58 protein-coding genes, 1 pseudogene and 1 riboswitch (1 of these 60 running past the window's edge) are annotated in these 54,254 nt (G+C 63.9%); of the genes and pseudogenes, 24 read left to right on the top strand and 35 right to left on the bottom strand.

Annotation, left to right across the window (positions count from 1 at the left end; all coding sequences use genetic code 11):
* From cobS to ABMA59_RS20110, 4 genes are all read left to right on the top strand, one after another.
* A protein-coding gene (gene cobS, locus ABMA59_RS20125) for a cobaltochelatase subunit CobS (protein ID WP_349007169.1) crosses the window boundary here: on the top strand, positions 1-823 show its 3' portion. 164 nt of this gene lie to the left of the window's left edge; the window shows 823 of its 987 coding nt (coding positions 165-987); its start codon lies off the left edge, out of view; the stop codon is at positions 821-823.
* A gap of 33 nt (positions 824-856) precedes the next feature.
* The gene (locus tag ABMA59_RS20120; protein ID WP_349007168.1) at positions 857-1,258 is read left to right on the top strand and encodes a hypothetical protein; all 402 of its coding nucleotides are present in this window, start codon (positions 857-859) and stop codon (positions 1,256-1,258) included.
* Between the two features lie 14 nt (positions 1,259-1,272).
* Complete coding sequence (gene cobT / locus ABMA59_RS20115; protein WP_349007167.1) at positions 1,273-3,171, top strand: cobaltochelatase subunit CobT; 1,899 nt, start codon at positions 1,273-1,275, stop codon at positions 3,169-3,171.
* A gap of 368 nt (positions 3,172-3,539) precedes the next feature.
* Positions 3,540-4,511, top strand: coding sequence for an esterase-like activity of phytase family protein (locus tag ABMA59_RS20110; protein WP_349007285.1), 972 nt, complete (start codon positions 3,540-3,542; stop codon positions 4,509-4,511).
* A 17-nt stretch (positions 4,512-4,528) separates the two neighbouring features.
* Here ABMA59_RS20110 and ABMA59_RS20105 read toward each other — a convergent pair whose 3' ends face one another.
* From ABMA59_RS20105 to ABMA59_RS20085, 5 genes are all read right to left on the bottom strand, one after another.
* Positions 4,529-5,422, bottom strand: coding sequence for a DMT family transporter (locus ABMA59_RS20105; protein ID WP_349007166.1), 894 nt, complete (start codon positions 5,420-5,422; stop codon positions 4,529-4,531).
* A gap of 127 nt (positions 5,423-5,549) precedes the next feature.
* A complete protein-coding gene (locus ABMA59_RS20100) occupies positions 5,550-6,224 on the bottom strand; it encodes a spermine/spermidine synthase domain-containing protein (protein ID WP_349007165.1) in 675 nt (224 codons plus the stop codon).
* The gene (locus tag ABMA59_RS20095; RefSeq protein WP_349007164.1) at positions 6,221-6,901 is read right to left on the bottom strand and encodes a queuosine precursor transporter; all 681 of its coding nucleotides are present in this window, start codon (positions 6,899-6,901) and stop codon (positions 6,221-6,223) included. The genes ABMA59_RS20100 and ABMA59_RS20095 overlap by 4 nt, the downstream gene beginning before the upstream one ends.
* Positions 6,902-7,030: 129 nt before the next feature.
* Positions 7,031-7,327, bottom strand: a complete 297-nt coding sequence (rpmB, locus tag ABMA59_RS20090; protein WP_349007163.1) for a 50S ribosomal protein L28 — start codon at positions 7,325-7,327, stop codon at positions 7,031-7,033.
* Positions 7,328-7,538: 211 nt separating this feature from the next.
* Positions 7,539-8,246, bottom strand: a complete 708-nt coding sequence (locus ABMA59_RS20085) for an aspartate/glutamate racemase family protein (protein ID WP_349007162.1) — start codon at positions 8,244-8,246, stop codon at positions 7,539-7,541.
* A gap of 235 nt (positions 8,247-8,481) precedes the next feature.
* Here ABMA59_RS20085 and ABMA59_RS20080 point away from each other — a divergent pair, with 235 nt between their 5' ends.
* From ABMA59_RS20080 to ABMA59_RS20060, 5 genes are read left to right on the top strand one after another with little or no spacing between them, the layout of a single operon-like run.
* Positions 8,482-9,237, top strand: coding sequence for an adenylate/guanylate cyclase domain-containing protein (locus ABMA59_RS20080; protein WP_349007161.1), 756 nt, complete (start codon positions 8,482-8,484; stop codon positions 9,235-9,237).
* 57 nt (positions 9,238-9,294) lie between these two features.
* Positions 9,295-10,119, top strand: coding sequence for a DUF3108 domain-containing protein (locus ABMA59_RS20075; protein WP_349007160.1), 825 nt, complete (start codon positions 9,295-9,297; stop codon positions 10,117-10,119).
* A gap of 27 nt (positions 10,120-10,146) precedes the next feature.
* Positions 10,147-11,040 (top strand): aromatic amino acid exporter YddG, encoded by an 894-nt coding sequence (yddG, locus tag ABMA59_RS20070; RefSeq protein ID WP_349007159.1) that lies wholly within the window; start codon positions 10,147-10,149, stop codon positions 11,038-11,040.
* Positions 11,037-11,159 carry a hypothetical protein gene (locus ABMA59_RS20065; protein ID WP_349007158.1) on the top strand — a complete coding sequence of 41 codons (123 nt, stop codon included), beginning with the start codon at positions 11,037-11,039 and terminating at the stop codon, positions 11,157-11,159. The genes yddG and ABMA59_RS20065 overlap by 4 nt, the downstream gene beginning before the upstream one ends.
* Positions 11,156-11,707: a lysoplasmalogenase family protein gene (locus tag ABMA59_RS20060; protein WP_349007157.1), complete on the top strand. Its 552-nt coding sequence runs from the start codon at positions 11,156-11,158 to the stop codon at positions 11,705-11,707. Before ABMA59_RS20065 ends, ABMA59_RS20060 begins: the two co-directional genes overlap by 4 nt.
* A gap of 54 nt (positions 11,708-11,761) precedes the next feature.
* Here the strand turns inward: ABMA59_RS20060 and ABMA59_RS20055 are convergent, their stop codons facing one another.
* Both ABMA59_RS20055 and gloB read right to left on the bottom strand, forming a co-directional pair.
* Complete coding sequence (locus tag ABMA59_RS20055; RefSeq protein WP_349007156.1) at positions 11,762-12,193, bottom strand: cupin domain-containing protein; 432 nt, start codon at positions 12,191-12,193, stop codon at positions 11,762-11,764.
* Positions 12,194-12,210: 17 nt separating this feature from the next.
* Entirely contained in the window at positions 12,211-12,978 is a 768-nt protein-coding gene (gene gloB / locus ABMA59_RS20050) for a hydroxyacylglutathione hydrolase (RefSeq protein ID WP_349007155.1), read from the bottom strand.
* Between the two features lie 108 nt (positions 12,979-13,086).
* Between gloB and ABMA59_RS20045 the strand changes: the two genes are divergently transcribed.
* Entirely contained in the window at positions 13,087-13,824 is a 738-nt protein-coding gene (locus tag ABMA59_RS20045) for a class I SAM-dependent methyltransferase (RefSeq protein WP_349007154.1), read from the top strand.
* A gap of 98 nt (positions 13,825-13,922) precedes the next feature.
* A complete protein-coding gene (locus tag ABMA59_RS20040) occupies positions 13,923-14,711 on the top strand; it encodes a DUF1194 domain-containing protein (protein ID WP_349007153.1) in 789 nt (262 codons plus the stop codon).
* Between the two features lie 51 nt (positions 14,712-14,762).
* On the opposite strand, the gene ABMA59_RS20035 is transcribed toward ABMA59_RS20040, so the two are convergent.
* The 4 genes from ABMA59_RS20035 to metA all read right to left on the bottom strand — a co-directional run bounded on the left by ABMA59_RS20035 (position 14,763) and on the right by metA (position 18,219).
* A complete protein-coding gene (locus ABMA59_RS20035) occupies positions 14,763-15,539 on the bottom strand; it encodes an esterase family protein (RefSeq protein WP_349007152.1) in 777 nt (258 codons plus the stop codon).
* Positions 15,540-15,543: 4 nt separating this feature from the next.
* The gene (locus ABMA59_RS20030; RefSeq protein ID WP_349007151.1) at positions 15,544-16,710 is read right to left on the bottom strand and encodes an ATP-grasp domain-containing protein; all 1,167 of its coding nucleotides are present in this window, start codon (positions 16,708-16,710) and stop codon (positions 15,544-15,546) included.
* A gap of 130 nt (positions 16,711-16,840) precedes the next feature.
* Complete coding sequence (locus tag ABMA59_RS20025; RefSeq protein ID WP_349007150.1) at positions 16,841-17,194, bottom strand: hypothetical protein; 354 nt, start codon at positions 17,192-17,194, stop codon at positions 16,841-16,843.
* 101 nt (positions 17,195-17,295) lie between these two features.
* Positions 17,296-18,219 carry a homoserine O-acetyltransferase MetA gene (gene metA, locus ABMA59_RS20020; RefSeq protein ID WP_349007149.1) on the bottom strand — a complete coding sequence of 308 codons (924 nt, stop codon included), beginning with the start codon at positions 18,217-18,219 and terminating at the stop codon, positions 17,296-17,298.
* 55 nt (positions 18,220-18,274) lie between these two features.
* A riboswitch (SAM riboswitch) is annotated at positions 18,275-18,352 on the bottom strand.
* An 897-nt stretch (positions 18,353-19,249) separates the two neighbouring features.
* Between metA and hisC the strand changes: the two genes are divergently transcribed.
* Together hisC and ABMA59_RS20010 are read left to right on the top strand one after the other, a co-directional pair.
* Positions 19,250-20,356, top strand: a complete 1,107-nt coding sequence (gene hisC / locus ABMA59_RS20015; RefSeq protein ID WP_349007148.1) for a histidinol-phosphate transaminase — start codon at positions 19,250-19,252, stop codon at positions 20,354-20,356.
* A 2-nt stretch (positions 20,357-20,358) separates the two neighbouring features.
* Complete coding sequence (locus tag ABMA59_RS20010; protein WP_349007147.1) at positions 20,359-21,294, top strand: prephenate/arogenate dehydrogenase family protein; 936 nt, start codon at positions 20,359-20,361, stop codon at positions 21,292-21,294.
* 1 nt (position 21,295) lies between these two features.
* Here the strand turns inward: ABMA59_RS20010 and ABMA59_RS20005 are convergent, their stop codons facing one another.
* Complete coding sequence (locus tag ABMA59_RS20005) at positions 21,296-22,285, bottom strand: DUF2125 domain-containing protein (protein WP_349007146.1); 990 nt, start codon at positions 22,283-22,285, stop codon at positions 21,296-21,298.
* A 118-nt stretch (positions 22,286-22,403) separates the two neighbouring features.
* Here ABMA59_RS20005 and ABMA59_RS20000 point away from each other — a divergent pair, with 118 nt between their 5' ends.
* Positions 22,404-22,946 carry a gamma-glutamylcyclotransferase gene (locus ABMA59_RS20000; RefSeq protein WP_349007145.1) on the top strand — a complete coding sequence of 181 codons (543 nt, stop codon included), beginning with the start codon at positions 22,404-22,406 and terminating at the stop codon, positions 22,944-22,946.
* 110 nt (positions 22,947-23,056) lie between these two features.
* Positions 23,057-24,004 (top strand): aldo/keto reductase, encoded by a 948-nt coding sequence (locus tag ABMA59_RS19995; protein ID WP_349007144.1) that lies wholly within the window; start codon positions 23,057-23,059, stop codon positions 24,002-24,004.
* Positions 24,005-24,036: 32 nt separating this feature from the next.
* Here ABMA59_RS19995 and ABMA59_RS19990 read toward each other — a convergent pair whose 3' ends face one another.
* The 4 genes from ABMA59_RS19990 to ftsE all read right to left on the bottom strand — a co-directional run bounded on the left by ABMA59_RS19990 (position 24,037) and on the right by ftsE (position 27,360).
* Positions 24,037-24,831 carry a lysophospholipid acyltransferase family protein gene (locus tag ABMA59_RS19990; protein ID WP_349007143.1) on the bottom strand — a complete coding sequence of 265 codons (795 nt, stop codon included), beginning with the start codon at positions 24,829-24,831 and terminating at the stop codon, positions 24,037-24,039.
* A gap of 115 nt (positions 24,832-24,946) precedes the next feature.
* A complete protein-coding gene (locus ABMA59_RS19985) occupies positions 24,947-25,660 on the bottom strand; it encodes a YdcF family protein (RefSeq protein ID WP_349007284.1) in 714 nt (237 codons plus the stop codon).
* 67 nt (positions 25,661-25,727) lie between these two features.
* Positions 25,728-26,708 (bottom strand): cell division protein FtsX, encoded by a 981-nt coding sequence (locus tag ABMA59_RS19980; RefSeq protein WP_425475953.1) that lies wholly within the window; start codon positions 26,706-26,708, stop codon positions 25,728-25,730.
* Positions 26,701-27,360: a cell division ATP-binding protein FtsE gene (gene ftsE / locus ABMA59_RS19975; protein WP_349007142.1), complete on the bottom strand. Its 660-nt coding sequence runs from the start codon at positions 27,358-27,360 to the stop codon at positions 26,701-26,703. Before ftsE ends, ABMA59_RS19980 begins: the two co-directional genes overlap by 8 nt.
* Before the next feature lie 157 nt (positions 27,361-27,517).
* On the opposite strand from ftsE, the gene ABMA59_RS19970 reads away from it, so the two are divergent.
* Both ABMA59_RS19970 and hpt read left to right on the top strand, forming a co-directional pair.
* Positions 27,518-28,144 (top strand): hypothetical protein, encoded by a 627-nt coding sequence (locus ABMA59_RS19970; RefSeq protein ID WP_349007141.1) that lies wholly within the window; start codon positions 27,518-27,520, stop codon positions 28,142-28,144.
* Positions 28,145-28,153: 9 nt separating this feature from the next.
* The gene (gene hpt, locus ABMA59_RS19965) at positions 28,154-28,699 is read left to right on the top strand and encodes a hypoxanthine phosphoribosyltransferase (protein WP_349007140.1); all 546 of its coding nucleotides are present in this window, start codon (positions 28,154-28,156) and stop codon (positions 28,697-28,699) included.
* Between the two features lie 167 nt (positions 28,700-28,866).
* On the opposite strand, the gene ABMA59_RS19960 is transcribed toward hpt, so the two are convergent.
* On the bottom strand, positions 28,867-29,760 hold the full coding sequence (locus ABMA59_RS19960; protein ID WP_349007139.1) for a lipid kinase: 894 nt from the start codon (positions 29,758-29,760) through the stop codon (positions 28,867-28,869).
* Positions 29,761-29,947: 187 nt separating this feature from the next.
* Here ABMA59_RS19960 and ABMA59_RS19955 point away from each other — a divergent pair, with 187 nt between their 5' ends.
* Positions 29,948-31,408, top strand: coding sequence for an amidase (locus ABMA59_RS19955; RefSeq protein WP_349007138.1), 1,461 nt, complete (start codon positions 29,948-29,950; stop codon positions 31,406-31,408).
* A gap of 117 nt (positions 31,409-31,525) precedes the next feature.
* On the opposite strand, the gene ABMA59_RS19950 is transcribed toward ABMA59_RS19955, so the two are convergent.
* From ABMA59_RS19950 to argH, 4 genes are all read right to left on the bottom strand, one after another.
* Complete coding sequence (locus tag ABMA59_RS19950) at positions 31,526-34,129, bottom strand: TIGR02302 family protein (protein ID WP_349007137.1); 2,604 nt, start codon at positions 34,127-34,129, stop codon at positions 31,526-31,528.
* A 201-nt stretch (positions 34,130-34,330) separates the two neighbouring features.
* Positions 34,331-35,596: a diaminopimelate decarboxylase gene (gene lysA, locus ABMA59_RS19945; protein ID WP_349007136.1), complete on the bottom strand. Its 1,266-nt coding sequence runs from the start codon at positions 35,594-35,596 to the stop codon at positions 34,331-34,333.
* 46 nt (positions 35,597-35,642) lie between these two features.
* A complete protein-coding gene (locus ABMA59_RS19940) occupies positions 35,643-35,852 on the bottom strand; it encodes a hypothetical protein (protein ID WP_349007282.1) in 210 nt (69 codons plus the stop codon).
* Positions 35,853-35,924: 72 nt separating this feature from the next.
* On the bottom strand, positions 35,925-37,325 hold the full coding sequence (gene argH / locus ABMA59_RS19935; protein WP_349007135.1) for an argininosuccinate lyase: 1,401 nt from the start codon (positions 37,323-37,325) through the stop codon (positions 35,925-35,927).
* A 31-nt stretch (positions 37,326-37,356) separates the two neighbouring features.
* Between argH and tlpA the strand changes: the two genes are divergently transcribed.
* Positions 37,357-38,076 carry a thiol:disulfide interchange protein TlpA gene (gene tlpA, locus ABMA59_RS19930; RefSeq protein WP_349007134.1) on the top strand — a complete coding sequence of 240 codons (720 nt, stop codon included), beginning with the start codon at positions 37,357-37,359 and terminating at the stop codon, positions 38,074-38,076.
* 63 nt (positions 38,077-38,139) lie between these two features.
* On the top strand, positions 38,140-39,969 hold the full coding sequence (locus ABMA59_RS19925) for a hypothetical protein (RefSeq protein WP_349007133.1): 1,830 nt from the start codon (positions 38,140-38,142) through the stop codon (positions 39,967-39,969).
* 1 nt (position 39,970) lies between these two features.
* Here ABMA59_RS19925 and ABMA59_RS19920 read toward each other — a convergent pair whose 3' ends face one another.
* The 7 genes from ABMA59_RS19920 to ABMA59_RS19890 form a co-directional block, all read right to left on the bottom strand.
* Positions 39,971-40,849, bottom strand: a complete 879-nt coding sequence (locus tag ABMA59_RS19920; RefSeq protein ID WP_349007132.1) for a 3-hydroxybutyryl-CoA dehydrogenase — start codon at positions 40,847-40,849, stop codon at positions 39,971-39,973.
* Between the two features lie 267 nt (positions 40,850-41,116).
* A complete protein-coding gene (locus ABMA59_RS19915; protein WP_349007131.1) occupies positions 41,117-42,046 on the bottom strand; it encodes an electron transfer flavoprotein subunit alpha/FixB family protein in 930 nt (309 codons plus the stop codon).
* A 22-nt stretch (positions 42,047-42,068) separates the two neighbouring features.
* On the bottom strand, positions 42,069-42,818 hold the full coding sequence (locus ABMA59_RS19910; RefSeq protein WP_349007130.1) for an electron transfer flavoprotein subunit beta/FixA family protein: 750 nt from the start codon (positions 42,816-42,818) through the stop codon (positions 42,069-42,071).
* Positions 42,819-43,022: 204 nt separating this feature from the next.
* Positions 43,023-43,793, bottom strand: a complete 771-nt coding sequence (locus ABMA59_RS19905; RefSeq protein WP_349007129.1) for a rhomboid family intramembrane serine protease — start codon at positions 43,791-43,793, stop codon at positions 43,023-43,025.
* Positions 43,794-43,841: 48 nt separating this feature from the next.
* Entirely contained in the window at positions 43,842-44,423 is a 582-nt protein-coding gene (locus ABMA59_RS19900; RefSeq protein WP_349007128.1) for a cob(I)yrinic acid a,c-diamide adenosyltransferase, read from the bottom strand.
* Positions 44,424-44,466: 43 nt separating this feature from the next.
* The gene (locus tag ABMA59_RS19895) at positions 44,467-44,667 is read right to left on the bottom strand and encodes a twin transmembrane helix small protein (RefSeq protein ID WP_349007127.1); all 201 of its coding nucleotides are present in this window, start codon (positions 44,665-44,667) and stop codon (positions 44,467-44,469) included.
* A 22-nt stretch (positions 44,668-44,689) separates the two neighbouring features.
* Entirely contained in the window at positions 44,690-45,556 is an 867-nt protein-coding gene (locus tag ABMA59_RS19890) for an SDR family oxidoreductase (protein ID WP_349007126.1), read from the bottom strand.
* A 60-nt stretch (positions 45,557-45,616) separates the two neighbouring features.
* Between ABMA59_RS19890 and ABMA59_RS19885 the strand changes: the two genes are divergently transcribed.
* Positions 45,617-46,468: a YihY/virulence factor BrkB family protein gene (locus ABMA59_RS19885; protein WP_349007125.1), complete on the top strand. Its 852-nt coding sequence runs from the start codon at positions 45,617-45,619 to the stop codon at positions 46,466-46,468.
* Here ABMA59_RS19885 and ABMA59_RS19880 read toward each other — a convergent pair.
* Positions 46,435-47,322 carry a DMT family transporter gene (locus ABMA59_RS19880; RefSeq protein WP_349007124.1) on the bottom strand — a complete coding sequence of 296 codons (888 nt, stop codon included), beginning with the start codon at positions 47,320-47,322 and terminating at the stop codon, positions 46,435-46,437. The two genes, ABMA59_RS19885 and ABMA59_RS19880, sit on opposite strands and share 34 nt — an antisense overlap.
* A gap of 199 nt (positions 47,323-47,521) precedes the next feature.
* Between ABMA59_RS19880 and ABMA59_RS19875 the strand changes: the two genes are divergently transcribed.
* Positions 47,522-47,809, top strand: a complete 288-nt coding sequence (locus ABMA59_RS19875) for a DUF6958 family protein (protein ID WP_349007123.1) — start codon at positions 47,522-47,524, stop codon at positions 47,807-47,809.
* A gap of 66 nt (positions 47,810-47,875) precedes the next feature.
* On the opposite strand, the gene ABMA59_RS19870 is transcribed toward ABMA59_RS19875, so the two are convergent.
* Together ABMA59_RS19870 and gluQRS are read right to left on the bottom strand one after the other, a co-directional pair.
* Positions 47,876-48,571, bottom strand: coding sequence for a thioesterase domain-containing protein (locus tag ABMA59_RS19870; RefSeq protein ID WP_349007122.1), 696 nt, complete (start codon positions 48,569-48,571; stop codon positions 47,876-47,878).
* A 144-nt stretch (positions 48,572-48,715) separates the two neighbouring features.
* Positions 48,716-49,600 (bottom strand): tRNA glutamyl-Q(34) synthetase GluQRS, encoded by an 885-nt coding sequence (gene gluQRS / locus ABMA59_RS19865; RefSeq protein WP_349007121.1) that lies wholly within the window; start codon positions 49,598-49,600, stop codon positions 48,716-48,718.
* 394 nt (positions 49,601-49,994) lie between these two features.
* Between gluQRS and ABMA59_RS19860 the strand changes: the two genes are divergently transcribed.
* Both ABMA59_RS19860 and ABMA59_RS19855 read left to right on the top strand, forming a co-directional pair.
* Positions 49,995-50,654 carry a DNA-3-methyladenine glycosylase family protein gene (locus ABMA59_RS19860; RefSeq protein ID WP_349007120.1) on the top strand — a complete coding sequence of 220 codons (660 nt, stop codon included), beginning with the start codon at positions 49,995-49,997 and terminating at the stop codon, positions 50,652-50,654.
* A gap of 111 nt (positions 50,655-50,765) precedes the next feature.
* Positions 50,766-51,323, top strand: a complete 558-nt coding sequence (locus tag ABMA59_RS19855) for an HNH endonuclease (protein WP_349007281.1) — start codon at positions 50,766-50,768, stop codon at positions 51,321-51,323.
* An 83-nt stretch (positions 51,324-51,406) separates the two neighbouring features.
* On the opposite strand, the gene ABMA59_RS19850 is transcribed toward ABMA59_RS19855, so the two are convergent.
* The 4 genes and pseudogenes from ABMA59_RS19850 to ABMA59_RS19835 all read right to left on the bottom strand — a co-directional run.
* A complete protein-coding gene (locus ABMA59_RS19850) occupies positions 51,407-52,066 on the bottom strand; it encodes a GNAT family N-acetyltransferase (protein ID WP_349007119.1) in 660 nt (219 codons plus the stop codon).
* Positions 52,063-52,833 (bottom strand): SDR family oxidoreductase, encoded by a 771-nt coding sequence (locus ABMA59_RS19845; RefSeq protein ID WP_349007118.1) that lies wholly within the window; start codon positions 52,831-52,833, stop codon positions 52,063-52,065. Before ABMA59_RS19845 ends, ABMA59_RS19850 begins: the two co-directional genes overlap by 4 nt.
* Positions 52,830-53,825 carry an ABC transporter permease gene (locus tag ABMA59_RS19840; RefSeq protein WP_349007117.1) on the bottom strand — a complete coding sequence of 332 codons (996 nt, stop codon included), beginning with the start codon at positions 53,823-53,825 and terminating at the stop codon, positions 52,830-52,832. Before ABMA59_RS19840 ends, ABMA59_RS19845 begins: the two co-directional genes overlap by 4 nt.
* Before the next feature lie 287 nt (positions 53,826-54,112).
* Positions 54,113-54,254 (bottom strand): annotated as a pseudogene (locus tag ABMA59_RS19835) (IS110 family transposase); the annotation flags it as partial.

Raw genomic sequence — 54,254 nt, 5'->3', positions numbered from 1 at the left:
GGCGATCCTGTCCGGCTTCGCCTTCAACCGCCGCGTCATGGTGTCCGGCTATCACGGCACCGGCAAGTCGACCCATATCGAGCAGGTGGCGGCCCGCCTCAACTGGCCCTGCGTGCGCGTCAACCTCGACAGCCATGTCAGCCGCATCGACCTTGTCGGCAAGGACGCCATCGTCTTGCAGGACGGCAAGCAGGTCACCGAATTCCGCGACGGCATTCTGCCCTGGGCCTACCAGCACAATGTCGCGCTCTGCTTCGACGAATACGATGCGGGCCGGCCTGACGTGATGTTCGTGATCCAGCGCGTGCTGGAAAGCTCCGGCCGCCTGACGCTGCTCGATCAGAGTCGTGTCATCCGCCCGCACCCGGCCTTCCGCCTGTTCGCCACGGCCAACACGGTAGGCCTCGGCGACACCACCGGCCTCTATCACGGCACGCAGCAGATCAACCAGGCGCAGATGGACCGCTGGTCGATCGTCACGACGCTGAACTATCTGCCGCATGACAACGAGGTGGCGATCGTGCTCGCCAAGGCCAAGCATTATCGCGACGCCAAGGGCAAGGACATCGTCAACAAGATGGTGCGGGTGGCCGACATGACGCGCTCGGCCTTCATCAATGGTGATCTCTCGACCGTCATGAGCCCGCGCACCGTGATCACCTGGGCCGAGAATGCCGAGATCTTCGGCGACGTCGGCATGGCCTTCCGGCTGACCTTTTTGAACAAGTGCGACGAACTGGAGCGGCCGATCGTGGCCGAGTTCTACCAGCGTTCGTTCGGGCAGGAACTGCCGGAGAGCGCGGCGAATGTGGTGCTGAGCTAGGCGGACCATCGAGCGGGCCGCCCGGGAGGAGTCGTGAAGCAGGTCGGGTGGAGCCTCATCGGCCTGCTGGCCTGCGGGTGCACAACCTATTACCCCGCGGTAAATGGCGACTACCTCATCAGCACGACCCAGCCGGGCTTCTTCGAGCGGGGCTATGACATCAAGGAGCGCGGGTGGGTGGTGGATATGCTGGCCCGCAACGGCGCGTCCTGCTCGACGCGGCCGGGCGAGGGCGTGACCCGCTGCGCCTATGCCTACTGCGTCGATGCGCGGCCGAAGATATTGACCTGGACGGTCGGACACAGGGTGACGACAAGAACGGTGCGGCCGCCGAAGCTCGATGAGATCGCGGGTGCGTGCGGGCCGTATCACCTGTATGTTCTGCAAGACGCCTATGCGGCCCGCAACGCTGCGACCACCGTGTCGCTGAATTAAACAAAGAGGTTTTCTTGGCAGGCCCAGGCGACAACACACGGACAAAACCGAAGACTGGTGCTGACACGGACCTGTTCAAGCGGGCGGTGACAGTGTGCATGCGTGCGGTCTCGGGCGACCGCGAGCTGGAAGTCGGTTTCGCCAAGGACAAGCCGGCGCTGGCCGGCAGCCGTGCGCGGCTTCCCGAACTGCCGAAGAAGCCGACCGTGACCGACATCGCGGTGACGCGCGGGCTGGGCGACTCGATGGCGCTGAAGCGCGCCTGCCATGACAGCCGCGTGCATCTGAAGCTCGCGCCGGAAGGCAAGCAGGCGCGCGCCGTGTTCGACGCGGTCGAGCAAGCGCGGGTCGAATCGATCGGCTCGCGCCGCATGGCTGGGGTGGCCGACAATATCGGCCAGATGCTTGAGGACAAATATCTCAAGGCCAATCTCGCCGATGTGCGCGAGCAGTCGGAAGCGCCGCTCGAGGAAGCGCTGGCGCTGATGGTGCGCGAAAAACTGACCGGCCGGCCGGTGCCTAAGAGCGGCGAAAAACTCGTTTCGTTGTGGCGCGACTGGGTCGAGGAGAAGGCTGATGGCGCGCTGGACGACCTTGCCAACAAGCTCGACGACCAGCAGGCCTTCGCCCGGCTGGTCCGCGACATGCTGGCCTCGATGAACATGGCCGAGGAACTCGGCGACGAGCAGCAGAACGACGAGGCCGAGAACGACGAGAACGAGCCGCAGGGTGAGGAAAACAGCGAGGAGGGCGGCGAGGACGATACGTCGGGTGACCAGGCGCAGCCGGAGGATAGCGAGGCCACGTCCGAGGACGAGCAGGCCGGCGAGATGGAAGCGGCCGACGCCGACACGGATGACATGTCCGACGATGAGGACGCCGACGCCGAGACGCCGGGCGAGACCAAGCGCAGGGACGATCCCTTTACAAACCTGCCGAAGGAGATCGACTACAAGGTGTTTTCGACCGCCTTCGACGAGACCGTCGGCGCCGAGGAGCTTTGCGACGAGGAGGAACTCGACCGGCTGCGCGCCTTCCTCGACAAGCAACTCGCAAACCTCTCGGGCGTCGTCGGGCGGCTCGCCAACCGGCTGCAGCGGCGACTGATGGCGCAGCAGAACCGCTCCTGGGATTTCGACCTCGAAGAGGGCTATCTCGATCCAGCGCGGCTGGTGCGCGTCGTCATCGACCCAATGCAGCCGCTGTCCTTCAAGCAGGAGCGCGACACGAAATTCCGTGACACGGTGGTGACGCTGGTGCTCGATAATTCCGGCTCGATGCGCGGCCGGCCGATCACGGTGGCGGCCACCTGCGCCGACATCCTTGCCCGCACGCTGGAGCGCTGCGGTGTTTCCGTCGAAATCCTTGGTTTCACCACCCGCGCCTGGAAGGGCGGGCAGGCCCGCGAAAAATGGCTGAAGGACGGCAAGCCGGCTAATCCCGGCCGGCTGAACGACCTGCGCCATATCGTCTACAAAAGCGCCGATACGCCGTGGCGGCGCGCGCGCCGCAATCTCGGCCTGATGATGCGCGAAGGTCTGCTCAAGGAAAATATCGACGGCGAGGCGCTGCTGTGGGCGCACAATCGCCTGATAGGCCGGCCGGAGCAGCGGAAAATCCTGATGATGATCTCCGACGGAGCGCCGGTGGATGATTCCACCCTTTCGGTCAATCCGGGCAATTATCTGGAACGGCACCTGCGCGCCATCATCGAACTCATCGAGACGCGCTCGCCGGTCGAGTTGCTCGCCATCGGCATCGGCCACGACGTGACGCGCTACTATCGCCGCGCCGTCACAATCGTCGACGCGGAAGAACTCGCCGGCGCCATGACCGAGCAGTTGGCATCGCTATTCGGCGAGGAGACGCCGCGCGACATGCGCCGCAGCGGCGGTTTCCGGCGGGCGGGATGAAGATGCACCTGTGGCGGGTGGCAGTGGTTTGGGAACGCTTCAAACGGCGTTCCTTGCCGGGTGTCCCGTCTGTCTGGTGGAGTAACGGCATTTCGGCAGCGTCTCACTCCGTCCAACACCCCTCATCCGACCTCGCTTCGCTCGGCCACCTTCTCCCACAGGGGGAGAAGGGGGAGTTTCGCGCCAGCCTCAAAGCTAACCACCAACATTGGAGACTTGCAGAAGCGGTGCGGCAACGCTCCCCCTTCTCCCCCTGTGGGAGAAGGTGGCCGAGCGAAGCGAGGTCGGATGAGGGGTGTTGGACGGAGTGTCACCGGTGGAGACGGGTGCGAAGGGGCGCCGCGCTGGCCGCGTCATTTTTCGCAGCTCTGCTCGTACTGCCTCTCGTCCCAGCCCATGCAGAACCCGCGCCGGTCGAGCGGATGGAGATCACCGCGCGGCCGATCGAAAAATTTCATATCGGCCGGGACGAGAAAATGTTCGGGCCGCTGGAGTTCGTCGGCGGGCTGGAGATGACCGCCTCGGCTCGCGACTTCGGGGCGCTGTCGGCCTTCCGTTTTCTCATGCCGGGCAAGGATTTCGTCGGCGTTGCCGACACGGGCATGTGGTATTTCGGTTCGATCCTGCGCGATGCGGCGGGCCGTCCGAGCGGCGTCGCCAATTTCCGCATGGTGCAGATGGTCGACGAGGCCGGCAAGCCCATCGACGAGAAATGGCTGGTCGACGCCGAAAGCCTCGACGTCAAGGACGGTATTGCCACCGTCGGCTTCGAACGCGATCACCGCATCGCCCAGTTCCGGCTCGATCCCGATGACATGAAGGCGCCGTTCCGGCAGCTCGATTTTCTCGTGCCGAAACGGGAACTGCGCCAGAACCGCGGTTTCGAGACGGTGACGCGCGCGCATCCCCACGGGCAGCATGAGGGCGGGCTGGTGGTGGTGTCGGAAAAGAGCCTCGACAAGCAGGGCAACATCTTCGCGGCGATCATCGAGGGGCCGAACAAGGGCGTCTTCACGGTCAAGCGCAGCGGTGATTTCGACATTACCGATGGCGCCTTCCTGCCGAATGGCGACCTGCTGCTGCTGGAACGCAGCTACCGGCTCGCCGACGGCGTGAAGATGCGGCTGAGGCGCATCTATGGCGAGTCGATCGCCAAGGGGAAGGTGGCCGACGGGCCGGTGCTATTCACGGCCGACATGGCCTATCAGATCGACAATATGGAAGGGCTGGATGTGTGGCAGCGAGCCGACGGCGCCACGATGGTGTCGATCGTCTCCGACGACAACCATTCCATCCTCCAGCGCAATCTCTACCTGGAATTCGTGCTGCACGCGGATTGAGGGCGAGTAGCCCGAATCTAGGCTGCCGGCTGGATCGGCGCGCGGCGACGCCGCAGCAGCGCCAGCCCGCCGATAACGATCAGCGCGGCGCCGAAAATGGTCGTCAGGCCGGGTATGTCGCCGAAGAACAGATAGCCAACCACCGCAGCGCCCAGCAGTTCGACATAGATCAGCGGAGCCAGCGTCGAGGCGTCCGCCAGCCGGAACGCGTAGATCGTCAGCATGTGGCTGACCGTCGACAGAAGCCCGATCAGGAAGAACAGCGGCAGGTCGGACAGCGCCGGGGTCTGCCAGAACGCGATTCCCTGCGGAACGAGCAGCAGTGAGCCGACAACGCATTGGAACGCCAGCATCTTCACCACCTCGCTGCCTTGTGCGGCCCGGCGGCTGGCGATCATGTAGCAGGCGAAGAAGACGCCGGAGCCGAGCGCCAGCAGGATGCCGGGCTCGATGGCGCCGCCCGGCTGCAGGATGATCATCGAGCCCAGGAAGCCGAGCACCAGCGCTATGGCCTTCTGCGTCGTCATGCGCTCCTTGAGGATCAGCATCGACAGGATGACGGCGACGATGGGTGCCACGAAATAGGCGCTGATGGCGGTAGCCAGCGGAATACGGGCGATCGCCAGGAAATAGCAGGTCATGGCGCCGATGATGAAGACAGTGCGCAGCAGATTGGCGCCGATCTGCTCGGTCGGGAAGATTTTCCGGCCGTACATGGCGAAGGCGATGGGCAGCACGATCAGCGACGCCATGGCGTAGCGCGCCGAACTGATGAACAGCGGCGAATAGGTGGCGGACAGATGTTTCGCCATGCCGTCGACCAGTTGAACGGTCAGCAGGCCGGCGATCATCAGCACGATGCCCCTGGTCGTTTCCGAAGCCGAGTGTGTCGCGGTGACTGGCATGGCCATGCGTTTCTGGTTCCGGCAAGTTTCCGTCAGCGGGGCTGCCGCCAAATCCGGTCCGCATTGAGCATCTTGCGGGAAGGACCGATAGCGCCACGCCTTCGGGCATGAGCCGTCCAAGGGAAGCGCTGGACTAACCTGCCCGCTTGGTCGCGATCCAGATCACATGGCGTGCGCCGCGCTTGCCGCGTGCGCGTGTTCCGATCTCGTCGACGGAAAACCCCGCTTGCCGCAGCCGGCGGGTGAAGTGGTCGTCCGGCCCCGATGACCACACCGAAAACACGCCGCCGGGCTTCAGTGCCTCATGGGCGGCGGCGAGACCTGAAAAGTCATAGAGCGCGTCGTTGCCCTGCCGGGTCAGGCCCTCGGGGCCGTTGTCGACGTCGAGCAGGATGGCGTCCCAGGACGACGTATCGGAACGGATGAGGCTGCCGACATCGCCCTCATGGACGGCGACGCGCGGATCGTTGAGGCAGCCGCCGAACACCTGCGCCATCGGGCCGCGTGCCCAGGCGACGACGGCCGGCACGAGTTCGGCGACGGTGACGCTTGCATCATTCCCGAGTGCGGCGAGAGCGGCGCGCAGCGTAAACCCCATGCCGAGGCCGCCGATCAGTATTTTCGGCGCAGACCGGCCTTGGATGCGCTCGCAGGACAATTTTGCCAGCGCCTCTTCCGAACCGGAGAGGCGACTGTTCATCAGCTCGTTGGTGTCGAGCATGATGGAGAATTCGCTTCCGCGCTGTTTCAGCCGCAGCGCGCCACCGCCGGGGATCGGCGCGCTGTCGAGCTGGACCCAGGGGATCAAGCGAGGACCGTCGGCTGGCTCCAGCGCGCGGCAATCAGCCGGTAGGGGATCAGCGCGAAGATGGCGATGAGCAGCTTGACCGACAGGTCGCCCAGCGCCCATGACACCCAGCGCGCGGTCTCCGCCGGCAGCGCGCCGAGCAGGGGAGTGCTTTCCAGCGCAAAGGCGTCGCTAGGGCCCACGAAGGCAAAGGCCGCCGCGAAGGCGATGGAGAAAAAGACCATCGTGTCGACGACCGATCCGGCCAGCGTGCCAAAGATGGGCGCCCGCCACCAGCTCTGCCGGCGCAGCCAGTTGAACACGGTGACGTCGAGCAATTGCGCCGTAACGAACGCCGCGCCCGAGGCGGTCGCGATGCGCACCAGCCTGCCGGCGGCAGTGTCGAACTCGATCAGACCGAGGCGATAGAGCAGAGGCGGCACGACGATCGAACATGTCACCGCCACCATGAAGCCGGCGAACACGACTTTCCGCGCGAATAGCGGCCCGTGGCGGCGGTTGGCGAGGTCGGTGACGAGGAAGGCGACGGGATAGGTGAAGGCGCCCCAGGTGAGGATGTCGGCCAGCGACAGGCCGCCGAGCGTGCCCTGCACCGGGAACTGCACGAGGATGTTGGAGGCGACGACGACAAGCGCCATGGCGGCCACGAAGGGCAGATAGGTCTTTCTGGTGTGCATTTTTTTATCCTGGGTAATGGAACCAGTGGCAGGCCGCATTATGCGGCCGCCCCAATGAAACGGAGCCCGCCGTCGATGACGCCGGGCTCCGCTAAGGCGGTCGTCCCCCGCCTAAGAAACGTCAAAACCTCAGGCGGCGGCCTGTTCGGCGGTTTTCTTGGCGATCTGCTTCTTCAGCAGGCGGGCGCGCTGCGAGAGTTCATGCTCGTCGGCCTTGGCCAGGAAGGCGTCGAGGCCGCCGCGATGCTCGACCGAACGCAGCGCGTTGGCGGAGATGCGCAGGCGCACATTCTGGTTCAGCGCTTCCGAGATCAGCGTGACGCTTACCAGGTTCGGCAGGAAGCGGCGGCGGGTCTTATTGTTGGCGTGGCTGACATTGTTGCCGGTGAGCACGGCCTTGCCGGTCAGTTCGCAAGCACGGGACATTTTTATAACCTTCGGTTCTCTTATCGGGCCAACAGATCGTCTTCGCCAGCACTGGCGCGCGGTCTTTCGGGCGGCCTCTTGGAAAAGTCGGCGTTCCATAGTGGCATTTGGCCGGTGCGTCAAGGCTGGAACTGACCGCGATGACGGCACGCGCGGCCAGCGCATTGGCCGCCGAACCGGTTTGTGCCAGTCGACGTCTTACGCCAATCGTTCAGGAAAGTGCCAGATCGATTGCCGCCTCCGCATGCAGTTTCGTCACGTCGAATGCTGGAAGAGGATAGCCATCGTTGTCGAGCAGCAGGGGCAGTTCCGTGCATCCGACAATGATCGCCTGGGCTCCCCGGTGGCCGAGTTCGCCTGCCATCTCGACCAGCCGGGCGCGGGAGGCAGCCTCGAATTTGCCGACGGTCAGCTCCTCGACGATGATCCTGTGCAGCGCCGCACGCTGATCCTCGGGTGGGGTCATCACCTCAATGCCGTATCGGTCTGCGAGCCGTTGGGCAAGAAAACCCATCTCCATCGTGAAACGTGTCGCGAGGAGGCCGACGCGCGTGAATCCGGCGGCGCGGATCGCTTCCGCCGTGGGGTCGGCAAGGTGCAGCAGCGGAATGCGCAAGGCGGCCTCCACTCGGTCCGCCACGGCATGGGCGGTGACCGCCGTGAGCATGACGAAGTCGGCTCCCGACGCTTCTAGGCGCCGGGCCGCATCGGCCAGCATTTCGGCCAGTTCATCCCATCGGCCGCTTGCCGCACGGCTGTAGAGATCATCGAAATCGAAAGTGAAAAGCATCGACCGCGCATTGTGGTAGCCACCGAGGCGGCGGTGAACGGCGTTGTTCAGCAGACGGTAATAGAGGGCGCTGGACTCCCAACTCATTCCGCCCAGCAACCCGATCAGCTTCGACTGGCCGGCCGCCATTGTTTCCCTCCGCATCCTAAGTTCATGCCGGACATTGCTCGTGGACTTCGATGGCGGGGTCAAGAGCCTGCCCGATGCCGGCATCTCCGGTGGACGATCTCTTGCAAAATGATGCCGAAAGCTGCACTCTTCCGGACGCGGCCGTGGACAGGCGGATGCCGGTTGTGTCACGCCATTCGTCTTCGTGACCCTTTCTCACGAAACCGCCTGCCGAGCCGGGAAAGTAGTTTGTCGGATGACCTTGACCGCTCGCCATGACGCCCGCATCTGCCGGGGCTGCTGGGACCAGATGCATATGCCGATCCCGATCCGGGGTCCGCTGGCACTGCCGTTCCAGGCTTTCGGCATCACCCGCAGCAAGATGAACCCCAATATCTGCACGATCTGTGAGCGCGCCTTCACCTTCGTCAAGAAGCAGCGGCACATCTCCGCAACGGCTTCCATCATGTTCGCGGACATTCGTGGTTATACGCTTCTGTCGGAACGGCTCGATCCGCTCGCGCTGAGCGAGATCGTCAGCATCTTCCAGGACGAGTGCGCGAAGGCCATCTGGGAGCATGACGGCATCGTCAACAAGCAGATGGGCGATGGTCTGATGGCGATCTTCAACTTCCCGATCAAGAACGATCGCCATGCGGCGGCGGCCATCCAGGCGGCGATCGAAGTGCAGCGGCGCTGCGGCGAGGCGCTGGAAAAGCTGGCGGCCCGTGGCATCGACACGGCCGCCGAGGCGCTGGGCGTGGGCGTCGGCGTCCATACCGGCCAGGTGGAGATCGGCGAGTTCTCCACCTTCCGCAGCGATTTCACGGCAATCGGCGGCGCGGTGAACCTGACGGCGCGGCTGGAGTCCCAGGCGGCGGCGGGCGAGATTCTTGTCTCGGCCGAGGCGGCCGCGCAGGCACCGGAGCTGGTCGCCGGAGCGACCATCCGCGAATTTTCGCTGAAGGGCATCAACCAGGCGGTCCCGGCCCACGTCATGACGATGCATTGAGCCCCTGAAAGCCTGCCGTTTCACATTGCTGCCGGATTTGTCGCTTTCCTGAACGGCATGATCGACAGGAAGCAAACCAAGAACGGAGCCGCAGGGCTCTGGGCGGGGCGAACCGGGCCGGTTGCGCTCGCGTTGTTGCTGGCAATGCCGGCGGCTGCGCCCGCGCGCTCCGAGGTCGAGACGTTCAAGGGCGAATACACCGTCTCCTATCTCGGCCTCACCATTGCTCGCTCGACCTTCGAGAGCCGCTTCGAAAACGGCAAATTCGCTGTCGAGGGGACGGTGGCGAGCGCCGGCATTGCGGAAATCTTCGACCGCACCAAGGGCAACAGTTCCGCCTCCGGCGGCTTTGCCGGCGACCGCACGCAGCCCGACGCCTTCCGCATGAACTACACCGAGGGCAAGCGCAAACAGATGACGGCGCTGAAATTCAGCGCCGGCGACGTCGTCAGCACCGAGAACGTGCCGCCGCTGAAGAAGCGCAAGAACTGGGTGCCGCTGAAACCGGGAGACCTCGACGGCGTCAGCGATCCGCTGTCGGCCGGCCTGATCAGGGCGTCGAGCCCGGACAAGGTGTGCGGGCGTACGCTCAAACTTTTCGACGGCGAGTTCCGCATGGACGCCACGCTGCATGCGGCGCCAAATTCGGAGGCCGCAAAAGCCTATGGTGACGGCGTCGTGACCTGCCGCGTCACGGTCAAGCCGGTCTCCGGCTACCGCAAGGGCCGCAAGGCGCTGGACTATCTGGAGAAGCAGAGCAGGATCATGATCGCGTTTGCGCCGCTGGGCTCGACCGGCGTATATGCGCCCGTCCACGCGACCGTCGGCACGCAGATCGGAACCGTGACCGTGAGGGCAAAGAGCCTCGACGCGAAGAATTAGCGGGACGCGCCCGCGCCGGAGGGTTTCATGGCACGGGCTACGCTGACCGGTTTCTCCGCGGTGGCGATGTGGGCGCTGCTGGCGCTGCTCACCGACGCATCCGGCCAGGTGCCGCCGTTCCTGCTGTCGGCCATCACCTTCGCCATCGGTACGGCTGTTGGGCTTTGCGCCGGGCTGCTCACGGCCAAACCCGCCGCACCGGCAAAAATCCCGCCGGTCGTCTGGGTAATCGGCATAGGCGGGCTGTTCGGCTACCACTTCTTCTATTTCACCGCGCTGCGTAATGCACCGGCGGTGGAGGCCAGCCTGATCGCTTATCTATGGCCGCTATTGATCGTCGTCGGCTCATCGTTGATGCCGGGCGAAAAACTGCGCTGGAATCATGTGGCGGGCGCCGTGCTGGGGCTCGCAGGCACGGTGCTGATCGTCACGAAGGGCGGCGGCCTCTCCTTCGAAAGCCGCTACGCCTTCGGCTATGCCATGGCCGCCGTCTGCGCGCTGCTGTGGTCGAGCTATTCGCTGCTGTCGCGGCGTTTCGCCGAGGTGCCGACCAGCATCGTCACCTGGTTCTGCGCGGCCACCTCGATCCTGTCGTTCGCCTGCCACCTCGCTCTGGAGCAGACTGTGCTGCCGGCGAATGCCGGCCAGTGGCTGGCGGTGTTCGGGCTCGGCCTGATGCCGGTCGGCGCCGCGTTCTATGCCTGGGATTATGGGGTCAAGCGCGGCAACATCCAGGTGCTGGGGGCGGCGAGTTACGCGGCTCCGCTGCTGTCCACGCTGGTGCTGATCGCCAGCGGCTTCGCCGAGCCGACCTGGAACGTCATCGGCGCCTGCCTGCTGATCACGGTCGGCGCGGTGCTGGCGGCGCGGCCGAGATTGTTTCCGGGCTCGCGCGTCGCGGAAGCCGAGGCCGGCACATGATGCCGTTCGAAGGCGGGGTCGAAAGCCCCGGCAATGCCACCCTCATTTTCTCCTGTGCGGCGGCGCTGCTCTACGGCACCATGGCGGCCGCGCCGCCGCGTGTCGTAGCCTCTGTTTGAAGACGCTGGCCGTCGCACTGCTGGCCGTGCTGGCTGGAATGCAAGGCGGGCACTGGCTGCTAGTCCTCGCGCTGGCGCTGAGCGCTGCCGGAGACCTGTTCCTGTCGCGCTCGGGCGAAAGGGCGTTTCTGGCCGGGCTCGCAAGTTTCCTCGCCGCGCATATCGCCTATGTCGCGCTGTTCGCAAATGTCGGCGGCGGTTTGGGGGTTCTGGCCGCCGCACCGTGGCGCGGTGCGCTGGCCGCCGTCCTCGCCGTTTATGGATTGGTCATGCTCGCGCTGCTTTGGCGGCGAATCGGGCCGGAGCTTCGCATGCCTGTGGCGGTCTATATAGTCACCATCCTTGCCATGGGCATTTCGGCGCTGACGCTCGACGCGCCGCTGGTCATTATCGGCGCGCTGCTGTTCATGACGTCGGACACGCTGCTCGCCACCGAGAAATTCCTGCTGCCGGCGATCTCGCGGCAACGCGACTGGATGCGCTATGCCGTGTGGGGAACTTACTATGTCGGCCAGTTGGCGATCACGCTCGGACTGATCCGGTTTTGATCAGCGGTTTTGTTGTGCGTCCTTCGAGGATCGCCTCGAAGGACGCACCCAACCCTAATGCGGCTCCCACCCTTCCGGCGCCAGTTCGAACGAAGAAAACTCGAAACCCGGCGCGACCGTGCAGCCAACCAGCGTCCAGTCGCCGAGGCTGCGGGCCGTTTGCCAGGCATCGGCAGGCACTACCGCCTGCGGCCGTTCGCCCTCCAGCAGGTCAATGCCGAGGCGGTGTGAGGAGTGGCCGGCGGCCTTTTCATAAATGATCAACTCAAGCGGCGCGCCGGCGTAAAAATGCCATACCTCCACCGCGTCGCGCACCCGGTGCCAGGCCGAAACGTCGCCATGTTCGAGCAGGAAGTAGATAGCCGTTGACGCCGCGCGGCCATCTGCGGCCGGCGTGTCGCGAAACATCTCGGCATACCATCCACCTTCCGGATGGCGCTTCATGCCGAGCATCTCGACGATGGCAGGCGCCGACAGGGAGGACATGGCCGGCCCCGCCACGGTCAGAAATTGTCCTTGCGCTTGCGGATCTCGGCGAACACCGCCTCGTCGGACGCATTCTCCATACCGAGCGTGCGGCGGATTGCCGGATCGTTCGGACGCAGGAACGGGTTGGTCTCCAATTCGCGGTCTATCGTGGTCGGCAAGGTCGGCTTGCCGTCGGCGCGCAGCCGGTCGATCTCCGCTGCACGCTCCTTCAGCGCCTTGTTGTCGGGGTCGACGCTCAGCGCGAAGCGGGCGTTGGACTGCGTGTATTCGTGGCCGCAATAGACGGCGGTCTCGGGCGGCAGCGCCGACAGCGTCTTCAGCGACTGCCACATCTGCGCCGCCGTGCCTTCCAGCAGCCGGCCGCAGCCCAGCGCGAACAGCGTGTCGGCGGCGAAAAGCAATTTCGAATCCGGGAAATGATAGGAGACGTGGCCCAGCGTATGGCCCGGTGTGAAGAACACCCGCACCTCTTCGTCACCAAAACGGAAGGTCGAGCCGCCGTCGACGGTCTCGTCGATGCCCGGAATCTTTGCCTTCTCCTTCGCCGGTCCGACGATTTTCAGCCCGAACCGTTCTTTCAACGCCAGGTTCGCCTCGACATGGTCGGGATGATGGTGCGTGGTCAGGATCAGCGTCGGTGTCCAGCCCGTCCGCTCGACCGCTTCCAGGATCGGCTTCTCCTCCGGCGCGTCGATCAGCGCCGTCTCTCCGGTTTTGCGGTCGCGTATAAGCACGCCGAAATTGTCGGTCCGGCACATGAACTGGTCGATGTCGATCGTCATCAAAATTCTCCTTTTTCGCGGGTTTAGATAGAGCGTGACGCCGGCGGTGTCATCCCGCAGGATGGTCCATGTTGAACTCGTCATGCGAGCCCGCTACCGTCGCTGCCCATGAATTCGGACATCGTCGACCTCCGCTCCTTCTATGCCTCGCCGCTCGGGCAGGTGGCGGAGCGCTCGATCACCTTCGCGTTGTCGGCGCTGTGGGCGAACCTGCCCAACGAGCGGCTGGTCGGGCTCGGCTATACGCTGCCATGGCTGGAACGCTTCGGCGCCGATGCCGAGCGTGTCTTCGCCTTCATGCCGGGAACGCAGGGCGCGGTGCGCTGGCCGCCGGAGGCGCCGTCGTCCACCGTCCTGGTGTTCGACGAGGAACTGCCCCTGGTCGACGCCTCGATCGACCGGATGATCCTGGCGCATTGCCTCGAACATGCCGAAAACCCGCGCGAGACGCTGAAGGAGATCTGGCGTGTCCTGTCGCCGGCCGGCCGCGTCGTCATCGTCGTGCCCAACCGGCGCGGCGTCTGGGCGCGATTCGAGCACACGCCGTTCGGCACCGGCCGGCCATTCTCGCGCAGCCAGCTCAACGAGCTTCTGCGCGATGCCAATTTCACGCCGTCGGCCTCGTCGGACGCGCTGTTCTTCCCGCCGTCGCGGCGGAATTTCTTGATGCGGCTGCAGCCGATGCTGGAGCGTGCCGGTCGGCGCTTCTGGCCGATCTTCTCCGGCGTGGTCATCGTTGAGGCGCAGAAGCGGCTCTACCAGGGCATCCCGGTGTCGCAGCGCGCCTCGCGCCGGGTGTTCGTGCCGGTGCTCAATCCGCAGGGCGCGCGGGCGGCGAGGGGGTGACGACCTGACCCTCCCCTCAAGGGAGAGGGTGAACGCAGCGCTCGCCATTCCGCCATGTTTCTGGTCTCGGCTGGGGATGTTTCCCTGGGGATCGGCCCATGCTGTCCTTGCTCGGCGTGTTGTTCTGCCTCGGCTGCGACGTGCGGCCGGTGGCGACCGCCATGCCGGCCGATGTCGAGTTGGTGCTCGCGGTCGACGTGTCGCGCTCGATGGACGCCGACGAATTCGCACTGCAACGGGCGGGTTATGTCGAGGCGATCCGTCATCCGGACTTCATCAATGCCGTGCGCGCCGGGCGCAACGGACGCATCGCCATCGCCTATTTCGAATGGGCGGGCACGGTGCGGAGGGAATCGCTGGTTCCCTGGCAGGTCATCGACAGTCCTGAAAGCGCGCAGGCCTTTGCCGCCGCTCTCGCTGGACGACCCTTCGGCGGGTATACGGGCACGTCGATCTCCGGCGCGCTGGATTTCGGAAATGGGCTGTTCGACGACAATTCGGTCGATGGGCTGCGCCGTGTCATCGACGTGTCGGGTGACGGGCCGAACAATATCGGCCTGCCGGTGACGGGCGCGCGAGATCGCGCTGTCGCGGCGGGCATTATCGTCAACGGCCTGCCGATCATCATCCGGCCGTCCCCGACCTTTAGCGAGCTCGACCGCTACTACGCCGAATGCGTCATCGGCGGGGAAGGCTCGTTCATGCTGCCGATTCGGTCGGTCGACGAGTTTGCCACGGCGATCCGCCGCAAGCTGATCCTGGAAGTCAGCGGTGCGACGCCGCCGGCAATCGTCATTCCGGCCGCTGGCGAGCCGGTCGACTGCCTGAAAGGCGAGCGCGATCGGAGATTTTTCTCGGATCCGTATTTTCCTGAGTTGGACCGATAGGGCGACGTTTGGCCGGATCGAAGCATACTTCGGCGTGCAGCGGAAGACGGTCTACCCGCGCGGCTGGTGGGCATCCGCATCGAGCCAGTGGCCGACGAAATAGTGGAGTTGGCGGTGCCACCAGGGCCAGTCGTGGCTCGCGTCTGTTCCCCAATAATCGACCCAGGCCGGAATGTCCTTTTCGCGCAGGATGTGTTCGAGCTCGCGGGTCTCGACCAGCATGCGCTCTTCCCAGGCGCCCTGGCCGCAGCAGAAGATCAGCCGGCAGTCGCGCAGCCTGGCGAGCGTGGCGCCATCGTCGAGGCCGGGCAGATAGTCGAGCGGTGAATTGTAGTAAATGCCGCCATCCAGAGCCGCACCGAAGAAATCGCGGGTCGAATAGACGCCGGAGAGCGCGATCACACCGGAGACCATCTCCGGGTAATGGAACGCGAAGTTGGAGGCGTGGAAGGCGCCCATGGAGCAGCCGGCCATGATCGGCCGGAGCTGTTTTCCGGCATTGGAGGTTTTCGCCTCCTCCACGACCTGCGGGAACAGTTCCTCGCGCACGTAGCGGAAATACTCGTCATGACGGCCGATGCGCGCCTGCAGATCGGGCTCGGTCGAGAAAAACGTCTCCCAGTCGATGCCGTCCACCGTCCAGAGCTGGATGCGCCCGGCCTCGATGAATTCCGACAAAGCCGCCACCGCGCCGGAATCCTCGAACTGGAAGAATCGGCCCTTCGAGGTCGGGAACACGGTGACCGGCCGGCCGGCATGGCCGTAGCGCTTGTGCTCCATGGGGCGACCAAGAAAGCGGCTGTCGATGCTGTGGTAGGAAATGCGCACCGGCTCAGGCCTCCTCGGCATGGATGAAATCGATCGCCTCACGGACCTCCGCCAGATCCTTCGAGCGTAGCTGATAGGCGTAGTTTCCCATGGCGCGGCTGAACACGTCCTCTATGGCGTTGTGGCGGACGATCTTGCCGCCAAGCGCGGCTAGCACGGCCTGATGATCGTGGCGATAGTGGATGTGTTTCTTCCGGCTGGCATAGGCAGTGAAATATTTGCCGGTGAACGGGCCGCGGTTCCGGTCGTTGATCACCATTTCCGCCCATTCGGCATAGACGTCGACGTCGTAGGCGAAGTTGATGGCGTCGGTCATCCAGGCGCCCGGCGGACGCATGTTGACCTCCAGAGCGATGGCGCGGCCGTCGCGCGCCTGGAAAAGCTCCAGGTGGAAAAAACGCTCGCGCACGTCGAAGGCTTTGAGGATCTTTCGGCCGGCCGCCTCTATCGCCGGGTCGATCTTGGGATAACAGACGTAGCTCAAGTGCCGGTCCTTGTTGACCACGTCCATGACGCTGTGGTCGTAGCGGGTGCTGGCGGCCAGCACCACCTCGCCGTCGCGGTTGGCCAACCCGTCATAGGTAACGACCAGCCCGTCGATGAACTGCTCCATGACGAAGGTGACGTCCTCGGGCCTGTCGCGGAAGAAGGCGTCGAGTTCTTTTGCATTGGAAATCTTGAAGGTGTTGCTGGCGCCCGACCCGGAATCCGGCTTCACGACGACCGGATAGCCGACGCGGCGGATGAAGGTGAGCGCGCCGGCGCGGTCGGAGCATTTTCGCTGCGGGATGGTGTCGACGCCGCTCTTGCGGAAGAAGGCGCGCATGCGCGACTTCTTCTTCAAATTCTTCACGAAGTCGAGTTTGGTCCCATAGATGTTGAAGTCGGTGCGGATGCCGGCTTCCAATTCCAGCCAGTGTTCGTTGAGCGATTCAAAGCGGTCGATGCGGCCCCATTTGTGGATGAAATGGCCCATGGCGCGCAGCGTCAGGTCGTAATTCTCCATGTCGGCGATGCGGTAATATTCCGACAGCGCCGCGCTCAGTTTCGGGTCGAGCCCGTCATAGGGCGCGTCGCCGATGCCCAGCACCGTGGCGCCGGCCTTTTTCAGCCGGTCGCAGAAATCGGCGCCGGTGGTTGGGAAATGCGGGGAAAAGAAGACGAAATTCATGCGACGCCCTCCACCTGCCGCGCATGCGCGACAGAGGCGAGTGTCGTGTATTTTTCGACGGCGCGGAAGGGGTGGCATCTGACCGGATCAAGGCATCCGAAATATCAGACGTCCGGTGAATTCCGAGGGTTTATTGCCCCTTGATGATCTTCCAGACCGGTGAAGCGTCCCTGTCCAGATTATAGGCGTCCTTACGCGAGATGCGACCCTGTTGGACGGCGGTCACCATCCGCTTGCAGAACAGTTCTGGCATCTTTTCCCGGCTGACGCGCATGAGTTGGGAGACTTCTACCTGCCAACCGTACTGCCAGCCATTCACCTTTCTCACGCATTGCGCTACGACTTCATCGATCGTCTTGGGCTTGGTCTGCATGCAGCCCGTCAAACCAACCGCCGCGACCACGGCAACCATCACGATACGCTTCAAAATCATGCCCCCGACAATGCGCGCCAAAGTAGCCAATTGTCGGAGGACCGCAAGCATATGGCGAACGGAATTCGCGGCGAAGGTTACCGCTTAGGCAAGACATTGGCCGCTTCTCAGCGAGATTCCGAAACCGCCAAGCATCAACCCCGAACGACGGACTATGCCCCCTTGCCGATCTCCTCCAGTTCGTACGGCGTCGTCTGGTAGACCTGGTTGATCCAGTTGCCGAACAGGAGATGGGCGTGCGAACGCCAGCGGTTGAGCGGCGGCCGGGCGGGATCATCGTCTGGGTAGTAATCGTGCGGCACCTCGATGGGCGTGCCGGCGGCCACGTCGCGGTCGTATTCCTCCTTGAGCGAGGTGGAATCATATTCGATGTGGTTGAAGATATAGAGCCGGTTGGCGGTTCTTTCGGCCAGAAGGCACGGACCGGTTTCGTCCGATTCCATCAGCACTTCCAGGCCCGCGTCGGCAGGAATGTCGGCGGACCGAACCTCCGTCCAGCGTGAGACCGGAATGGCGAAATCGTCGGAAAACCCGGCGAGATAGGGCGAAGCCGGCGCGTTGTTGCCGTGGCGGAACACGCCGAAAGCCTTCTTGTCCAGCGTGTGCTTGGGAACGTCGTGGAAATGCCAGGCCGCGGCCATCGCTCCCCAGCAGATGAAGAAGGAGGAATGGGCGTTGGTCGTCGTCCAGTCGAGGATGCGCGTCAGCTCGTCCCAATAATCGACGTCCTCGAACTCCAGCAGCTCGATCGGCGCGCCGGTGATGATGAAGCCGTCGAACTTCCGGTCCGCCACCTCCTCCCAGGTCTGGTAGAAGGAGATCAGATGATCCTCGGGCGTGTTCTTGGCCTTGTGGTTGCCGACGCGCACCAGCGTCAGTTCCACTTGCAGCGGCGTGGCGCCGAGCAGCCGCGCGAACTGCGTTTCCGTGCGGATCTTGTTGGGCATCAGGTTGAGCAGGCCGATCTGCATCGGGCGGATGTCCTGGCGCATGGCCGTGCGCTCGTCCATGACGGAGACGCCCTCGCGCACCAGCACGTCGCGCGCGGGAAGCTGGTTGGGGATCCTGATCGGCATGGCGCCGCCTCCAAAACAAAAAACCGGCCGCGAAAGTCGCGCCCGGTCCAAACGGCTTATTTTGCCGACGGCCCTTTAGCGACTTTTTTAACGTGGCTGCAAGCCGACCGGCCAAATCACCACGGAAGTTCGACGGCTGACATACTGCCGGCGGAGCAGGGCGTCAATGGCACATGAACTGTGGAACGAACATCGGGTTGTAGCGGCTGACGTTGGACAGCGGCCAGCAATTGACCCGTGTTGGCATCCCGCGACTTCCGCCCAAGGGGAGCCAGTCGGCCGGCGCCAGGCAATCGCGCACGGCCGCAAAAGGGGATGAGGTTGTCTCGGACGAGCCGGATTTTTTTGCCTGGGCCCCGCCAAGCCTCTGTTCCTGCTGGGACCGGCATCTTTCCACCCGGCGCCTAAACCACGCCGCGCACGATTCTCATCCCCCTCCCGAAAACCTGCCTCATACTTGCCGTCAGTTTCTCCCGCGGGAACGCCGGTCATGACGGTGATTTGCGGGGAGGAGCCGGCGTCCCGGAGATAGCGGCTAACGTGGCCGTGAAGGCCGGGGGCTGTCCCAGAGTTCCCACATACACAAGCTGGAGTATGTCTGCCAGTACGCAACGACATTGCAGGCGCAAGCCGTAAGGCGATGGTTAGCGTAGCGGAATGGGATGGTGAAAACATGCGCCGGACGGGCGGCCGGAAGGTCGCAGATAAATTATTAGATGAGCGAGCTTGCGGCCGCCCGTCTTCCCGAACTTTCTCAATGGCCAGGGCGGAGTTCCGCAGCGTGGCGACGAACAAGTGCGGGTTTCCCTTCCCCTTGAGGGGAGGGCCCGGCCTTAGGCCGGGGGAGGGGTCGCTGCGGCAGTGCTCCGACCTGAAACAAGATTGGCGATTGGCCGCACCAACCCCACCCGGCCGCTTCGCGGCCACCCTCCCCGCAAGGGGGAGGGGAAGCGCAGCCCCTCGACAACAACTTCGCCCGCCTGTATTCCGCGAGCCGCCCGCCCAAGGCCCTTCAGCCGGATAACCAGACATGACCGCAAACCAGAACCGCCCGCAGCCGAAACCCGGCATTCTCGACATCGAAGCCTATGTGCCGGGAAAAAGCGCCGCGCCCGCCGGCATCGCCAAGGTACACAAGCTCTCCTCCAACGAGAACCCGCTCGGCGCCTCGCCGGCGGCGATCGAGGCGGTCAGGAAGGTCGCGGAAAAACTGGAATTCTATCCCGACGGATCGGCGGCAAGATTGCGCGAGGCGATCGGCGCGGCGCACGGGCTGAACCCGGCCAACATCGTCTGCTCCAACGGCTCCGACGAGGTGATCGGGCTGCTGGCGCAGACCTACCTGTCGCCCGGCGACGAGGGGATTTTCACCGAGCACGGTTTCCTGGTCTACAAGATCTACATCCAGGCGGCCGGCGCGGTGCCGGTGGTCGCCAAGGAGACGGCGGAGACAGCCAATGTCGACGCGATTCTTGCACTGGTGACGCCGCGCACAAAGATCGTCTTCCTCGCCAATCCCAACAACCCGACTGGCACCTACATCCCCTTTGACGAGGTCAAAAGGCTGCATGCCGGTCTCCCGAAAAACGTGCTGCTGGTGGTCGACGCCGCCTATGCCGAATATGTGCGCCGCAACGACTACGAATCCGGCATCGAGCTGGTGTCGGCCTTCGAGAACGTGGTGATGACCCGCACCTTCTCGAAGATCCACGGGCTGGGCGGCGCGCGCATCGGCTGGGCCTATTGCCCCCCGCATATCGCCGACGCGCTGAACCGGGTGCGCGGGCCGTTCAACGTCAACGCGGCGGCAATCGAGGCCGGCGTCGCGGCGATGGGCGACCGCGAGCATGTCCAGCGCACGGTGGTGCACAACGCGCACTGGCTGGAATGGCTGAACGTCGAGTTGGCGAAGCTTGGTCTCCGGGTGACGCCCAGCGTCGGCAATTTTGTGCTGATCCATTTTCCGGACGACGCGAAGCACACAGCGGCGGCGGCCGACGATTATCTCTCTGCGCGCGGCTACATCCTGCGCCGCGTCGCCGGCTACGGCTTTCCCAATGCGCTGCGCATGACCGTCGGCACCGAGGAGGCCAATCGCGGTGTGGTGGCCTCGCTCAGCGAATTCCTGAAAAGCTGATCATGGCGGATTTCCTCTACGATAAGATTGCCCTGGTCGGCATCGGCCTGATCGGCTCGTCGCTGGCGCGCGTCATCCGCCGCGAGGGGCTGGCGGGTGAGATCGTCGTTTCGACGCGCAGCGCAGCCACCCTGAAGCGGGCGGAAGACCTCGGACTGGGCGATGCCTACACCACCGACGCGGCGGAAGCCGTGCGCGGCGCCGACCTGGTGATCGTCTCGGTGCCGGTCGGCAGTTCCGGCGCGGTGGCGGCGGAGATCGCGCCTGCGCTGAAACCCGGCGCCACGGTGACCGATGTCGGCTCGACCAAACGCTCGGTGATCGCGCAAATGCAGCCGCACATTCCCACCGGCGTGCATTTCATCCCCGGCCATCCGCTGGCCGGCACGGAGAAGTCGGGGCCCGACGCCGGCTTCGCCGAGCTGTTCGAGAACCGCTGGTGCATTTTCACGCCGCTGCCCGGCACCGATCCCGCCGCACTGGAGAAGCTGTCAAAGTTCTGGCGGCGCTGCGGCTCGAACATCGACACGATGGACGCCGACCATCACGACATGGTGCTGGCGATCGTCTCGCACCTGCCGCACATTATCGCCTACAACATCGTCGGCACCGCCGACGATCTGGAGACGGTAACCAAGTCCGAGGTGATCAAATACGCCGCCTCCGGTTTCCGCGACTTCACACGACTCGCCGCGTCGGACCCCACCATGTGGCGCGACGTCTGCCTGCACAACAAGGACGCCATCCTCGAAATGCTGGCGCGCTTTTCCGAGGATCTTGCGCTGCTGCAGCGCGCCATCCGCTGGGGCGAGGGCGAAAAGCTGTTCGACATATTCACCCGCACCCGCGGCGTGCGGCGCTCGATCATTGAGGCGGGACAAGAGGTCGACGTTCCCGACTTCGGCCGGCAGGCGGTGGAACATCCGGATAAGGGATAGCTCAGTCCACGGGCGGGATGCCGCCGAGCGGGATGAAACCCAGCGTGGCCTTGCCCTTGGTGATCTTGAGCGGCAGCGACGGCTTGCTGCCGAGGAAGGCGAGGCCAGCAAACCCCTGCTTGATCTTGTTCTCCTGCTCGGGAAACACTTGAGCCAGCGACACCGCCAGAGCCTTCGGATCGCTGATCGATACCTTGAAATCAGCGTCGATCAGCCCGTCCTGGTCGATGGAATATGGGCCGGAGAGGATCAGCGCGCCCTTCTCGCCAAGCTGCAGCGTCAGCTTGCGCACGATGCCCGACTGGCCGCGCAGATTGTCGGCGCGGTTTTCGGCAAGCAGTTTCAGCCCGTCCTTGACCGAAAGATCGGCCTCGCCCGTCAAGGGCGGCACGGTGCGGTCGCCGACCACCGACGGGTCGAAGACCAGCCCGGCAAAACTGGCGGCGAGGTCGACATCGGCCTCGTTCGGCCGCATATGCGCCTCGAAGGTCTCGGCCGAAACCAGTTGCGGCCTGCCGTTGGCGCCGACCTTGAGCTGCGTGCCTTCCAGCGAAACGCTTTCCGGCAGCGTCTGGGTCAGGCGCGTACTGGCGCGCAGCGTCTGCCAGTCGAACGCAATCTGCCCGCCGTCCGGCACGGTGACGGTCGCGGGGCTGTCCAGTTCGGCCACCAGCCGCATCGGGTCGTAGATTTGGCCGGCGGAACGGAAAGCGCCTGCCGCGGCACTCACTGCCTGTGCCGGCTGTGCGAAGGCGACGCGGTCGCAGTACAGGCCGATGCGGAATGGATAGCCGCGCACCGCGAGGTTGGCGCACTCGGCTTTGATGCCGCGCTCCTGCATTTTCGCGAGCGCCGTGCGGGTTTCACCCTCGATCCTGCCGGCCAGCCAGAACCATCCGGCGGTATAGCCGGCAATCACGATGAGGATACAGACACCGAGCCAGACAATCCGGCGTCCGTAGCGCCCGTTGGCGCGGGATGGTTCGTGCATCATGCCTTCCGGTCGGGTTTGGCAGCCGCCAAGAGCTTCGCAGTTTCCCCGGACGAAGGGACTCGTCTAGGACTGCTGCGATGGGCGACTCCTCATAGCAGAGACTTGGCTAGGCGATATGGGCGATTTTTGGGTTTTCGGCTACGGCTCGTTGATATGGAGACCAGGTTTTGCCCATACGGAGACCGAAAGGGCGCGCCTGCACGGTTATCGCCGGTCGCTCTGTGTGCATTCACATGTGCATCGCGGCACGCCGCAGCGGCCGGGACTGGTGCTCGGGCTGGATCGCGGCGGGTCGTGCGTCGGGCTGGCGTTCCGCGTTCCCGAGGAGTTACGCGACGAGGTGATGAATTACCTGCGCGAACGCGAACTGGTGACCAACGTCTATCTGGAGCGGGTTCTGCCCGTACGGCTGGACGGTGGCGGCGTTGCGCAGGCGGTGTGCTACATCGTCGACCGGACGCATGCGCAATATGCCGGAAATCTCGGCGAGGCGGAGGCGGCGGCTATCGTGCATGGCGCGATCGGCCAGTCCGGACACAACGAGGATTATGTGTTCAGCACCGTCGAACATCTGGCCGCGCTGGGCATACGCGACCATTGGATGGAGGACGTCGCGCGGCGGCTGCGAGCGCAACGCGTCGCTGGCCCAACCGTCTAACCCGCATTCGGAAGGCAAAATCGGCATGATCTTGTTTGATCCTTGCCCAGGCCGCCTTAGCTTTGTCCGCGAAGCGCCTCCATCCGATCAAATTCATCAGGAACAAGATCATGCAGAAACGCAAACTCGGCGGCACCGCCCTTGACATCGCGCCGCTGGTGCTGGGCGGCAACGTCTTCGGTTGGACGGCCGACGAAAAGACCTCCTTCGACATCCTCGACCGGTTCGTCGATGGCGGGCTGAATGCCATCGACACCGCCGATTCCTATTCGACCTGGGTACCGGGCAATTCCGGCGGCGAATCCGAGACGATCATCGGCAGATGGATGAAAAGCCGGGGCAACCGCGACAAGGTCGTGCTCATCACCAAGGTCGGGTCCGACATGGGGCAGGGCAAGAAGGACCTTTCCGCCGCCTATATCGAACGGGCAATCGAGGCTTCGCTGAAGCGACTGCAGACCGATGTGGTCGACCTCTATTTCTCGCACTGGCCCGATCCGACGGTTCCCTACGAGGAGACGCTCGGCGCCTACGAGAAATTGCTCAAAAAGGGCAAGGTTCGGCATGTCGGAGCGTCGAACCTCGACGCCGGACAGCTCGCCGACGCGTTGAAAGTGTCGAAGGACAACGGCTTGCCGCGCTACGAGGTGCTGCAACCGGAATACAATCTCTACGATCGCTCCTCCTATGACGGAAAACTGCGCGACCTCTGCATGAAGGAGGGGCTCGGCGTGATCACCTATTTCAGCCTCGCCAAGGGTTTTCTCAGCGGCAAGTACCGCAGCGAAGCTGACCTCGGCAAAAGCCAGCGGGGCGGCGGGATAAAATCCTATCTGGACGCGCGCGGCATGCGCATCCTGGCGGCACTCGACGCGGTGTCGGCCAGGCATTCGGCGACGCAAGCGGAAGTGGCGCTGGCCTGGATTATCGCGCGGCCCGGCGTGACGGCCCCGATTGCCAGTGCCACCAATGCGGAACAGGTGAACGGCCTGATCAAGGCGGCGTCGCTGCAACTGACCGCCGCCGATATCGAGGACCTGGACAGAGCCAGCGCGTAAGCGAGCCTTCGTGGAAAGGCTGCTGTCCGGCACTATCGTGCGTGTTCGGCAGCCTTCAGCTCCGCAAGCCGCTTGACCGCCGTCGGTGGCAAAGGAGGGTGGCCGGGCGTATTCGCGGCCTCGACCAGCAAGGCATCGCACCCCGCTTCGGTCTCGCGGATCAATCGCTGCATGAATTCCTCGCGCTCCAGGCCGGCCGGGATCGGCGGCAGAAAGCGGGCTTTGATCGTGCCGGGATAACGCATGAATTTCCGTCGCGGCCAATAAAGCCCGGCGACATGCGCGACCGGCACGACCGGCAGTTTGAGCTGCGAATAGAGCTCTACGATACCGTATTTGTAGGCCGGCTCGTCGCCCGGCGCGCGGCGGGTGCCTTCGGGATAGATGATCAACTGGCGGTCGTCGGCCATTTCGCGTTTCGTGTCGGCAACGACTTTCTTCAGCGCCTTGGCTCGGCTGCCGCGGTTTACCGGGATTAGCCGCATCTTCAAAATGTACCAGCCGAAGAACGGAATCCAGGTCAGTTCGCGCTTCAATATGTAGAGCGGGTCGCGCAGATGAGGAATGAAGGCGATCGCGTCCCAGAAGGACTGGTGTTTCGGCGCGAGGATGAAGGAGCCTTCGGGCAGATTTTCCTGGCCGGTGATTTCGTTCTTCGTGCCGCCCAGTATGTCGTGCAGCCACAATGCCGAGCGTGCCCAGACTTTCGGGACGAACCAGGCCTTCTTGCGCGACATCAGGAAGAACACCGGCGCCCACAGGATCATCTGGACGACCAGGTTCAGATAGAATGCGGCATTGAACAGCAGCGACCGGAAGACGAGCATGGCGGGGCGGGTTTCCTGACGAGATCGTGCGGAATGGCTCCGCCCGCCGTTCGTACATCAGTGGCGCGGCAATGCACAACGCCGTTGCTGTATGGCTTCGACTCTCCCGCCGAGCTCAGGGCGTCGCAGAATCCGGCTTGCGGATGGTGGCGGTGTAGCGCGGTGCGTCGTCGGCCATGACTTCGCCGGGAGACACCACGCTGCGGGCGAGTGCGGCGACATATTTGGTGTATTCGGTGAAGATCACGCGCAGCGCATCCGGCTTGGTCAGCCAGCCGCCGTCGTCCAGCCTCGTATTGACCACGGGATAAGGCTGCAGCTCGGTGTTGGCCACCAGCCTATTCATCTCCAGCATGCTGCGCGGCATGTGGTAGTTGTTGGTTACGAGGATCACGCTGCCATAGTCGTGGCTCTGCACCCATTTGGCGCTCTCCTCGGCATTGCCGATCGTGTCGAGCGCGGCGGTGTCGATGTCGACACAGCAAGAGAACAGATCCTTGTCGCCACCTGTCGCGGCGCGCAGCGATTCACGGCTCGCGAGGGGATTGACGCCGCTGATCAGCAGGCGCTTGCCCTTACCGGTCTTGAGGAGATCGAGCGCTGCGTCAAGGCGAGCCTGGCCTCCGGTGAGCACGATGATGGCGTCGGCTGGCTCCACGTCGTCGGGAGTGGTCAGTTCGCTGACATAGGTGCCGAAAAGGCCAAAGCCGCCGGCGAACAGCCCGGCGGCCGCAACCAAGCCGAAAGCGGAAATGCGCAGGAAAGCCAGAAGACCTCGCCGCTGTGCTTGGCCTGCCACCGCCGAATCGCTCGAATTGGTTTCCAGCATCGACAATCGATAACTCCGAATCATCCGGTTTGGTAGCGCTGTCGTGGCGCGCCACCTGCCGGTTTCCTCACCCGTCCGGCGGACGGAATTCGAGATCGTTGAGATAGGCTATGACCGTGAAATGTGACGTGGCCGCGGTCAGAGCGCCGATGACGAGCACGATCAACGCGACGCCGGCATAACCGGTTGCGCCGATCGCAAAATTGCCGAACAGCGCCGCCGCCTGGTCGGCCTCAGGTGTCGCAAGGTTGCGCGACGACCAGAAGGAGAAGGCGACGAAGACGAAGACAGCCGCCGCGCCGCCCGCCGCCGCGCCCTTCATGCCGGTCAAAAGGAAATGGCGGCGGAATTCGCTGGCGATGAATTTTGCCTCGGCGCCGACGAAATGCAGCACTTCGATGATGTGGCCGTTGCCGGCCATGGCGCCGCGCGTGGCGAAGACGACGGTGAGCACCGTTGCTGACAGCATCAGCACGAGCACCGCGATGCCGAGCGTCACCGTGGTGCGTGCCATGGTGACCAGCCGGTCGACCCAGGTGCGGTGATCGTCCAGCGACAGGCCGGGCACCTTGCCGGTCAGCGCGGTCCGCAACGCCGTGAAATCGGGGGGGCTGTTCTGGTCGATGGTGATGACGACGAGGCGCGGCACCGGGAGTTCGTCGATGTTTAGTCCGGAACCCAGCCACGGCTCCAGCAGCCGCGCCGTGGCTTCGCGGTCGATGATGCGCGCTCCCTTCACGCCCGGGAACTCCCCGGCAATCGCCGCAGCGTCGGCGAGTGCCGCCTCCATGTCGAGCCCGTCGGACGGCTTGATCTGGATCGTCGCCTCGCGGGCGATCTGGTTCTGCCAGACGGAGGCGGTGTCGCGCACCAGCGAGACCGCGCCGAGCGTCAGGCAGGACAGGAAGGTCATGATGGCGATGACGAGAATCAGCGCATTGCCGGCGACATTGTGGGCCGGCACGATCGGCGCGGCGCGGCGTTGCGCACGCTCGTGCTGTACCGCCGTGGGCGGCTGCGCAGAAACCTCGGCCGGCATCTCAATCATAGATGTCGAGCCTTCCGTCGGACAGGATCATGCGGCGCGCGTCGACCTGCTCCATCAGCCCGAGATCGTGGGTGGCGATGACCACGGCGGTGCCCAGCCGGTTTAGTTCGATGAACAGGCGCAGCAGCCGGCGCGCCAGCGGCGGGTCGACATTGCCGGTCGGCTCGTCGGCAAGAAGGATTTCCGGCTGTTCTATAAGCGCGCGGGCGATTGCGGCGCGCTGCTTCTCGCCGCCCGACAGGATAGGCGGCAGCACATGCATGCGCTCGCCGAGCCCGACCCATTTCAGCAGTTCCGAAACGTCCGCCCGGTAGCTGGATTCCTCTCGCCCGCGCACACGCAGCGGCAGGGCAACGTTCTCGTAGGTCGTCATGTGGTCGAGCAGGCGGAAATCCTGGAACACCACGCCGATGCGCCGGCGCATCATCGGCAGTTCCTGGGCGGATATGTGTGAGCGGTCCTTGCCGAAGACATTGATCAGGCCGCGTGTCGGCTTCAGCGACATGAACAGCAGGCGCAGCAGCGTCGTCTTGCCGGCGCCGGATGGACCGCTGAGGAACTGGAAGGAACTCGGCGGAATCTGAAACGAGATGTCCCGGAGAATCTCCGGGCCCATTCCGTAGCGAAGGCCGACGTTCTCGAAGCGGATCAAAGCTGGACTCTGGTTTCCTAGGCTCCGTCGCGAGCCGAACTACACGAATCGACCATCTGCCCGCATGGTTAACCGCCGGTTAAGGATAGGGCGGTGAAATAGCATTGGCCGGATGCGTTGGCCGGAAAGCCGCGACGCGAAGGAGGTATCGACCGTCATGGCCGTGACGAGTACCGCACGCCCGGTTTCCGGCGAAATAATGACCGGCCGGGTTTTGCGCCGCAGCGCAGATGGGCACGCGACGGGCGAACGGGACATCGTGGACGCCGACTTCGAGATCGTCGGCGAGCGGCAACCCATGGTGCCGCGGCAATCGCTCCGGCCACGCGCCGAGGCGGGAATGGACTTCCTCGCGGCGAAACCCGCTCCGGCCCGGCCCGGCCTGTTCGCCAGGCGCGGTGGCGTGCTCTTCTGGAGCGGCGGTGTAGCGCTGGCCTGCATGTCCTTCTGGGTATCAGGTGGCTACGCGCTGGTGCTGCCGCCGGGTGACCCGTCGGCAGCCGCCGGGCCGGCCTTCACCTTGTCGGACATATCGTCCCGTGTCGATTCATCGGGGCCGAGGCCGATGCTGTTCGTGGACGGGCAGGCTGGCAATGACGGAGCGGTCGGCGGGGCGATGCCCGGTCTCGAAATCCGCGTGGCCAGCCTCGACGGAGCCATCACGCGCTACAAGCTGGGGACATCTTCGCGCCAGCTCGATCCCGGCCAGCGTTTTGCCTTTTCCAGCCGGCTCGAGGTGCCTAAAAACGGGGTGAAGTCCGTGTCCGTCACCTTCGCCGAATAGGAAGCGTCAATGCCGGTGGTCCGCAATAAGGAGATCGAAGTGCTGTTCAGCGCCTCGGCGATCGCCAGGCGCAATCTGGAACTCGCCAAGGAGATTGCGGGGCGCGATTATCACGACCTGCTGGTCATCTCGATCCTAAAGGGCTCTTTCGTGTTTGCCGCCGACCTGATCCGCGCCATGCACGATGTCGGTCTGTCGCCGGAGGTCGAGTTCATCTTTATTTCCAGCTACGGCACCGGGACGACCAGCGGCGAGGTGCGTGTGCTGCGGGACATCGACAACGAGGTCAGGGATCGCGACGTCCTGTTGATCGACGACATCCTCGAATCCGGAAAGACGCTGCGCTACACCCGCGAACTCATGCTGTCGCGCGGCGCAAGAAGCTGCTCGATCGCGGTGCTGCTCGACAAGCGTATGCGGCGCCAGACGACCCTCAATGCCGACTATGTCGGTTTTGACTGCCCGGATTATTTCGTCGTCGGATACGGCATGGATGTCGCGCATGCGTTCCGCGAGTTGCCTTTCGTCGGCGTGGTCAAGGGGGATGCGACTTAACCCTCCCCCTTGAGGGGAGGGTCGCGGAGAAAACCGAGCGGCACGCGAGGTTTTTGAAGCGGGGTGGGGCTGGTGCGGCAGTGCTCCATCCGGAGACGACCCCGCCCCGTCTCGCTCGACTCCACTTCGTTCCGTTGGCTCGCCGACCCTCCCCTCTAGGGGGAGGGTTAGCCCGCCGGCGGCGCGAACACTCGAATCGCCTTTGGCCGGATATGGAAATGGGCCGGTGTGTAGGTCGAAAGCTCGCCGTCGGTGTTGACGGGTCGAGGCTTTCTGGTTCGTATCGTCACCTCCGTCGTCTGGAACGCGCGCACGTCGTCCCATTGTCCCTGGGTGCCTTTGCGCAGCGCCGGCAGCAGCGCCAGCAGGCGCCACCAGTGGTCGACTTCCAGGCTGTAGAGGTCGAGCTTCCCGTCCTCCGCCGTCGCAGTCGCTTCGACCGTCATGCCGCCGCCGTAGTATCGGCCGTTGCCGACGGACACCTGCATGGTGCGGATGTGTTCCGTCGTTCCGTCGTGGTCGATATGGGCCGTGAACAGCCGCGAGCGCAGCAGGATGCGCGCCGCGACGATAGCGTAGCCCAGCACGCCCCAGCGCTTCTTGGCATGCTGTGTCAGTTCAGCCGCGAGCTCCGCGCTGAAGCCGATGCTGGCGACGTTGAAGAAGAGATGGCCGTTGACATCGCCGAGGTCGATGTCGCGCAAATGGCCTTCGGCGATGATGTCGGCGGCGTGCTGCAAGTCAGGCGGGATGGAGACGGTTCGGGCAAAATCGTTGGCGGTGCCGAGCGGCAATACGCCGAGCGGCAGACCGGTTTTGACCAGCGCGGGCGCCGCGGCATTCAACGTGCCATCGCCGCCGCCGACGATCACAAGATCACAGCTCGATGCCTGCTGGAGTATCACGTCGTCGATCGTGTCCTCGTCACGCACCTTCACCTCGCACACGTCGAGGCCGGCCGCTTCCAGACGTGCCACCGCGGCGGCGATGGAGCCGGTACCGCGCCGGGCGCGCGGATTGACCACCAGAAGCGCCCGTTTTGCCGTCTGTCCTGCTTGCACTGTTCGCTCCGCCGGCCACTGCCGGCTAGCAAGTAGGGCTTCGAAGCGCCAACGTGAAGACGCCGACGACCGGGCGCTGAAAAAACACCGACTGGCCGGGTTCGTTTTCCATGGGCTGTCGCTTCATTCTTCGAAGCTACCGCTCCCGATTGACTTGCCGCGACGCACTCGCGCATCATGCGTGATGATGGCCCAGCCCAGCCCAGCAGTTCCCGAAAATGCGCTCCCCAAGGCCAGCGAACTCTGCCGTCGTCCGGCCACCGACCTTGCGCGGATGATCGTGCGCCGGCAGGTTTCGGTGACGGACGTGGTTGCCGCGTTCCTCGATCGCATCGACCAGGTGAATGGCGCCGTCAACGCGATCGTCTCGCTGCGCGAGCGTGATGATATCCTCGCCGAGGCACGCGTGGCTGATGCGGTGCTCGCGCGCGGCGCTGAGCCCGGAGCGCTTTTCGGCCTGCCCGTCGCGGTCAAGGATCTGGCGTTGACCAAGGGTATGTGCACGACCTTCGGCTCGCGCATCTTCGCAGATTTCGTCCCGAAGGAGGACGATTTCTTCGTCGAGCGTATGCGTAACGCCGGTGCCATCATCATCGGCAAGACCAACGTGCCGGAATTCGGGTTCGGCTCGCAGACCTACAATGAAGTCTTCGGGACGACGCGCAACGCCCTCGACCAGCGCCTGACCTCCGGCGGTTCGAGCGGCGGCGCGGCCGTTGCGCTGGCGCTTCACATGCTGCCCGTGACCGACGGCAGCGATTTTTGCGGCTCGTTGCGCAATCCCGCTGCTTTCAACAATATTTTCGGCTTCCGTCCGTCGCAGGGCAGAGTGCCGGCCGGCCCTCAGCCCGAGATATTCGTTGCGCAGATGGGGGTCGAAGGGCCGATGGCGCGTAACATCGATGACCTCGCGCTACTGCTCGGCGTGCAGGCAGGCTACGATGCGCGCGCGCCGCTGTCGCTGGATGACGATTTCCCCGGGTCGGCCGGGCCGCGCGACGGGGCGCAGCCTTGGCGCGTCGCCTGGCTCGGCGACCTGGGCGGCCATCTGCCGATGGAAGATGGCATTCTCCACCTCTGCGAAGCGGCGCTTCTCCGTGCCGAGGCAGGTCCGTTTCGAACCGAGCCGTGCGTGCCGGATGTCGATTTCGAGCGCCTCTGGCAAGCTTTTCTGGTGCTGCGCCATTCGACCAGCGGCGCGGCACTGAAGGTTCACTACGACAATCCGGGCCAGCTCGGTCTGTTGAAGCCGGAAGCGATCTGGGAGATCGAAGGCGCATTCGGCCTTACCGCTTCGCAGATCTACGCGGCGTCGACAGTCCGTTCGGACTGGTACAGGGCCGTGCTTCGGCTGTTCGAGCGTTTTGACATTCTGGCGTTGCCAACTGCCCAGGTCTTTCCGTTCGATGCGGAAATCCACTGGCCTTCGGAAATCGGCGGACGCGGGATGGACAGCTACCATCGCTGGATGGAAGTGACCGCTTTCGCCACGCTGGCCGGCTGTCCGGCCATCAGCGTACCAGTTGGTTTCGATGCCCGGGGACGATCGATGGGCATGCAGCTTATAGGCCGGCCGCGTGGCGATGCTGCCTTGCTGAGTGCCGCCGCCAGCTACGAACAGGTCTGCGCGATCAGGACAGGCGCATAGCGGCAACGGTGTTGCGACGCGCTTCGGACAACAATCCGACACCCAAAGAGGGCCGACGCAATCAGCGATGCGTTTCGAACCCGTCCTGAAGGGTAGGGCGAGCCTCGCAGGGCGCGCCTATTCCAGCTTGAGCAGGCGTTCCAGATAGCTCCGCTCCAGTTCGGGGCTGAGCGCGTTTCCAAGCCGCTTACGGATGGCCTCGAGAATCTGGCGGGCGCGCTGCATGTCGATCTCGTCGGGAACCTTGACGGAACTGCCGTCGTCGGGACCGTTGGTGGCGCGGGGCCGACCAAGCGGGTCGCGGTCGGCGTTCTGCTGGCGTCCGCCTTCCTCGCCGCCGCCCTGGTCGCCCTGCATGGCCTGCTGCATCTGCTGCATCATGTCCTGGGCGCCCTTGCGCAATGCCTCAAGCGCGCGGCCCTGCTCGCCGGTGGCGCGGCCGCCGTCGCCGTCCCCCAGCGCGCCCTCGGCCTGGTCCATCGCTTCGCCGGCCTCGCCGAAACCTTCGCCAGGCTGGATGCCCATGCCTTCAAGGCTCTTCATCAGCGCTTCCAGATCGTTGCCGAGCTGGCCCTGGCCTTGCTGAAGCTGCTTCAGCGCTTCGGCGAATTCTTCGGGGGTCATGCCACGTCCCTGCTGGCCTTGTTGGCCTTCGCCCTGCTGGCCTTGCTGGCCCTGATCGCCGCGTTGCTGCTGACGGTTCTGGCCGCGCTGCTGCTCGCCGCGCTGCATCTGGTCCATGCGGAACGTCTCATTCATCATCTCCTGCTGGCGCCGCATGATCTCGCCGAGCTTGTTCATCTGCTGGCGCATTTCGCTTTCCTGGCCACCTTCGCCGGGGCGTTGCTGGCGGCGCGCCTGGAGATTGTTCATCATGTCCTGCAACTGCGACAGCAGTTCCTCGGCCTGCTGCCGGTTGCCCGACTTCGCCAGATTCTCGATCTGGTCCATCATGCGTTCCAGATCGCTCTGGCTGAGTTCCTGGCCGGGTTGCGGCTGCTGCTGGGCGAGGTTCGGATCGCGAGCGGCGCGCTCGGCGAATTCGCGCAGGAATTCGTTCATCGCCTGCCGCAGTTCCTTCATCAGCCTGTCGATTTCCTCGTCGCTGGCACCGTCGCGCAGCGCCTGCTTGAGCGCCTCCTGGGCCTGGCGCAAATTCTTCTCGGCGGTCGACAGGTCGCCGTCCTCGATCTGCAGCGCCATGTTCCAGAGATAGTCGGAAACATCGCGCAGGGCGTCGTCGGTGGCCGCAAGCTGCAGGCGTGTGCGGCCGGCCATGATGCCGAGATAATAGGAGGGGTTGTCGAACGTGTCCTCGGGCCGCAGCGTGATCGCGTCGATCAGGTCGACGACGCGGCGCTTCTGGTTCGCGTCGAGCGAAAGAATCTTCCGCAGTTCGACAACCGCCCGGGCCAGAGGATTGGTGAAGGGCCTCTCGGGCAGGACGATGGTCTTCGTCTCGCTCCTGGCCTCCTGGCCGGCATCGTCCACGGTCGACAACGTCAACTTGATCCGGCTTCCGGCCCAGACGTGTTCGGTCAGGTCACGTGTCGCTTTCAGAGCGATGTCGCGGCCGCCGCGGCGCGGCACCGAGAGCGGCATTTCCGGCGGTCCGTAGAGCGGACGGGCGTCGGCCGACGGCGTGTCCTCCAGCGCGAAATCGGCCTTGGCGGAAGCAGCGCCGTAATCGTCCTCAATCTCATAGCGCAGTTCGAATGCGCCATTGACCGCGCGCTTCGGCTCATCGGAGAACCGGATGACCGGCGGCCTGTCCGGGATAACGGCGAAGGACCAGCTATCGACCGCTTCTCGGTTTTCACCGGCGCGCAGCGACAAGACCCCGTCCGCCGTCAGCTTGCCTTCGAACTGCCGGGGGGCGGCTGGCAGATTGAGCGCCGAAGGCGTGTCCGAGGCGGGGGCCGGCGTCGCGATATCGGCCAGCGCGATGTCGCGCGTCGTGCCATCCTTGTCGGTGAAGGCAAGCTGTTCGTCGCCGGCGCCGCCGGTGACGCGCAAGGCGACGTCGCTGCCGGAGGGCACCGTGAAGAGTGGCGTATCCGCGTTGTTCTGGACAGTGAGGAAGATCGGCGCCTTGCCCGTATAGGGGGGCGGCGTGACCCAGGCGTCGATGCGTGGCGGCAGTGTCTCGGTCAGTGTCACGGCGCGGAAACCGTCTTCCAGCGAGCCACCGCGTGGGCCGAAGGAATAGGCGAAAGCGGTGACCAGCAGCAGCGCGGCGACTGCGCGCAGCCCCCACGGATCGCGCTCCGGCACGCCGGTGCGGGGCAGATCGCTGCCGGCGCCGGCCAGCTTTTCCGCCATGCGCTTCTGGTGCTCGCGCCACAGCGTCTGGGCGAATCCGGTCTCGTTGCCGGCGGGCCGGTCGGTCTGCGCCTGCAAGGGCGTGTGGGTCAGCGCGTTCGCCGCCTCGATGCGCCGGTCGATTTCTTCCGCCCGCGGATTGCGGTAGAAGCGAAGCGGATAAAGCGAGGCGAGGGCTGCGAGAAGCACGGCGGCGAGCAGACCGAAACGCGCCATGTCCGGGATGGCTCGGAAGATGCCGAACCAGGACAGGCTGGCGAAAAGACTGAGCGTGACCAGCAGCGGAATGATGAGCGGCCAGACGCGCTCCAGCATCATCACCGCGCGCGTCACCAGCCTGGTTTGCTTCAAGCGTCTGGAAAAAATCGGCTTTTCCCGGTTCGCGAGCGTTTCCTTCATCGGACTTTCCGGTTTCGGCCGGCACGAAACCCAGCCTGTAGAGTCGGAAGAATACCAACAAAAGCGGCAAATACGAGACGTCTGACAGAATCGTGATGCCGCATCACGGATCGAAAAGCCGGCGACGGCTTGTTTGTTCCCGCCGAAATCGTGACGCCCGGCGTTTCGGGCAAGCCGAAACAAATAGGCTGTTGGCGGATATCAGAGCCAATCGGGCAGCGAATCCAAGCCGATCAGGTCCTCAAAACGGGTGCGCGGACGCACGACGTGAAAGGTGTCGCCCTTAACCAGCACTTCCGGCACCAGCAGGCGTGAATTGTAGGTGCCGGCCTGTACCGCACCATAGGCGCCGGCGGTACCGACGGCGATCAGGTCGCCGGATTCGAGCTTGGGCAGGTCGCGCGACAGGCCGATGTAATCACCGGTCTCGCAAACCGGACCGACCACGTCGACGACCATGCGCTGTGCGTCGACGGGCTGGCGCACCACCGGGAAAATCTCGTGGAAAGCGTCGTAGAGCGTCGGGCGGATCAGGTCGTTCATCGCGGCATCCACGATCAGGAAATTCCGGGCGTCGCCTTCCTTCACATAGATAACCTCGGAGACGAGGATGCCGGCATTGGCGACGATCAGCCGGCCCGGCTCGAACATCACCTTGACGCCGAGATGGCCGGCGCGGCGGCGGATGATGTCGGCATAGGCGTCGGGATGTGGCGGCGGGTCGTTGTCGATGCGGTAAGGCACGCCGAGCCCGCCGCCGAAATCGATGTGGTCTATTGTGTGGCCATCGGCGCGCAGCGTTGCGACGAGATCGGCGAGGATCGAGAAAGCGTCATCGAAAGGCTGCAGGTCGGTGATCTGGCTGCCGATATGCATGTCGATGCCGGTCACTTTTAAGCCCGGCAGTTCGGCGGCGCGGGCATAGACCTCGCGAGCGCGCTGGCGCGGGATGCCGAACTTGTTCTCGGCATTGCCGGTCGAGATTTTCTTGTGTGTCTTGGCGTCGACATCCGGATTGATGCGCAGCGACACCGGAGCAACCTTGCCGGCCGCGACGGCGCGCCGTGACAGCAGTTCCAGTTCCGGTTCGGATTCGACGTTGAAGCACAGGATGCCGGCGGCGAGCGCGAAATCCATCTCGCGCGTTGTCTTGCCGACGCCGGAGAACAGAATCTTGTCAGCCGGTACGCCGGCGGCGAGAGCGCGCCGCATCTCGCCCTCCGAAACCACATCCGCCCCTGCGCCAAGCCGGGCCAGCGTGGCGATCACCGCCTGGTTCGAATTCGCCTTCATCGCGTAGCAGACGAGCGCTTCTAGGCCCGTGAACGACCGCTTGAAGACGTTGTAGTGCCGCTCCAGCGTCGCTGTGGAATAGCAATAGAACGGCGTGCCAACCGTGAGTGCAATGTCCGGGACAGGAACATCCTCGGCATGCAAAACGCCGTCGCGGAATTCGAAATGGTTCATTGTCAGGTTCCGCGAGGAAGAATGGTCGCGATCGTCGGAGAAAGGTTTACTGGATCAGTTTGTCGAGAATGAAGGGCTTGTCTTCGACCGGTTTCTGCGGTTCGGGCGGCAGCGGCTCGCCAGCCTTCTCAGCATCCTTGCGTGCCTGCACGGCGGCGCCATAGGGCGTGTCGAGGTCGGATCTGCGGCCGCAGGCGGCCGTCGCACCGAGAGCCGCGACAAGCGCGATCGTCGTCATCAGCCGTGCCGCAACCATCGTCTTTCCATTCGGGTTAATCGTGCGGTGCTTGTAGCGGAGTTTTCGGGTCATTGCACGTTTGCCGTCAACTCACGCCTTGACCAGCCGCTTCTTCCAATACTTCACCTGGCGGCGCACTTCGCCGGGCGCGGTGCCGCCGAAAGATTTGCGGCTCTGCACCGATTTCGAGACAGAGAGCACCGAGAAGATGTCCTCGGTTATGCCCGGATGGATCGCCTTCAACTCGTCCAGCGACAGTTTCGCCAGCGTCGTCTTCATCGTTTCGGCCAGCGCTACCACGCGGCCGGTGACGTGGTGCGCCTCGCGGAAGGGCAGGCCCAGCCTGCGCACGAGCCAGTCAGCGAGATCGGTGGCGGTGGAATGGCCGGAGCCGGCGGCGCGCTTCATCGCCTCGGCGTCGACCGTCATGTCGCCGACCATGCCGGTCATGGCCGCCAGCATCAGGTCGAGCGTCTCGGCCGCGTCGAACACCGTTTCCTTGTCCTCTTGCATGTCCTTCGAATAGGTGAGCGGCAGGCCCTTCATAACGGTCAGCAGGCCGATGAGATGGCCGTTGACGCGGCCCGTTTTGGCGCGCACCAGTTCGGCAGCGTCCGGGTTCTTCTTCTGCGGCATGATCGACGAACCGGTAGAGAAGGAGTCCGACAGTTTTACGAAGCCGAATTGCGGCGTCGACCAAATGACGATCTCCTCCGCCAGCCGCGACAGGTGGGTTGCGCAGATCGCCGCAATCGACAAAAACTCCAGCGCGAAATCGCGGTCCGACACGCTGTCCAGCGAGTTCCGCGTCGGCTCGCGGAAGCCGAGCGCTTTCGCCGTCCGGTGCCGGTCGATCGGAAAGCCGGTACCGGCAAGTGCGGCCGCGCCCAGCGGCGACTCGTCCATGCGCTCGATCGCGTCGCGCACGCGGGAAAGATCACGGGCAAACATCTCGACATAGGCCATGCAGTGGTGGCCGAAGGTCACCGGCTGCGCCGACTGCATGTGGGTAAAGCCGGGCATCACCGTCGCCGCGTGTTCCTCGGCGCGCGTCAGGAAGACGGCGATCAGGCCCTTCAGCGCCTCGGCAACGCGAAAAAGCTCGTCCTTGACCCAGAGCCGGAAATCGACGGCCACTTGGTCGTTGCGCGAGCGCGCCGTGTGCAGGCGGCCGGCGGCAGGGCCGATCAGTTCGGCCAGCCGCGCCTCCACATTCATGTGGATGTCTTCCAGCGCAGTCGAGAAGGTGAAGGCGCCGCTTTCGATCTCTTTCAGAATCGTGTGCAGGCCGTGAGCGATCTTTTCTTGATCGGCGGCCAAAATGATGCCCATTGCCGCCAGCATCTCGGAATGCGCCAGCGAGCCGCGAATGTCCTGGGCGTAAAGTTTCCGGTCGAAGCCGATCGAGGCGTTGATCGCCTCCATCACGGCCGCCGGACCCGAGGCAAAACGTCCGCCCCACATCGCATTGCTGGCCTTTTTGTCGTTCATCGTGCTACCCGGGCTTCGGAGATTTTTGAGAATGTCGGACGGAAAGCAAAGGAAACTGGTACCGGCCTGGCGCGCCATGCTGACCGCCATGGTGGCCGGCGCCCTGGCCGGCGCGGTTGCGGTATATGTCACCGGGGGCTTCTCTGGCAACCTGCTGGCGCGCGGATCCGGCGACACCATACAGCGGGCGGCGCCGGTGGCGGCGGCACCCGGCGAGGAGGCCGATTCCTGCCCCGCCAAGGCCGACCGTGCAAAGACCGTGGCCGCCTCGGCAACCGGCCAGGTGGCCGCGATGCTTCCCGCCGATCCGCCGCAGTCGCTTTCGAAGCTCGCCTTCAACGCACCCGACGGCAAGCCGATGACGCTGGCCGACCGCGCCGGCAAGATCGTGCTGCTCAATCTGTGGGCAACCTGGTGCGCGCCGTGCCGCGCCGAGATGCCGGCGCTGGATGCCTTGCAGAAGGAAGCCGGCGACGACGGGTTCGAGGTGATCGCCGTGAATGTCGACACCGGCGACGACACCAAGCCGAAGAAGTTTCTCACCGAAACGCAGGTGTCCTCGCTCGGCTACTATCGCGAAAACACGCTCGACCTGTTCAACGATCTGAAGAAACGCGGACTGGCGCTCGGCCTGCCGGTGACCCTGCTGATCGATGGGGATGGTTGCCTGTTGGCGCATATGAACGGGCCGGCGGAATGGGCGGGCGAGGATGCGAAAAAGCTGATCCAGGCGGCGCGTGGAAGCTCGTAACGGGGCTCGGTTTTACCAGTTCTAAAAGGTCCTCTGGCAGAAGATGGAGCCGGAGACCCCTTCATGTCGCAAGCCATAGCAGCGCCGGCCATACCGCGCCCGATCCTGGCGGAGCGCGCCGTGCCATATCTGGTGTGGCTGGTCGTATCGTTGGTCCTGTCGTTTCTGTGGAGCATCGGCCACTACGCCAATGGGGACGTGGATGATCTTCTGAAGGCACATGAGGTCCGCTTCCTGTTGGAGAGCGGGGACATCTTCAACCGCACCCTTCCGGGTATCCTCCAGCCCGAGCCGTTCGCTTCGCATTGGCCGTGGATCGTCGACCTGCCTTACGCGGCGGTTGCTTTCGTCCTGCGTCCGTTGATCGGCCTGGATTCCGCGCTGTCGGTGGCTTTCTTCTGCGTCCCCTTGCTGCTTCTCGCCGCGCTGCTGTTTTTCCTGCGAAAAATGATCGCGACATTCGGCTTCGCGAACCCGGCGCTGGTTCTTGTCGCGTCGACGTTCATAACGCTCAGGGCTCTCGGAGAGTTCGAGCCTGGCCGCATCGACTACCACAATCTGCAAATGTTGCTTTTGGTGGTGGTCCTCTGGCTGACGATCATACCGGGGCGCCGCGCGGCCTTTGCGAGCGGCGTCGCAGCGGCGCTGATGCAGGCCGCAGGCATGGAGCTTGCTCTGTTCGTCGTCCTGGTATTTGCCATTCGCGCCCTCGATTTCGTCGGCGGCAAGGAGGACGGGGCTGTCTCGCTGCAACTGTTCGGCCTTTCGCTGGCGGGAACGGCGACCGCCCTCTTCTTCGTCACGACGGCTCCCGGGAGCTATGCGCAACCTCTATGCGACCGTTACTCATCGCCGGTCGCGACGGCGTTGATCATGGCGGGGATGAGCTTCGCAATTGTGCCTGTCCTTGGCCGGCATGCAGGCCCCGTGCCGCGGTTCCTTATGCTCGCGATCTGCGGTGCCGGGTCCGCCGTGACGGTCGCATTGCTGTTCCCGGGATGCATGGCTGGTCCCTATGCCGGACTGAGCGACTATCTGCGGGTCCATTGGCTGGGCCGCATCTACCAGGAAGGCAGCCTGTTCGATCATCGTGATTTCGTGGTGTCGGTGCAGTTGTTCTACCTTGCCGTCCAGCTTGCCGGCGCGCTGGCGGCTGTTGTCGCGGCCTATGTCGCAAGGGGCCGGGACCGGGCTTGGGGCGTCCTGGCGTTGTTCGCCGTCCTCGCCGTCGTGCACGCGATCCTCTACTTCCGCTACCTTCGTTTCATGCCGCTGTTCGCCGGTCCCGGACTGGCCTATGCGCTTGGCGCAATCTTGCCGCCGAGGATGGCACGTGGATTCGCAGGCCGCATTCAGCCGCCATCCATGCGCCTTCTGCCGATGCTGCCGGGGGTAGCGCTGGCGCTCGGTCTTCTCGGTTATCACCTGGCGGCTGGTGCGGAAGAGATCACGCTGGAAGGCGTCGAAATCGCTGAAACCTGCGTGCTCGAAAATCTCGAACCGTATCGCTGGCCTGCCGGCGCGCGCGTGCTCGCGTCGCCGCTGATTGGCATCCGGCTGATATCCGAACCCAGCGCCACGGTGACCGCGATACCGTTCCATACCGGCAGTGTGGGCATCGAGCGCGCCTTGCGCTTCTTCGACCCGGCCACGGTCGATCCTCGGTCCATCATGGACGAAGCGCAGGCCACCCACGTCGCGGTCTGCGCCCGCCGCAACGCGGTGCCCGTCCCTCGCCTCGCTGCCAGATTCCCGCTCGCGATGGGCCTCATCGACGGAAGGCCGCCGGCCTGGCTGACAGAATGTCCGTTGCCGTCCGACGCGACGTTGCGTGTCTATCGACTGGCTTCGGAACCGGTCGATGCCTGCCCGACGATCGGTCCTAAGGGATGATCTACCGCGTCGGGACCGGGTGCTCGCCGCGATAATCGTAGAAGCCGCGGCCGCTTTTGCGGCCGAGCCAGCCGGCCTCGACATATTTCACCAAAAGCGGGCAGGGACGATATTTCGTGTCCGACAGGCCGTCATGCAACACCTGCATGATCGATAGGCAGGTGTCGAGGCCGATAAAATCCGCGAGCTGCAGCGGCCCCATCGGATGGTTGGCGCCGAGCTTCATCGCCGTATCGATCGCGTCGACCGTGCCGACACCCTCGTAAAGCGTGTAGATCGCCTCGTTGATCATCGGCAGCAGGATGCGGTTGACGATGAAGGCCGGGAAATCCTCCGAAACCGTCGTGGTTTTGTCCAGCCGCCGGACATATTCCTTGGCGGTCTCGAACGTGTCGTTCTCGGTGGCGATGCCGCGCACCAGTTCCACCAGCTTCATGATCGGCACGGGATTCATAAAATGAATGCCGATGAAGCGCTCGGCCCTGTCCGTCGCGGAGGCAAGCCGGGTGATCGAAATCGACGAGGTGTTGGTGGCGAGAATGGCTTCCGGATTCAGCACGGGGCAGAGCTGCGCATAAATCTTGCGCTTGATGCTCTCGTCCTCCGTCGCCGCCTCGATGACCAGATCGGCGCCGGCAAGATCTCCGAGGGCGGGAGCAGGTGAAATCAGGCCGATGGCCGCCTGGCGTTCCGCCTCCGCCAGCTTTCCACCAGCGACCTGTCGCGCCAAGTTGCCGCTGACGGTGGCGATGCCCTTTTCGATGCGCTCCGGCGCGACATCGTAAAGCAGCACCTTATAGCCAGCCAGCGCAGAGACATGGGCGATGCCGCTGCCCATCTGACCCGCGCCGACGATGCCGACCGTTTCAATCTCGCTCATTTCTTCGATCCCGTTTCGGGCGTCTCGCCCGGTGCTTCCGGTTGAGGTGATGCGGGCCATGGCAGCCAGACCATCGATCCCAACGTAAATCTTATTTTGCAGTGCACACTAATGGGATGAGCCGGCTTTCGTCCAGTGCATTGCGCAAACTTTGTGCAGCGCTTGTATGCAAAGTCAAAGCCTGAGGCACAGGCGGTTTCTCGGTACAAAAAGGCCGGGGCGACACTCGCCGCCCCGGCCTCCAACCTGGTTTTTTTGGGGAAGTGCTTACAGCGCCTTCTCGAGTTCCGGCAGGATCGTAAAGAGATCGCCGACGAGACCGTAGTCGGCGACCTGGAAGATCGGCGCCTCTTCGTCCTTGTTGATGGCGACGATGACCTTGGAGTCCTTCATGCCGGCGAGGTGCTGGATGGCTCCGGAGATGCCGACGGCGATGTAGAGCTGCGGCGCCACGACCTTGCCGGTCTGGCCGACCTGCCAGTCGTTCGGAGCATAGCCGGCGTCGACCGCCGCGCGGGACGCGCCGACGGCGGCACCCAGCTTGTCGGCGACAGGAAGGATCACCTCCTGGAACTTTTCCGACGAACCCAGCGCCCGGCCGCCCGAGATGATGATCTTGGCCGAGGTAAGCTCCGGACGCTCGCCGCCGGATAGACGGTTCTCGAGGAAGCTCGAAAGGCCGGGATTGGCGGCGACCGCGACCGTCTCGACGGCAGCCGAGCCACCTTCGGCTGTCGACTGGAACGAGGCGGTGCGCACAGTGATCACTTTCTTGGCGTCGGTCGACTGCACGGTCTGGATGGCATTGCCAGCATAGATCGGACGCTTGAACGTATCGGGCGACACCACCTCGATGATCTCCGACACCTGGGCCACGTCGAGCAGGGCGGCAACGCGCGGCATGACGTTCTTGCCGCTGGTGGTGGCCGGCGCGATGATTGTGTCGTATTGGCCGGCAAGCGACACGATGGTCGCCGCCAGCGGCTCGGCCAGGCGCTGTTCGAGTTCGTCGGCCTCGGCGATCAGCACCTTGGAGACGCCCTTCAATTTTGCCGCGGCGTCCGCAGCTGCCTTCGCACCCTTGCCGGCGACCAGCACGTGCACGTCGGAGCCGATCTTGAGCGCTGCCGACAGCGTCTTGGCCGTCTGGTCGGAAAGCGATGCGTTGTCATGTTCGGCGATGAGGAGAATTGCCATTTTCTTTTTCCTTCCTACTCGCTTACAGCACGCCTGCTTCGTTCTTGAGCTTGTCGATCAGCTCGGACACCGACTTCACCTTGACGCCTGCCTTGCGGCCACCCGGCTCCTCGGTCTTCAGAACCTTCAGCCGCGGCGTCACGTCGGCGCCGAAATCGGCCGGGCTTTTCTCGTCGAGCGGCTTCTTCTTGGCCTTCATGATGTTGGGCAGCGAGGCATAACGCGGCTGGTTCAAGCGCAGATCGGTCGTCACGATCGCCGGCAGCTTCACCTCGATGACCTGCAGGCCGCCGTCGACCTCGCGCGTCACGGTGGCCTTGTCGCCGTCGATTACGACTTTCGACGCGAAGGTCGCCTGCGACCAGCCCAGCAGCGCCGCCAGCATCTGGCCGGTCTGGTTGGCATCGTCGTCGATCGCCTGCTTGCCGAGGATCACCAGTCCGGGTTTTTCCGCCTCGACCACGCCCTTCAGCACCTTGGCGACACCGAGCGGCTCGACCAGCGCATCGACCTTGACCAGGATGGCACGATCGGCGCCCATGGCGAGCGCAGTGCGCAGCGTCTCCTGGGCCTGCTGGGGGCCGATCGACACGACGACGATCTCTTCGGCCTTGCCGGCTTCCTTCAGCCGGATCGCCTCCTCGACCGCGATCTCGTCGAACGGGTTCATCGACATCTTCACGTTCGCAAGCTCGACGCCCGATCCGTCTCCCTTCACGCGGATCTTAACATTGTAGTCGACCACCCGCTTGACCGGGACCAGGACCTTCATGCGTGCTTCACCCTTCTCTCAAGATTTCGCGGCGCTGGTATCAGGATAAAAGCCTGCCTGTTTGCCGAATGACGACATCAACCGCGAAAAAACGGTACAAATGGAACGCTTCCGATGGCTGCACGGCTTGCGGAAGCGGGCCGGACCCTAGTTAGGGTGCATGGGCGCGTCAATAGCGGCCGCTGGCATAGAATCGTTTGAAATCTACTGTCGTCCCCAGCGTGGCGCAGGTTTGGCGCCGATCGGCCGCACGGCACTTTGCTGCTGCATCTCGACAGCGCGGGGCGTAACGACTTCGCGGTCGAACAGTGGCACCTCGCGCCGTTTCAAAAGCAGGACGAGGATGGCACCAGTAATAATGCCACCGATGTGACAGGCCCACGAGATCTGCTCTTCGCCGGCGCCGGCAAACATTACGAATTGGAAGCCGACCCACAGCGTCAACGCGATCCAGGCCGGGATGCGAAGTGGAATGCGGCCGAAAGCCAGTATCCAGATTTTCACACGCGGATGCAGCATCAGATAAGCGGCGACCACACCCGCGACAGCGCCGGATGCGCCGATCAGAGGCATCTGTGAACTGGGATCGATCAACCCGTGGAAAAGCGCGCCGCCGATAGCGCAGAGGAGATAGAAGACCAGGTATCGGAAATGGCCGAGCGCGTCCTCGATATTGTCGCCAAACACCCACAGGAACAGCATGTTGCCACCAAGATGGAAGACGTCGGCATGCATGAAGGCGTAGGTCAGGTAGGTAAAATCCTCCGGAACGAAATACCATTCGGGCGGCAGGTTCACGAGGTCGAAGGCGACGGAAGGGATGTAGCCAAAACCGTAGGTGGTCGCGACCGCGAATTGCTCCGAGCCGAGGCCGGTGAAGATGAAGATGACGATGTTGGACGCAATCAGGCCGAAGGTGACGTATTGAAGTTTTATATGCTCGAGGCCGTTGGCGTCATGGAGCGGGATGAACAAGGCGCGGGACTCATTTGGAGCAAGGCGTGGAGCAGACGCAAGGTGCGGTCAGCGGTTCTGTCCGGGCACCCATAGCACATCGAATTTTCCGTTGTCATTGACGACTCGGGCCGCCACGAACAGCAGGTCGGAGGCGCGGTTGATGTAGCGGATGCCTTCCGGATTGACGTGCTCATCCTCGATCTGCACCAGGGCCACCATCAGGCGCTCGGCACGGCGCGCCACGGTGCGGGCGAGATGCAGCGCGGCAGAGGCCGGCGATCCGCCGGGCAGCACGAAGGATCGGAGCGGCTGGAGGTTGGCGTTAAGGGTGTCGATGTCGGTTTCCAGGCGCTTGGTCTGCGACGCTACGATGCGCAAAGGCTCATAGCCGAGCGGCTTGCCGTCGTCCGGCGTGGCGAGATCGGCGCCAAGGTCGAAAAGGTCGTTCTGGATACGGCCAAGAATGGTGTCCAGCACGGGATGTTCGGCCGCCGTATGCAGCCGGGCCAAACCGATGCAGGAATTGGCCTCGTCGACCGTGCCGTAGGCTTCTACCCGCAAGTCGGATTTCATGCGGCGCTCACCGGTGCCAAGCCCGGTGGTGCCGTCATCGCCGGTGCGGGTGTAGATCTTGTTGAGTTTTACCACATACCCTCCCGTTCGCTTGCCCAGGGCCGCTCGACGTCTAAGTTCATCCGCCGCTCTGGCGGTTGAACCAAACCGCAAGCAGCAGCAGGACGAGCGCGATGAACTGCAGGAAAACGCGCGCCTGCATCAGTTTGTTCGAGGTGTTGCCCGAGCCGCCGCGCATCATGTTGGCAAGGCCACGGATCAGTACGATGACCACCGCGGCCATGACGATGATAGCTAAGACGTTGAAAACGGTTGCCATTTTCTGTTCCGATGAAGGCGGTTCAGGCCTGCGAGGCCAGAACGCGATAGAGAAGCGAAGCCGGCAGGATGCGCCTTAGAAAGACCCCGATCCTAGCCGGCAAGGTGACAACATAATGCGGTCGCGGGTTTTGCGACAGGAGGGCGTGACGCAGAACCGCATAAACGGCCTCCGGCTCAAGCTTCAGCCGCGACTTGGTGCCGCCGCCGCGCATGCGGGCGAGTTGCGCCTGGTAGGCCTTGTGGTGGACCGAGTTCTCGTGGTCTATGTTCTTGAGAAACCACGACAATCCGTTCGTTGCGATCTTCGATGCGATCGGTCCCGGCTCGATCAGCGAGACATGCACGCCCGACCCTTCCAGCTCTGCGCGTAAGCACAGCATCAGGCCTTCCAGTGCGTGCTTGGAGGCGCAATAGGCGCCGCGAAATTTCACCGGCGTCAGACCGAGGATCGACGAGCAATGGACGATGCGGCCATGTCCCTGGGCGCGCATGACCGGCACGATGCGGCGGGTCAGGTCATGCCAGCCGAAGAAATTCGCCTCGAACTGCACCCGCAGCGCTTCGACCGGCAGATCCTCGACAGCTCCCGGCTGAGCGTGAGCGCCGTTGTTGTACAGGGCATCGAGCTTTCCATAGGTGCGCTCAAGCACGCTCGCGACCAGGGCTTCGATGGAGGCGGGTTCGCGATAGTCGAGGTAGAAGGCTTCGATGCCGTCATCCCTTAGAGCATGAATGTCCTCCGGCTTTCGAGCCGTGGCGAAGACGCGCCAGCCCTCTTTTTTCAAAGCCCGTGCACAATAGGCGCCGATGCCCGACGAGGCTCCGGTGACGATGATCGTGCGCTTGTTCTCGCTGATCGAAATCTGGGCTGGATCGCGGCTTGCCATATACCGCAAACCCTTCCCATATTCGCGGGCGCGAAACAATCGACGGAGAGCGTAGAGCCCATGCGGAAGATCGTCGCTGTCCGTCGCGTGCTGACCGACATGCTCGGCCACTTCAACGACGACGACGGATGGTCGATGGCCAGCCATTTGGCGATCACGGCATTGATGGCGCTGTTTCCGTTCCTGATCTTCGCCACGACGCTCGCAAGTTTTCTGGGTGCACAGGCATTCTCCGAGACAGCCGTACATCTGGTCTTTGACACCTGGCCGGAGCAGATAGCGGCTCCCATCGCCAGCGAGGTGATCAATGTGCTCACCGTGCAGCGCAGCGACCTCCTGACCTACGGCGCGCTGCTAGGCGCGTTCTTCGCGTCGAACGGCATCGAGGCGCTGCGGACCTCGCTCAATCGGGCCTACCGGGTCACCGAGACGCGGCATTTCCTTTACAGGCGCATCCAGAGCCTCGCCTTCGTGCTCATCGCCACGGTTGGGTTTTTGGTCATCAGCGTGCTCCTGGTATTCGCACCGCTGATCGTGCGGCTGGCGCTGGCGAAGGCGGCGTGGATCGAACCGTATCTCGGCACGATCACGCTGTGGCGGTTTGTGATTGCTTCGGTTGTTATCGTGCTGGGATTAATCGCGGTGCATGTCTGGCTGCCGGCCGGCAAGCGCCGCTTCACCCACATGGTGCCAGGCATCATCTTCACCCTGATCGGCTGGTTGGTCGGCTCGACCGTATTCGCAGCCTATCTCGACCACTTCTCGTCCTATGTGACCACGTATGCGGGGCTGGCCTCGATCATGATCGCAGTCGTGTTCCTCTACATCGTCTCGGCGGTCTTCATCCTTGGCGGTGAACTCAATGCCTCGATAAGACGCTACCTCGATGCCCGGGCGCGGGTGGGCGGCTGAGACGTCGCCAAGCCGACGCCGAAGGTGGCGAGCGCCATTCCGGCAATCTGGACCCAGCTCAGGCTTTCGCCGAACAGGAGCCAGGCCATGACCGCTGTGACCGCCGGCACGAGATAGAACAGCGACGACACCTTCGCCATCTCGCCCTCGCGGATCATGATCATCAGCAGGAAAATGGCGCCGATCGACAGCACCACCACCAGCCAGACCATGGCGAAGACGAGTTCGCCGGTGAGGACTATCGTATGCGTCTCCAGCGTCAGCGAGCCAGCGGCCATGAGAACGGTCGCGCCGACATACTGCCACGCGGTTCCCATGACGAGATTTCGGGAGGCGCCGAATTTTTTCTGCAGTACCGTGCCGGCGCTCATGCCTGCGACGGCGACGATGGCGGCGGCGAGCATCGGCAAGGTGACTGCGTCCAGCCCCGAGCCAAGTTTTGGCAGGATGACAACCACGACGCCGGCGAATCCAGCCGCCAGCCCGGCCCAATGGCGCGGAAGAATCTCCTCGCCGAGAAAAATGCCTGCCAGAACGGCTGTTATCAGCGGCTGCAGCCCGACGATTAGGGCCGACAGGCCGGCGGTCAGCCCTTCGCGCACTGCCCAGAATACGCCGCCGAGATAGACGCCGTGCATGAGCGCGCCCGCGGCAAGTGCATAAAGGATGTCGCGGCGTCGCATTCGCCAGGCGCCCGTGGCAAGGGCGATGGCCGCCAGGATCAGGAAGGCCAGGCCGAAACGCACGGCGAGGAAGGTGAACGGCTCCGCCCACGGCATTGCGTAGCGTGCGCCGATGAAGCCGGTGGCCCAGAGCAGTACGAAGGCCGTCGGGATGAGTTTTCTGGTCTGCATGGGAGCGGCCTGTTTCGCGTGCGCCCGCTCTATTGCCGGAAGCACCGGCGCGCAAAGGCGAAATCCTGAATCATTGATTCAGGGGAGATGAAACGACTCTGGCGTCAGCAGGGGATGACTTCGACATAGTTGGAGATTCTCATACAAGCTGTCGGAATTTTCGACGGTGGGACGTCCTTGTCGTGAACGGAGGAAAGATATGGGCAAGATCCGAATCGAGAATGTCATCAGGCCGGGCTCGACCTATGCGGTCGACGAGACGAAATACGAGGCGATGAAGAGGGTCTATCTGGCGGTGCTTCCGGGGGAAGAGCCCGGCCTGACGCCGGTCGAGGTCAGGACCCGCCTGACACCCCTCTTGCCGGAAGACCTCTTTCCCGGCGGCGCCAAGGCGGGATGGTGGGCGAAGGCCGTGCAACTGGACCTCGAAGCGAAGGGTGTCGTGGCTCGTGCCAAGGGCAGCCCGGTGCGGTTGTTCAAGACATAGAGCGTGACGCGCCGATTGGGTGCGACACGCTCCGGCAGCCTGTTTCAGGCAACGGTCGCCGGCCGGTCACGACCGCGCGAGGCAGCCGGCTTCGCCCGGCGACGGGTTCAGCGGGCGCACCTGCTTGCCGTCGATCAGCGCGTGTTGAACATATTCAAGGGCGGCGGGCTCCTTCGACACGCCGAGATGGTCATGGCGTCCATTCTTGTGCAGCTTTGACCAATCCACGGTTTCCAGCCTTCCGGTGAAGGATTTTTGCGGCCGCAGACGAGACGACATGCTGAACAGCCCGTCCGAGCCATACATGTCGATTGCCCGGCGCACGTTGCAGGGTACCGGCGTCGGCTTGTAGCCCTCGAAGACGAGCAGCGTCTGTATAGGCACGCCGGCGGCTTGCAAACGGTCGGCAAACTGGGTGGCGGCATTGCCGCCCAGGGAATAGCCGGCCACGGCGACGGGCGTTTCTGTCCGGTTCGGCTGCGCCAGGAAATTGTCCGCGGCCTCTCGCCAGTTAACGGGATTGTAGACGTCGGCCCGGACGCCGGCGGCGCGAATGTACTGCGTCAGGCTGAACATGCCGCTGCGCGCCATGTCGTCGCCGGTCGGCGTCAGGCCGGCGAACAGGTAAACGACGCCTTTTTCGGAAAGCGGCGGATTGGCAAGCCCGCCTTCCTGCATCACCGGAGACGTACATCCGGTTACGGACAATACGAGCAGAGAGGGTAGCAGCGCCAGGCGGATGGCGGGAGCGGATATGAACAAAGGCACCTCGATTCAGCATCGAAGCCCGCCCGCACGGGCGCCATGTCTATGCGCCGAGAGCGGGCATGCCAACCTACCGGAGGTGGTGAATATCACCTGACCGCTGGAAACGCGGTCCGCCAACTCGACCCAAAACCGCAGGGATCAAAAGGGGTCGAGGCCAATCATCCGCCTGATGTCATTGGGCACTGCGCCATTTCGGCGCAGGGCGGAAATGCCGGTATCGCGAAGGCTCTTCGAGAGTTTTCGGCCGTCCGGCCCGAAGATCAGCCGATGGTGATGATAGGCAGGCGCGGGAAGGCCGAGCAGTTCCTGCAACACGCGATGCACGGCGGTCGCGGCGAAGAGATCAAGGCCGCGCACGACATGGGTGATGGCTTGCAAGCCGTCGTCGACCACGACGGACAAGTGATAGCTGGTCGGCGTTTCGCGACGGGCAAGGATGACGTCGCCCCAGTCTTGCGGGCGTGCTTCGACCTGATTGAGAGCAGAGGGATCGTCGGCCGAAAATTCGGTCCACTCCAGCGGGTGGCCGATCCGTGTGAGCGCCGCCGCCATATCCAGCCGCCAGGCAAAGGGTTTTCCCGTCGCCATCAACGCGGCACGCTTTCTCTCAGGCAGCGCCTTGTCGAGACCGGGATAGAGCGGCACGCCGTCCGGATCGCGCGGCCAGCTTTTTCCCGCTGCCTCCTGCTCGACGATATGGGCGCGCATCTCGCCCCGGCTCATAAAGGCTGGATAGACAAGGCTCTCGTCCACCAGCCGGCGAAAGCTTTTGTCATAGTCGGCAAAGTGTTCCGATTGCCGGCGCACTGGCTGTTCCCAGCCTACGCCGAGCCAGCGCAGGTCATCGAAAATGCCGGCCTCGAAGTCCGGCGTACAGCGGGCGGTGTCGATGTCTTCCAGCCGCAGCAGCAGGCGACCGCTGGTAACGTCGGCAAGCTGCTGATTCAGCAGCGCCGAATAGGCATGGCCGAGATGCAGCTTGCCGTTGGGGCTGGGAGCGAAACGGAAGACCGGCGAAGTCATCGGCACCCGCGGCAATCGGATCGACCGTTGCCGGCTCGCGGCGGGGACAGTTTACTATCCCTCGGGGATGCAAAGCCCTCGCCTTCAGGCGAAGGGAAGGACAAGGAAGTCGCGAAGCGACAACTACCAGGAGCAACAGCGATTTTGGACGACTGGCCGAACGTGCGGCTCGCCCTCTCCACAGAGCAGTCGATTTCAAATCGACTCTCATTTCGAACCCCTCGCCTTGCAGGCGAGGGTTGTTCAGTTTTTTTGGCCCGCGCGACCTCGGGAGCGCTGCGGCTTTTCTGCCGAAAGAAAGTAAACTGTCCCCTGAGCATCGACCTGCCGGAAACGGGTTGCGCAAAAATTTGACCGATTGCTACTTTGCCGGGCTCTGACGGACAAGGGCGGCATGCGGCGAATTGTTGGAATGGACGACGTTACGGACGGGCTCGATGCGCTCTGCGCCGCCGATCCGAGACTGGCTGCCGTGCGGCGCATGGCCGGCGCGGTGCCGCTCAGGTTGACCGAGCCAGGCTTTTTCAGCCTTGCCTCGATCATTGTCTCGCAGCAGGTCTCGCGCGCCAGCGCCGATGCGATCTTCGGGCGTTTCGTCAAGCTCGTCGATCCGCTGACGGCGCAAGGCGTGCTCGGCGCTGGTGAGGCGGTGTTCCGTGAGGCCGGGTTTTCGCGGCCGAAACAGCGCGCGATGCTGGCGGCGGCAGACGCGGTAGCGGACGGGCTCGACCTCATCCATCTCTGCGAACTGGAGGCGGAGGAGGCGATCGACAGACTGACGGCGGTGCCCGGCATCGGCCCGTGGACGGCCGAAGTCTACCTGCTTTTTGCCGCCGGCCATCCCGACATTTTCCCCGCCCGCGACGTGGCGCTGCAGAGCGCGGTCGGCCATGCGCTCGGCATGGAGACGCGCCCGAACGACAAGCAGCTTACGCGAATCGCCGAATCATGGTCGCCATGGCGCGGCATCGCGTCGCGGCTTTTCTGGGCCTATTATCGCGAGACGAAGGGCAGGGACGCCGCGCCGATCCTGCAAACTCCGGAAAAAACCTGAAAAGACGGATATTTTTGCGCCGCAATGTAGCCGCGAAGGCGCTTCACATCCCTGTCATGTCGGGCTTAGACTATTGGTATCGGTCCTGGACCTTCGATGGAGGTTTTTGAAGTGACGGTCGCGGTATCTCCAGATGGGCTGCCCGCGCTGGTGCTGAATGCGGATTACCGGCCGCTCAGCTATTACCCGCTGTCGCTCTGGTCCTGGCAGGACGCGATCAAGGCCGTGTTCCTCGACCGCGTCAACATCGTCGCCGAGTACGAGCATTCGGTGTCGTCCGTGTCATTCTCGATGCGGGTGCCGAGCGTCGTCAGCCTGAAAAGCTACGTCAAGCCGTCGCGCCATCCGGCGTTCACGCGCTTCAACGTGTTCCTGCGCGACCGCTTCCAGTGCCAGTATTGCGGAACGCCCGAGGACCTGACCTTCGACCACGTCATCCCCCGCCATTGCGGCGGGGCGACGACGTGGGAGAACGTGGTCGCCGCCTGCTCTCCCTGCAACCTGCGCAAGGGCGGGCATTTGCCGGCGCAGGCGAAGATGTGGCCGATGCAAAAACCGTTCCAGCCGACAGTGCACGATCTGCACAACAACGGCAGGCTGTTCCCGCCGAACTACCTGCACGAAAGCTGGATGGATTATCTGTACTGGGATGTCGAACTGGAGCCGTGATCGGAGGGCCGGGCGCTGCTGCGTTCGGCCTTTTTCGTGGCCCTTGCAGCGGCCTGCTCCGGGCGTCTTCGAAATGACTTAAGCTATCTGACCGGCATAAGTCGCTTGGCCATATACAGCGCCTGATCGGGCACATCGGCCTCCGGCACGTGTTGATATCCAAGGCTCGTGTAGAAGCGCTGCGCCTTTGCGTTGCGCGGATGGACCTCAAGCCAGAGCCCGGTCGAACCCGTCTCGGCAAGGCGGTTTTCAAGAAAGCCGATGCATTTTCTGCCGATGCCTTTGCCGCGCGCCGGTGGCAGCAGGTCGATATGGCCATGGGACGGGAAGGCTGCGATGGCGGCGGGTATGGCCAGATCGGGATGGTGGATACGGCGCCGCGCCCAGTCACTGCCTTGCCAATGCGCAGTGTCCGGTCCGGGGTCGGCGACATGGTGTTGCAACGACGGATACCAGTCCGTCTCAAGCCGGGCACAAAGAGACGCCGTGTCCGGTGCGCCGAGCAGGTAGCCAACGACGCCTGACGGGCCGTCGACGACAAACGCAAAATCCGGTTCGAACACTTGATAAGGAACGGAATAAATCTCACCGATCAGGTCAGGATCATCCTCGCGCGCAGTCGCGTCCTCGCCTGCGTCGCCGGTTTCCAGGCAGATTTTCCGCAACGCTGCGTGGTCGGCCTCGGTGGCGTGGCGCAGGAAAAAACGCTTGCCGAAATCGAGGATCAGGCCGTCGCGGGTCACGGCGGCAGGATGTGGAAATCGGCGCCTTCCGGCAGCAATTGGCCGCCGTCGACGACGATGGTGGTGCCGGTGATGTAGCTCGCATCGTCGGAGGCCAGGAACACAAAGGCGTTGGCGACGTCGCGCGGCGTGCCGAGGCGGCCGAGGGGGATCGCATCCTCCATGTTCTTGATGAAGGCCGCGCCCCGTTGTTCCTGGATCGCCTCGGTCAAAATGTTGCCCGGCTCGACGCCGTTCACGGTGATGCCGTAACCTGAAAACTCAAGCGCTGCCGAGCGGATAAAACCGTTGATGCCGGATTTGGTCGCCGAATAGTGGCCGTGGCCGGGGCTGGTGACATGCGGCCCGGTGATCGACGAGGTGAACAGCATGCGGCCGTATTTTTGCGTCTTCATCGGCACGAGGGCGGCGCGCGCCGCGTTGAAGGTGCCGCGCAGGTTGACGGCCATCACGCGGTCCCAGTCGTCCGGACTGGTGTTCTCGATCAGTTGCCAGGGATAGATGCCGGCGTTCTGCACGACGATGTCGAGGCGGCCGTGCCGGTCGAGCGCCAGCGCCACCGCCGCCTCGGCGTCGGCCATTTTCGAGATGTCGACGGCGATGAAGGCGGCACCGAGTTCGTCGGCCGTCGCTTGGCCGATTTCAGCCTCGCTGTCCGCGAGCACCAGCTTTGCGCCTTCCTCGGCAAAGCGCTTTGCGATGCCCCTGCCGATGCCGCGCGCCGCGCCGACGATCAGCGCAATTTTGTCCTGCAAGCGTCCGGTCATGCGAGCCTCTGGCGAAGATTCTGCTTGAACGTGTCGAGTAGTACGGCGGCGAGAACCAGCAGCCCGTGCACGACCTGCGTGAAATTGGCTGGGAGGCCCATGAGGTTGATCGCCGTGTTGATGGAAGACAGGAGCAGCACGCCGGCATAGACGCCGGGCAGCGAGCCGACGCCGCCCTTCAGGCTGACGCCGCCGATCACCACCGCAGCGAAGGCGTTGAACAGCAGGCCGACGCCGAGATTGGCCGTCGCGCCGGAGGTGCGGATGGCGAGCAGCCAGCCGGCTAGTCCCGCGATGGCGCCCGCCAACACGAAGGCGATGACGAGGTTGCGGGTGACGCGGATGCCGGCGCGGTAGGTCGCCGTCTCGTTGCCGCCGATCATCACCAGATGCCGCCCGAACGTCGTCTTGGCCATGATCAGTGAGAAGACGACAAAGCAGGCAATGGCGATCCAGGCGGTCAGCGGCAGGCCGAGCAGGCGCTGTATGCCGAACCAGCGGATGGCGGGCGCAAGATCCTGCGCCGAGCGGCCGCCGGAGACCGCCAGCACCAGCCCGCGCACCCAGATGTAGGAAGCAAGCGTGATGATGAAGGCGCTCATCTTCAGCTTCACGACCAGGAAGCCGTTGAGCGCACCGATCAGCCCGCCGACGGTGATGGCAATCAGCAGCGAGACCGGTACCATCAGCCATTCGGGATAAAGCTTTATGCCGAGGCCTATGCCGGCCGAACAGAACAGGATGCCGACCGCCATGGCGGCAAGTGCTGCCACCGATTCCACCGACAGGTCCATGTGGCCGGCGATGATGACCAGCGCCAGGCCGATCGACATGACGCCCAGCACACTGGACGCCTCGATGATGTTGGCGAATATACCGAGTTGGAAATAATTCGGGATGAAGATCGAAAAGACGATCAGTACGAACAGCAGCATGAACCAGACGAGATTGTCGAGGACGGTCTCGAGGATTTTTCGGGTGCGTGGGTTCATTGGTTCGAGGCTCGAATTTCTGGAATCGTTGGTGCCGCCCCTCGCTGGCGGTTTGGGATCCGCCCATTTTTGCCAGCAGCCGAGGGAGGTCGTTCGCCTTGTTATCCTCGTCGCCTCGCCTGCGGCGAGACGCTGAGGCACCCGCTCACCGGCCCTTCGGGCCACCTCTCCTCCTGCCCGGGGAGAGGAACCCTAGCCGGAGAGGCGCCGGCATCGCGGCAGGCTATCCTCTGCCCCGGGCAGGGGGAGAGGTGGCCCGAAGGGCCGGTGAGCGACTATCTTTGGTGTCAAGTTGCATTTGCGAACTCGTTTCGCGCGTCGCGTGCTTTTGCATTGAGGATGACGAGCAGTTTGCGAGCGAGCGCGATGCGAATGACCATTTTGGGTTTGCCGGCCTTGTGCAACCTGTCGTGGAAGGCGCTGAGATGC

The sequence above is a fragment of the Mesorhizobium yinganensis genome (assembly GCF_040081985.1).
Classification (GTDB): Bacteria; Pseudomonadota; Alphaproteobacteria; order Rhizobiales; family Rhizobiaceae; genus Kumtagia; species Kumtagia yinganensis.
The sequence above is the reverse complement of the archived record's forward strand: the minus strand, read 5'-3'. Positions and strand labels throughout refer to the sequence as shown.

Excerpts from the sequence above, each read along its gene's own strand:
- ABMA59_RS20105 (WP_349007166.1), bottom strand. The coding sequence starts at position 5,422 with ATGGCCATGCCAGTCACCGCGACACACTCGGCTTCGGAAACGACCAGG.
- ABMA59_RS20095 (WP_349007164.1), bottom strand. The coding sequence starts at position 6,901 with ATGCACACCAGAAAGACCTATCTGCCCTTCGTGGCCGCCATGGCGCTT.
- rpmB (WP_349007163.1), bottom strand. The coding sequence starts at position 7,327 with ATGTCCCGTGCTTGCGAACTGACCGGCAAGGCCGTGCTCACCGGCAAC.
- ABMA59_RS20085 (WP_349007162.1), bottom strand. The coding sequence starts at position 8,246 with ATGGCGGCCGGCCAGTCGAAGCTGATCGGGTTGCTGGGCGGAATGAGT.
- ABMA59_RS20080 (WP_349007161.1), top strand. The coding sequence starts at position 8,482 with ATGACCTTGACCGCTCGCCATGACGCCCGCATCTGCCGGGGCTGCTGG.
- ABMA59_RS20075 (WP_349007160.1), top strand. The coding sequence starts at position 9,295 with ATGATCGACAGGAAGCAAACCAAGAACGGAGCCGCAGGGCTCTGGGCG.
- yddG (WP_349007159.1), top strand. The coding sequence starts at position 10,147 with ATGGCACGGGCTACGCTGACCGGTTTCTCCGCGGTGGCGATGTGGGCG.
- ABMA59_RS20065 (WP_349007158.1), top strand. The coding sequence starts at position 11,037 with ATGATGCCGTTCGAAGGCGGGGTCGAAAGCCCCGGCAATGCCACCCTC.
- ABMA59_RS20055 (WP_349007156.1), bottom strand. The coding sequence starts at position 12,193 with ATGTCCTCCCTGTCGGCGCCTGCCATCGTCGAGATGCTCGGCATGAAG.
- gloB (WP_349007155.1), bottom strand. The coding sequence starts at position 12,978 with ATGACGATCGACATCGACCAGTTCATGTGCCGGACCGACAATTTCGGC.
- ABMA59_RS20045 (WP_349007154.1), top strand. The coding sequence starts at position 13,087 with ATGAATTCGGACATCGTCGACCTCCGCTCCTTCTATGCCTCGCCGCTC.
- ABMA59_RS20040 (WP_349007153.1), top strand. The coding sequence starts at position 13,923 with ATGCTGTCCTTGCTCGGCGTGTTGTTCTGCCTCGGCTGCGACGTGCGG.
- ABMA59_RS20030 (WP_349007151.1), bottom strand. The coding sequence starts at position 16,710 with ATGAATTTCGTCTTCTTTTCCCCGCATTTCCCAACCACCGGCGCCGAT.
- ABMA59_RS20025 (WP_349007150.1), bottom strand. The coding sequence starts at position 17,194 with ATGCTTGCGGTCCTCCGACAATTGGCTACTTTGGCGCGCATTGTCGGG.
- metA (WP_349007149.1), bottom strand. The coding sequence starts at position 18,219 with ATGCCGATCAGGATCCCCAACCAGCTTCCCGCGCGCGACGTGCTGGTG.
- hisC (WP_349007148.1), top strand. The coding sequence starts at position 19,250 with ATGACCGCAAACCAGAACCGCCCGCAGCCGAAACCCGGCATTCTCGAC.
- ABMA59_RS20010 (WP_349007147.1), top strand. The coding sequence starts at position 20,359 with ATGGCGGATTTCCTCTACGATAAGATTGCCCTGGTCGGCATCGGCCTG.
- ABMA59_RS20005 (WP_349007146.1), bottom strand. The coding sequence starts at position 22,285 with ATGCACGAACCATCCCGCGCCAACGGGCGCTACGGACGCCGGATTGTC.
- ABMA59_RS20000 (WP_349007145.1), top strand. The coding sequence starts at position 22,404 with ATGGGCGATTTTTGGGTTTTCGGCTACGGCTCGTTGATATGGAGACCA.
- ABMA59_RS19995 (WP_349007144.1), top strand. The coding sequence starts at position 23,057 with ATGCAGAAACGCAAACTCGGCGGCACCGCCCTTGACATCGCGCCGCTG.
- ABMA59_RS19990 (WP_349007143.1), bottom strand. The coding sequence starts at position 24,831 with ATGCTCGTCTTCCGGTCGCTGCTGTTCAATGCCGCATTCTATCTGAAC.
- ABMA59_RS19985 (WP_349007284.1), bottom strand. The coding sequence starts at position 25,660 with ATGCTGGAAACCAATTCGAGCGATTCGGCGGTGGCAGGCCAAGCACAG.
- ABMA59_RS19980 (WP_425475953.1), bottom strand. The coding sequence starts at position 26,708 with ATGATTGAGATGCCGGCCGAGGTTTCTGCGCAGCCGCCCACGGCGGTA.
- ABMA59_RS19970 (WP_349007141.1), top strand. The coding sequence starts at position 27,518 with ATGGCCGTGACGAGTACCGCACGCCCGGTTTCCGGCGAAATAATGACC.
- hpt (WP_349007140.1), top strand. The coding sequence starts at position 28,154 with ATGCCGGTGGTCCGCAATAAGGAGATCGAAGTGCTGTTCAGCGCCTCG.
- ABMA59_RS19955 (WP_349007138.1), top strand. The coding sequence starts at position 29,948 with ATGGCCCAGCCCAGCCCAGCAGTTCCCGAAAATGCGCTCCCCAAGGCC.
- ABMA59_RS19950 (WP_349007137.1), bottom strand. The coding sequence starts at position 34,129 with ATGAAGGAAACGCTCGCGAACCGGGAAAAGCCGATTTTTTCCAGACGC.
- lysA (WP_349007136.1), bottom strand. The coding sequence starts at position 35,596 with ATGAACCATTTCGAATTCCGCGACGGCGTTTTGCATGCCGAGGATGTT.
- ABMA59_RS19940 (WP_349007282.1), bottom strand. The coding sequence starts at position 35,852 with ATGGTTGCGGCACGGCTGATGACGACGATCGCGCTTGTCGCGGCTCTC.
- argH (WP_349007135.1), bottom strand. The coding sequence starts at position 37,325 with ATGAACGACAAAAAGGCCAGCAATGCGATGTGGGGCGGACGTTTTGCC.
- tlpA (WP_349007134.1), top strand. The coding sequence starts at position 37,357 with ATGTCGGACGGAAAGCAAAGGAAACTGGTACCGGCCTGGCGCGCCATG.
- ABMA59_RS19925 (WP_349007133.1), top strand. The coding sequence starts at position 38,140 with ATGTCGCAAGCCATAGCAGCGCCGGCCATACCGCGCCCGATCCTGGCG.
- ABMA59_RS19920 (WP_349007132.1), bottom strand. The coding sequence starts at position 40,849 with ATGAGCGAGATTGAAACGGTCGGCATCGTCGGCGCGGGTCAGATGGGC.
- ABMA59_RS19915 (WP_349007131.1), bottom strand. The coding sequence starts at position 42,046 with ATGGCAATTCTCCTCATCGCCGAACATGACAACGCATCGCTTTCCGAC.
- ABMA59_RS19910 (WP_349007130.1), bottom strand. The coding sequence starts at position 42,818 with ATGAAGGTCCTGGTCCCGGTCAAGCGGGTGGTCGACTACAATGTTAAG.
- ABMA59_RS19895 (WP_349007127.1), bottom strand. The coding sequence starts at position 44,667 with ATGGCAACCGTTTTCAACGTCTTAGCTATCATCGTCATGGCCGCGGTG.
- ABMA59_RS19890 (WP_349007126.1), bottom strand. The coding sequence starts at position 45,556 with ATGGCAAGCCGCGATCCAGCCCAGATTTCGATCAGCGAGAACAAGCGC.
- ABMA59_RS19885 (WP_349007125.1), top strand. The coding sequence starts at position 45,617 with ATGCGGAAGATCGTCGCTGTCCGTCGCGTGCTGACCGACATGCTCGGC.
- ABMA59_RS19880 (WP_349007124.1), bottom strand. The coding sequence starts at position 47,322 with ATGCAGACCAGAAAACTCATCCCGACGGCCTTCGTACTGCTCTGGGCC.
- ABMA59_RS19875 (WP_349007123.1), top strand. The coding sequence starts at position 47,522 with ATGGGCAAGATCCGAATCGAGAATGTCATCAGGCCGGGCTCGACCTAT.
- gluQRS (WP_349007121.1), bottom strand. The coding sequence starts at position 49,600 with ATGACTTCGCCGGTCTTCCGTTTCGCTCCCAGCCCCAACGGCAAGCTG.
- ABMA59_RS19860 (WP_349007120.1), top strand. The coding sequence starts at position 49,995 with ATGCGGCGAATTGTTGGAATGGACGACGTTACGGACGGGCTCGATGCG.
- ABMA59_RS19845 (WP_349007118.1), bottom strand. The coding sequence starts at position 52,833 with ATGACCGGACGCTTGCAGGACAAAATTGCGCTGATCGTCGGCGCGGCG.
- ABMA59_RS19840 (WP_349007117.1), bottom strand. The coding sequence starts at position 53,825 with ATGAACCCACGCACCCGAAAAATCCTCGAGACCGTCCTCGACAATCTC.